Source organism: Acinetobacter sp. MD2, assembly GCF_035615575.1.
GTDB lineage: Bacteria > Pseudomonadota > Gammaproteobacteria > Pseudomonadales > Moraxellaceae > Acinetobacter.
Window position 1 is genome coordinate 1 of the sequence record NZ_VTDK01000010.1, and the last position, 50125, is coordinate 50125.

Below are 50125 nucleotides of genomic sequence, written 5' to 3' on the forward strand. Positions count from 1 at the left end.
ACCAAACGAGTAAGCATACAAGTTGTGCTGGCGACAATAGCAAGAGTGAACCACCTGATCCCTTCCCGAACTCAGAAGTGAAACCTCTTAGCGCTGATGGTAGTGTGGGGTTACCCATGTGAGAGTAAGTCATCGCCAGCTCATTATTCGAAACACCCCCAACAACAGTTGGGGGTGTTTTTTTGTGGGGGATAAAATGCTGTTTTAAATAAATGCTCGTGAATTTTAGAATTCATGAGCATAAATAATGAAGTGAGACGTTTAGTTAATATCGGCCTGACTAATATTTTGACTGGCTTTTTTTAAGCTGTATAATAATTGACCTAATAAAACATCTTTAGAGCTTAGAGTAACAATCACCATTGGATGCTGTGCGGCAGGTACAGCTGTTAAAATAGCTTTACCATTTTCAGCATCTAAAGTAATACTTTGGCATCCTGTAAGTTGGATTTCTTTTAAAAATGCACTTACCATTGCAAGTATAGAGCTACTAACAGCAGCTAACTTACTTGTATTATAATGATTTTTTTTGGTAATAGTGGTAAGTTCGAAACCATCTGTAGAACAGAGCATAATAAAATCTATTCCACTTACATTATTAATAATATATTGAATTTCTTTTTTTGCAATATGAATGAGTTCAGCTGGTGCACTACGTTTTTGATCTGTAAGGGTAAGCATAATATAAGCCTGTATGGGATTGTAGATTAATATTTGACTTCAAGTGTGGTAATCAATGCTTCAATCAAGAGTAATATGTCATCTGGTACACGTGCATCAATAAAAAATAAAGGATGTTTATACTGATTTTTGCTTAGCCATTCTCGATAAATATGTAAAGGTTGATCTGGGTTTTCATCAGTATGAGTAATACCAATAACTATATTTTCATTATGTTCTTTAAAATTATTAAGATAATTTTCGAGTTCATTTAATGAGTTCGTTAAAGAATGGTCAATTAAGATTACAACACCAATAGCACCTTCACAAATGATTGACCAAATAAAGTCAAAACGACTTTGTCCTGGTGTTCCATATAAACCAATCTTAATATCAGCCTCTAAAGTAATTTCACCATAATCGATACCAACAGTAGTTTCTAATTTATTGTGAGAGTGACTGTCTGTATTAAATGCTTCTGTTGCAAGTACAGGAATTTCAGAGAGTGATCGAATTGCCTCTGTTTTCCCAGCTCCCATACTGCCTGCAAACACAATCTTATGTTGTTGTAAGATCATTTTAACTACCTTTAATTATAAACCGAAGCGACGACGTAATTTTCCAAAAAAATTATTTAAAAAGCTTTGTTCTACTTGAACTTCCACTTTTTTTGTTTCACTTTTAGCATGTTGGATGGGGTTGTGTGGAATTTGCTTGCCATTATTGGAGGCCATTGAAGCGGCAATAAATTGTTGCACTGTTACTAAAGGTAGATCAAATTTTTGTGCTATTTCATGTAAAGATGCCCCGTGTATGAAACTGGCACTAAGTTGAAAAATGAGTTTTTGATCAGTTTTAGTAAATGGTTGCGGCCAGTGATCAAGTTGATAATATTCAATTTCATGGCTTAAGCAATTGAACTCGGGTGAGAGCCAAATAAGATTCCATATCCAATCATCTAGTAAATATTCATGTTTTCTAGATACTTTGGTTAGATCATTCATTTTGGCGAGTTCATAGCAGAAGTTTTGGTTTGTTTTTATTTGATTATTTTCTGAAATTGCCCAAGCTATTTTTCGACGTAAATCAATAATCGCTAATGTTCCAGTATCATCGAATAAATGCAACCGTGTATTTTCTGCATGATACATATTTTTAAAAGTATTTAGATTTATTATTGTTGGTTCTGTCAGCTGTTGTTTTTCGATATTAGTATGGGGGCTTATTTTTTTCGTGAATTTCGATAGGATCTTATTTTCAATCCAATCTTTTAATGGCCCAAAGCGATCATTTAATGGTAAGCAAAGCGTATCATTATCAATATTGCCATGCGTGTTGCTATTTTTAGTCACTTTTAGAAAAGAGCAGTTTTTTTTTTCTAAAATCCTTTGAATACTGCTAGTGTCAAAAAACGATTCATTAATTACAAGTAAATCAATATTTGGATCGGCAATATTAATCCAATTAAGTGCATAACTCATAGGAATATTGTTTCTTAATGCTGCTTTTAGCTCATTTGAGGATTGCAGACTAAGCCCTGAAATTGCAATATTAATATTATTATTCATATTTTACCTCTTGTAAAAATAAGAATATCTTGGATTATACTCTTAATTTTCAATAGGTTGTAGTTTAGTTTTGGGGTTTGTATGGTTTGATTTTCTAGTAGAAGCCCTTAATAAAAATAAAATTTAAGAAGGGCTTTCCAAACTTATGAGAAATCTAGCCCTTTTTCAAAACTTTTTAATTCATGACGTGCCATAGCTAAATTCGATTTAGAACGATCAAGGACTAAATAGAGGAAAATATTTTTGTTACTTTCTAATGGGCGGATGAGGTGATACTGTTTGCCTAAAGTAATCAAAATATCTTCAATATCATCATTTAAGTTCAGAGAATTTGCAACGCGACGTTTCGCACGAAGAACTTCGGTATTTCCAGCCGCAGCTAATTCTAAATCAATATTGCCACCACCTTGTGTTGCTAAGGCCAAACCGCTTTCTAAATCCACTAATGCTGCTGCATTAAAACCATCAATTGTTGTTAGGGCATCTAATGTTAATTTTGCCATGGGCATACCTGCTTTTTGTAAGTATAAAGAGTTTAGTTTGGTCTATGCGTTGATTTTATTAACAAGTGGCGTCATAGATTAATTTTATTGTAGGAGAAATTTTTTTTAAAGCAATAAGCATTATGCTTGCTTAAATTTTATAGTTGATAGGTTTTATCATTTGACTTGATTATGTTGTGATAGGGTTATCATTATTTATACATATTGTGAAATTTGTTTTATCGTGTTCGGTAATTATTTTAGTATCAAAATGTAAAAATATAGGTTTATATCTTTTTTAGGTGATTTGATGTGTTTTTTATTAAAAATGGCAGTTTTAAGTGTTTAGTTTTACTTATCTTTAGAGACTCATCACGACTATCATTTTTAATTTTTTCATAATGTTCTATTCAATTTTACGCTGGTCTATGACATTATCAGTTAAGGATAGATCGATAAAATGACAATACTTAATAAGTAGATCTGTTGTATGTGACATGGAGTATAAAGAGGAGATGAGGATGACATCTAATCGGCAAGAGCAATTTTTAGCGCGTTATCACAAAATTTTGCAAGTTTCTGAAGCCTTATTACTTGAAAATGATCAAAGTATGACCTTAGATGATTTAGCGAAAGAGCTGGATATTGCTAAAGGGACGTTATATAAGCATTTTAAGTCGAAGAATGAATTACTTTTAGAATTGATTATTCAAAATGAAAAGAAAATTTTAAATATTTCAGAAAATTGTAGTGAAAATTTCCAAGATTATGTCTCAGCCTATATGTTATTTCATTTAGAGTCACCTGAAAAAACCATTATTTTGCATCAAATTGAAGAAAATTTGACTATGACCGAGTCTGGTTTAAGGTCTTTATTTAATATTTTATATGATATTCGTCAGCAGCGTATTTTACGGATTAGAGACATAACTAAGGCTTATTTAGATCAATTTCAGTCTACAATTTCAATTCGTGATTATGCTTCTTATGTATGGTCACTGACATATGGTGCATGTTTATTATTAAATTCTAGTTATTATCAACGTTCGATTGGTTCACGTGAAAAGTTAGTTCATTTTTATATTCAGCAAGCCTTGGCGATTCCAAATCATCCCGAACTCAATTTTGCCGAAGCTTAACTTGGATGAGTAAAAAAAGCTGATTTTGGAAAATCAGCTTTTGATAAAAATGAAATGACTTAAGCCAATTTTTTGATTTTACAATAATAAAATCCATCGCCTTGTTCATTTGGCAACAGTTGTCTGCCATATTGCTGAGCGATGCCCCATTCAGCTTCAATCTTTTCTTCTTGTGCATTTGGATGTTCAGCAAAAAAATTAATCATTTGCTGTTCATTTTCTGCTTTCAAAATCGAGCAAGTAATATAAAGTAATGTTCCACCAACGTTCAGTTGCTGCCACATATTGTCTAAAATTTGCTTTTGTAAAATAACAGTCTCAGCAATATCGGTACTGTGACGTAGCAAACGAATATCAGGGTGTCGTCTGAGTACGCCAATGGCTGAACATGGTGCATCAAGTACAATACAGTCAACAGTCTGTTCGGCTTGCCAAGTCGTTGCATCAGCAGCCACAATTTGAACTTGTGCTGAATTTAAATCTAAGCGAGCTAAATTTTCTGTGATGCGCTCTAAGCGTTTTTGGTCTTGATCGAGTGCAATAAGTTGCGCAGGTTTAAATTTTTCTAGCAGATGTGCTGTTTTTCCACCTGGTGCCGCACAAGCGTCAATCACAAGTTTACTGTCTAAATTAGGTAATAATTGGGCACATAGCTGCGCATGTTGATCTTGAACAGAGAACCAACCTTCTGAAAAACCAATTAATTCTGGAATTTGTACTGCTTGTTTTAAAGCAATGGCCGCATCGCCATAAGTATAGGCTTCTGCTGCCACGGGGATCGCTTTTAATTTATTTAAGTAAGCATCACGTCCAATTTTGCGTTGATTGACCCGTAAGGTAATGCCTGCACTTTGCTTTAAGTTCTGGCACAGTGCTTCAACATCTGTTGGCCAATCTTTCTTTAAGCGTTTATATAACCAACTCGGAAGACCATGTGCTCGGTTAAGCGTGGCTTGAAATTCAGTTGTTTCACGCGTGGCACGGCGCAAAATGGCATTAACCACGCCACTAAGTGCAGGAAATCCCACTTGCTTTGTTGCATCTACAGTTTCAGAGATGGCGGCGTGTGGTGCAATCCGAGTACATAAAATCTGATATAACCCAACATATAAACATGTTTCGACACTTGGATTATCTAGCGGCTTGGTCAAAAGTGGCAAGGTTAATGCTTTTAGCCCAAACCATTGACGTAAGGTTCCCAACACCAATTCGTGGAATAAAGCCCGATCTTTCGGGGCAACTTGGTTTAGTTGTTGGTGTAAAATTCCCGACAACGATTGGCCTTGCTGTACCGATAGCAAAGTTTTGACCACTTGGGCACGTAAATTTAAGTTTGGTTGGTTCATAGTTGTTGTCCTAGATGCAGTTTTTGCGCTTGCAAAATTTGTTGTGCATTTAAAGGCTTACCGCCCGGCCACTGCAATTGAGTTAGGCAAATCACACTATTTTCACCACAGGCAACATAAATGCCACTTTGATCCATTGCAATAACTTCACCTACTTCGGCTTGATGATGTTGATCATCAACATATTTTGCCTGCCAAACCCGTACATTTTGCTGTTCATCTAAAGCAAAAAAAGCCACAGGCCATGGGTTAAAGGCACGAATATTTAAATCGAGCTGAATTGCAGATAATGACCAATCAATTTGGGCTTCGGCTTTAGACAATTTATGTGCATAGACTGCCAAATTTTCATCTTGCACTTCACGTTCAGCTAAATATTGCTGTAATGTTTCGGCGGACTCTAAAACGGTAGCAATCGCATTTGCACCTTGTTCCGCGAGTTTATCGTGTAAGCTTGCGGTGTTGTCATCTTGGGTAATTGGGCAGATGGTTTTGAACATCATGTCGCCTGTGTCTAAACCTGCTGCCATTTTCATAATGGTAATACCTGTTTCGGCATCGCCAGTGGCAATTGCACGTTGAATTGGCGCGGCACCACGCCAACGCGGCAATAATGAACCATGAATATTTAAGCAACCAAATTTAGGCATATCAAGCACGGCTTGCGGTAAAATTAAACCATAAGCTGCTACTACCATTACATCGGCTTCAAGCGCAGCGAGTTGTTGCTGTGCGGCCAAACCTTCTTCAGTCGAGGCTTTAAAGTGTAAAGGCTGATAGACAGGTAGATTATGGGTCAATGCCAATTGTTTTACCGCAGAGGGTGTGAGTTTTTGTCCACGTCCTGCTTTGCGGTCGGGTTGGGTATAGACCGCAACAATTTCATGCGGTGTTTTTAATAAGGCAGCTAAGGCAGTTGCTGCAAATTCAGGGGTGCCCGCAAAAATAATTTTCACACATGCAATCCAAAGTCAGTTTGGGCATGATTATACGTGAAAATGGAGGTAAGCCCTAAGTTTGATCTAGGCTGCGCTGCTTGTTGATTTGTGAAATGAAAAAAAATTATTCAAAATTAAAAAATAATAAAAATAAGTTATATGAGAATAAAAAATTATTCATGTAAGTTTTGCGAAATATTGTCAAGATCGACGGTTTTGTGGCTTTCCCAACCAAGATTGCTTGTATAGAATGAAGTGATGATCGTGAATGATGAGCAATCGAGTTCGACCCGATCGGTCTTTTTTTTAGCCAGAGTGAATTATTCATCTCAAGCACAACTTGTTGGAAACACAAATGCCTGACTATCGTTCAAAAACATCGACACATGGAAGAAATATGGCTGGCGCACGTGGTTTATGGCGTGCAACAGGAATGAAAGATGAAGATTTCGGCAAGCCGATTATTGCGGTGGTCAACTCATTTACCCAATTTGTGCCGGGGCATGTTCATCTTAAAGATTTAGGCCAAATGGTCGCGCGTGAAATTGAAGCATCGGGCGGTGTGGCCAAAGAATTTAATACCATTGCTGTTGATGACGGTATTGCGATGGGGCATGACGGCATGTTGTACTCACTGCCATCGCGTGACCTCATTGCCGACTCGGTCGAATATATGGTAAATGCCCATTGTGCTGATGCAATGGTATGTATTTCAAACTGTGACAAAATTACACCGGGAATGTTAATGGCGGCTATGCGCCTGAATATTCCAGTAGTCTTTGTTTCGGGTGGCCCGATGGAAGCGGGTAAAGTGAAATTCCGTGGTGATGAAAAAGCCATTGACCTTGTCGATGCTATGATTGTTGCTGCCGACGATAGTTATACCGACGAAGAAGTGAAAGACTTTGAACGTTCGGCGTGCCCAACCTGTGGCTCATGTTCAGGTATGTTTACGGCAAACTCAATGAACTGTTTAACCGAAGCATTGGGTTTATCTTTACCGGGCAATGGTTCTATTGTGGCAACGCATGCCAACCGTAAAAACTTATTTTTAAAAGCGGGTCAATTAATTGTTGAATTGGCAAAACGCTATTACGAACAAAATGACAGCAGTATTTTACCGCGCTCAATTGCAACAAAAGCTGCGTTTAAAAATGCCATGACTTTAGATGTTGCAATGGGTGGCTCAACCAATACCGTGTTGCATTTATTGGCCGCTGCACATGAAGCCGAAGTCGACTTTACCATGAGCGATATTGACCAATTGTCACGTCATGTGCCTGTATTGTGTAAGGTTGCACCAGCTAAACAAGATGTACATATGGAAGATGTGCACCGTGCAGGTGGAATTATGGCCATTTTAGGCGAGCTTGAGCGGGCCAATTTGCTTGACACAAATGTCAGCACTGTACATGAAAAAACTTTAAAAGATGCGATTCAAAAATGGGACATCATTTGCACTGAAGCAGCTGATGTGTATGAGTTTTACCGTTCATCTCCAGGCGGTGTGCCGACTCAAGTGGCATTCTCACAAAACCGTTATTATCCAACTTTAGATGGCAACCGTGAAACAGGTGTGATTCGCAGTGCAGAACATGCATTTTCACAAGATGGTGGCTTAGCCGTGCTGTTTGGTAATATGGCGTTAGATGGTTGCATTGTCAAAACCGCAGGGGTAGATGATTCGATTCTAACCTTTACGGGTACAGCGCGAGTGTTTGAAAGTCAAGATAGTGCAGTTGAAGCCATTTTAGGCAATGACATCAAAGCCGGTGATATTGTGGTGATTCGCTACGAAGGTCCACGCGGTGGTCCTGGTATGCAAGAAATGTTGTATCCAACCAGTTACTTAAAGTCAAAAGGTTTGGGTAAGGACTGTGCCTTAATTACCGATGGTCGTTTCTCGGGTGGATCTTCAGGTTTGTCGATTGGACATGTTTCACCAGAAGCTGCCGAAGGTGGAACAATTGGTTTGGTGGAAGATGGCGATATTATTGAAATTGATATTCCAAACCGTGGTATGCATTTAAAAGTAGACGATGAAATCTTAGCGGAACGCCGTAAAGCCCAAGATGAAAAAGGTTGGAAGCCTGCTGAAGAACGCAAACGTAAAGTATCCAAAGCGTTAAAAATGTATGCACAACACACGACTAGTGCAGCCAAAGGCGCAGTGCGTATCGTGTAATTTCTTTGTGTTTTATTAAATGTACCCTGTAATGTCCTCATTGCAGGGTATTTTTGACTTAATTTGACGTAAGTTACATATGAAAGCTGGGAAAAATAACGCGAGATAAAATCCATCCTCAAAACCTGTCGAAAATTTGTTAAACTTGTGGGCTAAATCAACACAATATTCGGTGTTTGATTGCTACAAGATTTCAAAATCGGTCGTTTTTATCAAATTCTCCTTGTTGCACAATGACAAGGTTTGCACTTTGTATTCGATGGTTCGGTTTAAAGACATTTCTTTTAAGAGGCTGTACGCATGTCAGTATTTCGTCGCTGGTTAGACCCAATTCGATCGAGGTGGTTTTATCAAAAGCCATCACGGCAAGAAGTCTTATCTACAGACCAAGGGCTGAGTGTTTATTTACGTTTAGATGACGTTTATAGTTACCTTGCTGTACAGCAACTGCCACAATTAAATGAAATTTTAACGGATGAATTAAAACCCTTAAAAGTCGTCATTTCCAAACAAGCTGCTGAACCACCAAATGGTATGACTGCTGAAGAATGGCAGCATTATTGTTTAAATGATGCCAAAATTTTAGCCAAGCAACATCGGTTTGGTTATGATGAACAACCTGAGTTACCGAGCACAGAAGCCCTGCAACATGCTGAAGTTATTTTAAAAAATACGCCTTTACGTGATGAAGCCTTTTTGTATTTGCTTGAAGATGTATTTCACATGTTATGGCAGCAACAATATGGCAAATTGCGTACTTTATATGTAATGGCTAGCCAACAACAAACACCGCAAAATATTCCCGAACGTATTTTTAATGATGTACCTGTTGCTGTGAGCTATTTTGAAATTGGGCATCGGCAATATCAGGCCGTTGATGGATTGTTGCGTTTAACTCGCCGGTTACGTTCGCAAAAATTATTAAGCGGTAATCCGATTTTTCTAATTAATCATATCGAATGGCGTGAGCATTTAATTCACGATGCAGAAGATCTTGCTGAGATTCATGCTGCGCATCCTGAACTTGATTTATATATTGCCTTAGAAGATCCAATCAGTTGGTTATTATTGGCTTATATTAAAGAAACTTTAGCGAATTACTATAATATTCAATTACGTGTTTATCCATTAAGTTATCAAGGCCGAGATCAGTTTGATTGGTCTTTAGCAACCCGATTGTCTAAGCGAACTGAAGTTGCATTCACACCGTTTTGTCGTCCGACAGCGCAAGCTGTAAAGCAGATAGCACAGCTATTTTATAGTGTCGAAGAAGAGCGGCAAATTGATGTGATGTATGCTGTATTACAAGCTGTTTGGAGCAAAGGCAAAGATTTGTCTTATTCTGCACATATCCAAGAATTAACAACCTCACTTGAGATTGAAAACCTCACCAATGTAGATGTTGATGAAATTTTAAAACACAATGACTCGGTATGCAGAAGCAAGCATCAACCCGAATTACCTGTTTTGGAGTTAAGGGTCGATGGGCAACGTTATGTATTTAATAGTTTGTATCGGGTGTGGATGATTGAAAGTATTTTGAATCATATCTTAGAACAGCATATTAAAGCCGAAAAAGAAACTTAAAATTTAGCTTGTCAAAAAGCTGAAAAAGCAAGAATCCATTCTTATTTTTTGTCTCAATTTTTACTTGAGGCAAGCTTCAAAATTGATGAATCGTCTAAAAGGAGATATTTGAGTAGCATGCAGAATTAAGCATTGCGATTGAGATACTCCTATGTTCATCAGCATAATGGTTGTGGTATTTGGCCTTGCAGGACTAATTAAGGGCTTAATTGGTCTTGGTTTACCAACAGTGTCGATGGGTTTACTCAGTTTGATCATGAGCCCATTGCAGGCTGCTGCGTTATTAATTATTCCTTCGATGCTCACCAATCTTTGGCAATTGTTGGCAGAAGGGCGAATTGGTTTTTTTATCCGCCGTTTTTGGACGTTGTTATTGGGGATTGTCGTTGGTGCACAGTGGAGTTTTTTACCAAGCTTAGGTCACGGAAAAATCAGTGAGCTGCTTTTAGGCATCATGTTGTTGCTATATGGTATATATGGCTTAGTTGCGAAAGATTTGCCGAATTTAGCTGCTTATGAAAAATACCTTTCGCCGTTTGTGGGATATTTAGGCGGTGCACTGACCGTTGCAACGGGAGTGATTATTATTCCAATAGTGCCATATTTACAGACCTTACATTTAAAACGAGATCAACTTATTCAAGCGCTTGGATTAAGTTTTACCGCTTCGAATATCTGTTTAGCCATTTTTTTACAGCAGCATATTGTACAAAATAGTATGCAATTCGCTTGGGCTTGTTTTGCTGTATTGCCTGCAATTTTAGGAATGTGGCTAGGTAAAGAATTGCGACAGCATTTAAATGAGCGGCGATTTCGACAGTATTTTTTTATTGGACTGATTGCTTTAGGGGCTTATATGTCATTTCCTAATTTAGGTTTCACATGATGTAGAAATAAGAAATTCAGCAAAAATTTGTTCAGTTTTACTGAGTTTTTGAAAATCTAAGGCAGCCACTAATAATTGACGATTAGCCCAATGTTCTGAAAGTGGAATACTTTTAAAGTCAAATTCAACATGTAACTTTTGTACTGCACGTGCAGGAAGGATAGCGACCCCGATGCCTTTTGCGACTACTTCTACAATTGCTGTAAAATTGGGCAACCGTAACCGATATTGAATTTGTCTTCCTAACAGTGTTGCTTGTTGATCAATCACCTGTTGCAAAGAATGGTGTGTTTTCAGTCCAATAAAATCGTAATGTAACACTTCATCCAAGGATAATTCGGTTGCTGTTGCAAGTGGATGAAAATTTGGACAGACTAAAACCAAAGGATCATCAGCAAAACAATGGGTTTGAAGTGCTTGTGTATTTACAAAGCTAGACACTAACGCTAAACGCGCTGTGCCATGACGAAGTGCTTTAACAATTTCAGAGCTTTCAGCTTCATGTAACTCAATTTTAAACTGTGGATGGTCACATAAATATTGGGGTAGCAGCTTTGGTAAATATTCACTTTGCGCAGATGAGTTGCACCACAATACTACATGTTCGAGACTATGCTTGCGAAAAGGATGCATTTCTCGTTCCAGTTCTTGTTGCTGCTGCAACAATTGCTGTGCTTGTTGTTTGAGGGTGTGTCCTGCCAAGGTCAACATTACACCTTTATGCTGGCGAATCAATAATTGTGTTTCGAACTGCTGCTCCAGTTTTTTGATTCGCTCACTTGCAGCTTGTAAAGAAATGCAAGATCGTACCGCCGCTTGGGTCAGACTACCTGTTGTTGCAATATTTAAAATCAGCTCTAAATCAAAAAAGTCGTAGCGCATTACATTCAATACTCACAAATATTGCTTTTTAGTAGAGTAGCAGTCTTCTTATATATAATTCATGTTGACGATAGAGGTTATTACCTAGCTAGATGGTACGTGATTTGTGATCATGATTTAAAGTTAGCCATAAAAAAACCACACATTCATGCTGGATTAGAGCATAGACCGTGTGGTTTTTTTGAGCAATTCAGTGTTATACTTTATTACTTGGTATGAGACTTTATTGCTGTCATACAAGTAGTGTATGAAAGTAATAAAGTTTCATACTGAACACATCTTATCTCATTGATATTTATGCTTTGCAGTTAGTGGAAGAAAAAATAAAGTTTCATACTCAGCTTTATCTTTTCTTCTACTTTTACTTTTTATCGAGTAATAAAGTTTCATACTGAAATGAAACCTTAGGCCCGTTAAATTTACTTTCATATCACATTAGTGATGTTAAAAAATCATTGTATGCTTTCATTTTTTCGATATCTTGAAATAATTGGTTTTTTCTTCTCAAGATTTCAGTTTTTAGTTCAGGAAAGTCTATCAGAGCTTGTTCAGAAGCTTTGATTTGGTTTTCGTAAACCTTCTGCTTTCCTTTTAATTCATTGGTCTTGAAAGTAAGTTTTCCTGAATCATTTTTAGTAGTTTTAAGATCAAATTGTTTTCTAAATTCACACATGCTTTCAGTTTCAACAAAAGTTGAAAGTCTTGGATTGTCAGAATGAATCTGTTTGATTAAGTGACCTTATTTTACTAGTTTTCTCAAAAGTCTATAAAGTTGTTGTTGATTGATTCGTTGCTTTTTATCTTCTGAAAGATTCAATGTGTTCCAAATTTGTTGTGATGTCCATCCATCAATTTGGTTTGTATTTAGAAGAACGAGAAAATCTTGAAAGATCGGAGAGACTACGTGTTTCATAAAAGAAAACTATAAAATTTAAAAAGAGGATTATAGTCCGTGGATATGTAGTCCTCAAATAGTGATAGTTCTGTTTTTTAAGCATTTGAATGTTTATGTCAGAACTTACTATTCAATTTGGTCAATTAGTTCGCAAGTACAGAAAAGAAAAAAGCATGCCGCAAGAGCATTTGGCATTGCTCTGTAACATGGATCGGAGTTATTTAGGACGGATCGAAAGAGGCGAGGTCAACCCTACATTAGAAAAACTTTACGAATTAGCAAAATCTTTAGGTGTAAATGTAAAAGATTTATTGCCCGAGTAATTTTATAAAGTTATCTTCTGTTATGATTTGGCATATTTTTTTAATTTAAAATTTGGTGCTGTTTTGAAAGTAATTGATTTCTTTTCTGGTTGCGGTGGTGTAAGTGAAGGATTACGCCAAGCTGGATTTGATATTACTATAGGGCTAGATTTTGATAAAAATGCAGCCGAAACATACATGGCTAATTTTCCTAAAGCAAAATTTTATAATGTGGATATAAGAACACTTGATGAAAAAGAGCTAGCTCAAAGTTTTAAGAAAAAAAATAAAAAGAATGATCCACTAATACTGGTTGCATGTGCACCATGTCAGCCATTTTCTAGTCAAAATAAAGCAAAAAGTGAAGATGATATTAGAAGAACACTTTTAGATGAAACTCATCGTTTCATTAAAGAGTTAAAGCCTGATTATATATTTATTGAGAATGTCCCTGGTCTACAAAAGATTGATAAAAATAAAGAAGGACCCTATAAAAGATTTACTAACTTCTTAACTTCTGAAAATTATAAGTTTATTGAATTTATTGCTAAATCAGAAGAATATGGTGTACCGCAACGTCGTAAAAGATTTGTATTGTTAGCAAGTAAAGTTGGGCAATTAGATATTCCAGCTAAGACACATGGAGAAGGTCTAGAACCGATTAAAACTGTTAGAGATTTTATTGGAGAATTTCCATCTATTAGAGCTGGTGAAATACACCCTGATGACCCATGGCATAGATGCCCGACCTTAAATGAACGTAATTTAGCGCGTATTTTAAATACTCCAGAAGGTGGGGATCGACGACATTGGCCAGATCATTTGATTAATGAATGCCATAAGAAGCACTCTGGGCATATGGATGTGTATGGTCGTATGAGTTGGGATAAGCCAGCTCCAACGTTAACAACACGTTGCTATAGCTATTCCAATGGACGTTTTGGGCATCCAGATACGAATCAACATCGTGCAATTAGTGTGAGAGAAGCTTCAATGTTACAAACATTCCCTAAAGATTTTATCTTTAAAGGTAGTGTGGTCGAAGCTTCAAGACAAATTGGCAATGCTGTACCTTGTGAAATGGCTAAACAGTTTGGTTTCGCCATTCAAAAGCATTATTTAGATTACGTGAAAGCATCTAAAAAGTAATACTCTAGGCTGTCGTCGTTACTATCTCTAGTTGTGGTGGTTCGATTTCTAGTAAGGGTGGTTCAAATCCTTTAATAAAATCGACACCTATTCGTCCTGAATGGTGTGAAGCCATATTCTGAAAGCGTTCAGCATATCCAGTTCTTAATTGAGATTTTAATTTAAGATTGATTTTGACTTTATCAATATCTTCACCATTGGCTTTAAATGTTAGTGCTTCATGGTATCTTTCATCTAATTTCGTTTTGTAATTCAATATTACAAGATAATCGCTTACAGGCAGATCAGTTTCTGGATTTGTCACAGAGAAATATAAGCGTTCCCCATTTTCGTAAGCATAAATATATTTTGAACGAGTTGCCTTTTCTAAAGCTTCTTCTGCACTGACTTTAAACAATCTGAGGACTTGTATCATTCGATGAGGAGTAAGTCTTTTGTTGATAGGTGCAGTTTCCTGAGTTGGAACCATATCGCAAGCTGGTGATACGCAGACATACCATAATTTATTTTCTTGATCAAAAAGAACTGTACCAGTACTAACATGTTTTTCACGATAATCTTTAGAAGATAAATTCATATTCAAAGCATGATACATATCCTTAAATGTCTCAGGATTTATGGTAACCCCCATTTTTTCTGCACAAAAACTTTCGAGTGAAGACTGTGAAGCTACAAGGCTGAATTCTTCTTTGTAACTAGTAAAAATATCTTTAATAAAATCAGAAAGTGTTTGATTTTGAGAGAATTTAAAATATAAATCTTCAGCAAGACTCGAGTAAATTGTTTTGATCTTACTGTTAATTGAATCATCCTCTTCACTTTTTAAGATTTCTTTAAGCCATGCAGCTTGCCCCAAAGAGTCATTTTGATGAATCACATTGAAAGACATGGATTCTGCTTCAATCTGATTTTGTATTTCTGATTGAATTAACTGATAGTAAGAAGGCTTCCAATCTATTAGAGAATTTATTAATGTATTTAAAATTCTTTCTGGATCATTTTCAAAATCACTGCTTTTATTATGTATACATATAAAAATATTATGATATTGAATCCACTTCAAACCATTTGTATCACCAAAAACAGTATAATTTTCATTCTTATCTGATGTGTATATTTGATTAATCTGAATATGATAATCACAAATTAATTTTGCTAAATTTTTAATGTGTCGTTTTATATTATTTTCGCTATCTTGAGCTAAATTTTTCCTTAATCTGTCAGGAATATTTTGATTGAATAAATACTCGAAGTATTCATCATTTGTTAAAGAATAATTTCCACCATTTCTAATATCACTCTCAATTTTTTCTTCCCAAAATTCTGTCACTTCATCATTATGAAGATTTTCAATATCTGTTTGTACGCTTCTAGGAGCAGTCAAACTAGAGGAAATTTGTTTCCATACAACTTCTGGAGGCTCATTTGTATAAACCACAGCAAGATTAAAATGAGGTGAATTTTTTAGTCCATTTAATATTTCAATAGTTTTCTTAGGATTTTGGCTTTCAAGATGATAATCAATAATTAATAGATCAGATTTTCGAATTCTATCTACTTCTATATGATTGGCTGAATCATCTAGATCGCACAATATTTTTTGATTTTGGAAAAAAGCCTCCAAAGCAGCAGCTCTCTGCGAGCTTTGAATAATTGAAGGATTAATTGTATAGTTATTAGCTAAAGACTTTATAAGAGTTGAATAGGGAATAAATTCATCATCAATCATCATGACTGAGCGTATGGCATTTTGACAAAATGTTTTTTGAACTAAGTCTTCATATTTAATAGCAACAGTCACAATTATTTCTCCAATCCATTAAATTTAATAATAAAGTTAGCGCCCTCTTCGAATATGAAAGGGTCATCATTATGTTGTTCGGCATACCAAATTTTGTGATGCGCTATAGCTAAGTTCTCACGACATAAGTACAGTCCCACACCACGTCCATTCGCTCGTTTTGTGTAGAAAAGATCAAACAGTCTTTGAACATCATCTTCATCAACTTTTGGTCCTGAATTTGCAACTACAATGAGATCATTAATTAGATCAATTTTAATTTTTCTGTCTTCAACTAATGAAACCCAATACATCGCATTGTTAATCAAATTAATAAATACTGGGTAGATCCTTGAGGGAAGGTCACTAATTTTTAACGATCTAAAAGCTTCCGTTACTTCAAAATTGATTCGTTGTCTTTCAAAACGATCACCATAGAATTGATTAATATGGGCTTCGATATTTTTCCCTGTAATAGTCTGACGGGTTTGATAGCCAGAAATTTTTAATGGGGAAAGAAAGCGAATTTGACTTGTGAGTGCTTTATGAGAGTTGTACGCTAATTGAAAACCAGGATGTTGTTTTACATCATTTGGTAATGAGTTTAGCCCACGAGTGACTAAGGAGTCTATTTCTTCAAGCTCATGAGATAAGATTTCTACACTAATCCCAAGTTGTGCGACAGCATTGATTGTTCGCATTTTTTCTTCAATATCAGATCTTTCTTCCTCTGCTATTGAGAATGCTGAATCTAAATTAATCCCTTCAGATATTTTTTCTAATGTTTTTAAAATCGCATCATACTTAAAGGTATAGGTTTCTACTAATTCCAAATAGATAATATCTAGATTGTTTAAGGCATTTTCTAAATGAGACGACTCCTCAACGCTTTCAACAATCCTGATCGATTGACTATAATATGAGCTTCTATCTTCACTAATATCTTTTTTCCAAATAGAATGAAGTGCATCAATCTTAGCCTCAATGGCAGATTGATATTTATTCAATTTTGAATTGAGAACGCTCTGGTTTTTATCAAACAATTTCTTAGCTGTTTGTTGTGGAGCTAACTTATTAAGTTCAGACTCCATTTTATTAATAACAGTTTTTAGCTGAATAACATAGGCTGAAAATTCATTATATTTATCACGATATTCCCTGTATTTTTCTTCATAAATCCCAAGCTTTGGAGGTTTAGTCGGTGTTTTAATTTCTGTCCGGATAAGTTCAAGTTTTGACAGCTTTTGATCGATATCTTGTAGTTCTTCAGCACTCAATTTATCTACATTTTCTAGATTGTTTTTAAGAGTTCTAGCTAAATCTAAAGAATCATCAAGTTTAGGTGATTGACTTTTTAAAGCCTCTTTAAAGCTCTTTTGTGATGCCTTTCGAGCTTGTGTTTGGGCATCCTTTCTAAGCTCTTTATTTTTTTTTGCAAGTAATAATAATTCTTGGCGTTCTTCAGATTTGGAGCCAAAATATCGATCTGCTAATGTAATTAAAATATCTTCGACTAAATTTTTTAGTTCTCGAGATGCTTGGTTACTGATAAAACCTTCACGTCCAGATTTGTCCTTTAATTCTTTGTTATGTTCGTGAGAAATACCAATGTAACCGAAGATTCGACGATTGGACCAATAAAAGCGACCAGCATGTGTCGATCGACGTTCTTCAATTTTAAAAAAGTCACTGTCTACACGTCCATATGGTAATACCCTTAAATTATCTCTAAAAATTAATAATCCTGAATATTTTTTTGCTTTAGTAATAAGCGTTTCGATCTCATTCAATTCAAGTGATGATAAGTTTGGGTTATATTCGAAAGCTCCGATTTGAAATTTAAAACTTCCAACCCCTCCTTTAGAGTTAATATTAATATTGGGTGGAATTAATACTTCACCCTTATCTTGTCCAAACGCGATTACACTACCTCTAAACCACCCTTTTTCATCAACTTCACCTGATATTTTATGTTCAAGAGCTTCAAATTCCTGCATATTAAAGACATCTGCTTCTCTTAAAATATCTTTTGTTTCTGTAGTGTTTTTTATTCTAAAGAGGCGATATGAGAAACTTTCATCCTTTTCAACATATGGATTAGTGAATGCTCTTAAAGTATCAACAAGGTCCTTTTCGATTGAAGCTAGTTCTTGATTATCTTTAGCTAGATCTCTTTTATTAGTAAGTAAGCTTAAATCTCTTCGTAAATCTAGTAGAAATAAAGCTGTACCATGTTGTCCACCATCTTTCTCAGAGAACTTATTAAGTAATTCTTTCCAAGGTTTAATCGCTCTTTCATCCAACACGGAGTGTTCACAAAAAATGATAATTTTATTCTGTGTAGTTATAAAGTCTTTCGATTTATTGTTTTCTATTTCATCTTCAGAAAATCTTATCCAAGCTCTTTCCTTAATTGATCTTTTTAATTTTAAATCTTCATCTTCATCTTCATCTTCATCCTCATCTTCATCTTCATCTTCATCTTCATCTTCAAATTTAACATTTTTGATGAGTTCTTCTTTTAATAAATCGAATGCGATTGTAATTTCATCAGTCGTATCGAACTCTAGGAATGGAATACTAATATCTTCAAAGGAAAGATATGGATTTTCGAATAAGCGCCAATCCACAAGAAGTGATGTGAAGGAGCCATTTAACTTTTTGGTTACAAGGAAAGTGACATTTGCTAAAAATGCCGCAGAAAGTCGTCCAATACCTTTTTCACCCTGCGTTTGGCGTATTGGAATGCCAAAACGATCTTCATCACTTAGAGCTTTTTTATTACTTTTTGATTCAGTACCAACAATTAGCCAGTTATCAATAATTTGCTCTGGTGACATACCACAACCATTATCGATTAATGCACCGCAAGGATAATCGGCATCTACAGTAAATAATGCAACATCTCTTGCATAAGCATCATAAGCATTTTTCCAAAGCTCACTCACAGCTGTTGGGCAATCTGCAATTTGTCCTTTACCTAAGTGCTCAATAGTACGAGCTCTAGCTCTAAAGTTAAAAGATTTTACAGACATAGCAACCCTTGATAAATCAAAATTATGAGAGGTGTGTATCTAAATATGGATACTTTTTTCTTGTTATATGATCATAACTTAATGTTTGTTAGATGTCTTTTAAAATGAGAAAAGATAGCCTGAAAAACTTATATTGCCTTAATACCAGATGGGTTATGACGTATCTTGTTTGGAGGTCTTAATTGTTGGGTAGTGCTTCAAAAAGTATGCTGGCATTAGACGAATCCATTGTTGATATAAAAGAACACTAAATCAAAGGCTTTGAAATGATTCTCAAGCTTTTTGGAGAAGTTGCAGCTTCTCCTAAAGCCTCGCCTTATTCTATGCCTCAATCGACAATTATTTTGATGTGTGCTGAAAAAACAGGATGATTTAACTTGGTAAACTATACATACTCGTCAGGAGTTTACCATGAGCAAGAAACACAAGACGTATACGGCAGAATTTAAAGCTGAAGCCATCAAAGCTATAGAAGCTAATCAAGGTAATGTATCCAAAACAGCTAGAGAACTCGGCATTTCCATGCAGACCCTTTCGCATTGGAACAATAAGGCAAAAGAAGGGACTTTAGCTGGTACTAAACAGTATTCACCTGATCTAAACGCTTTACTCGAAGAAAATAAAAAACTTAAACAACAGCTCAAAACTGCTGAAATGGAACGCGAATTTCTAAAAAAGGCAGCAGCGTACTTTGCCAAAGAAAGTCAGTGAGGTACGCCTATATGAAATCGCAAAGACACTTATTTCCGATTATTTTGATGGCTCGATTACTTCATGTATCTATTTCACGATTTTATGATTGGATAAAACGAGGTGCAAGTAAACGATCAGTTCAACGAAATCAACAAACGATTTTGGTCAAAATAGCGCATGAGGAAACTAAACAGAGCTATGGCTATATTCGCTTAACCAAGCATTTACAGGCTCAAGGCGTAAAAATTAGTACATATGCAATACGTCAGATAAAAAAGTTAAATCAGCTTTATTGTAAGCGCCACAAGCGCTTCAAAAGAACGACTAACAGTGACCATAACCGAGCGATCTATCCAAAATTTGCTTGAGCAACAATTCTCAATGACTAAACCAAATCCTTGCGAAGCAGTGCTTCTCAGGTCGAGTGATATTACGTATATATGGACGACTGAAGGCTGGTTGTACTTAGCGGCTGTAAAAGACCTGTACACTAAACAAGTAGTTGGCTACAGCTTAAATGAGCGCATGACAGCCAAGCTTGTTTGTGATGCATTGAATATGGCTATTCGCAATCAAAAAACAGCTAAGGACCTCATTGTGCATTCAGACAGAGGTAGCCAATATTGCAGTCATGAATATCGAAACATACTTGAAAAATATGGTTTTCAAGGTTCAATGAGTAAAAAAGGCGATTGCTTTGATAATGCACCGATTGAGAGCTTTTGGGGCATACTCAAGAATGAGTTGGTTCATCATCATAGCTATAAAACAAGGGAAGAAGCCAAAGCGGATATTACAAAATACATTGAGTTATTTTATAATCAGCGAAGAATTCAAAAAGGTTTGGATTTTAAGACACCAAATCAAATGGCAGAGGACTTTTACAAGTTAGCTGCCTAAAATCTCCCAAGTGAAAGTCTCCTGCTAATTCAGCACACATCATGCCATTCCAGTAATAAAAAAGCAGAAAGTTCTAGATCAGAGAGAAGGTGGTGAGTTCTTTGGCTTTTATGACCAAAAACTCGGTGAGATCGACCTTCTGAACTCACATCCCTAATTGTGATCCAAGGCTTATATTTATTTCCAAAACCCTGTCCTCGTCCTTCTTTAATCCACTTTTGAATTTTGAGTCCATGATTTTGTATTTTTTTAAAGTTAGCCATAAAAAAACCACACATTCATGCTAGATTAGAGCATAGCCTGTGTGGTTTTTTTGAGCAACTGAGTGTTACACTTTATTATTCAGTATGATACTTTAATACTTGGTATGAAACTTTATTGCTCTCATACAGTACCTATAAATCAAATACTTAAATTATTCTACTGTGACTGATTTTGCCAAGTTACGTGGTTGATCCACATCTGTACCACGTAACACCGCAACGTGGTAAGACAATAATTGCACAGGCACACTATAAATAATTGGTGCAAGCCATTCGTTCACACTTGGAATATTGACCACATGTTGACGATCTTTTTCTACGATGCCACTTTGTTCATCGGCAAAAACAAATAATTCACCGCCACGCGCTTGCACTTCTTCCATATTCGACTTTAACTTGTCGAGCATGTCATCTTTCGGCGCAAGAATCACCACAGGCATGTCATTATCAACCAATGCTAATGGACCATGTTTAAGTTCGCCTGCTGCGTAGCCTTCTGCGTGAATATACGAAATTTCTTTAAGCTTTAAAGCACCTTCTAAAGCAATCGGGAAATGCGTACCACGACCTAAAAATAAGCAATGTTGTTTTTCAACAAACAGAGCAGATAGACGTAAAATTTCTGTATTACGTTGTAATGTATCAAGGACAACTTTTGGACAGTGCCATAATTCACGGGTGATTTCTTCAATCTGTGCCACAGAAAGACGTTGCTTCACTTCACCAATTTTGAGTAATAACAACATGAGTGCTGCTAACTGTGTGGTAAAAGCTTTGGTTGATGCAACACCAATTTCAGGGCCAGCCAAAGTCAATAAATGATGATCAGTTTCGCGTACCATCGATGATGTAGCTACATTACAAATCGTCATGGTAGCAATGTTTAAGCCTTTTGCCGCCGCACGTTTTTGTGTATCACGTAATGCTGCAAGCGTATCTGCTGTTTCACCCGATTGAGAGATACACACATATAAAGTACGGTTGATAATGACAGGCGAGCGATAACGGAACTCACTGGCAATTTCAACTTGGCATGGTACATCAATTAGTTGTTCTGCCCAATATTTGGCAATCATGCCGGCATGGTAACTGGTACCACAGGCAATAATTTGAATTTGTTCAATATTTTTAAAATCAACCTCGGCACTTGCCAAGAAATCTTCACGTAATGCATTGCCATTTAAGGCTTGAGAAATGGTTTGCTGCAAGGCTTCAGGTTGTTCATAAATTTCTTTAAGCATGAAGTGCTTGTATTCACCTTTAGATGAATTGCTAATCGTTGCATCAAGCTCTTTGGTTGGGCGTTGAATTGGGGTTAAACCATGCGCAAAAATTTCAATTGAGCTACGGGTTAAACGTGCGATATCACCTTCTTCAAGATAAATAAAGCGGTTGGTAATGGGTAACAATGCCAATTGGTCAGAACCAATAAAGTTCTCGCCAATACCGACACCAATCACCAAAGGTGAGCCTTCGCGAACGGTAATTAGCTCATTTGGATAGTCTGAGTGCACAATGCCGAGAGCATAAGCACCTTTCAATTTTGGCACAATGCTTTGCACTGCACTGAGCAATGAGGTTGCAGTTTTGAGAGATTCTGCAACCAAATGTGCAACCACTTCGGTGTCGGTTTGTGAAGTGAACACATAACCTAAATTTTGTAGTTGTTCTTTAAGCTCGGCATAATTTTCGATAATACCGTTATGCACCACAGCAACTTTGCCTGAAACATGCGGATGCGCATTATTTTCAGTCGGTTTGCCGTGTGTTGCCCAACGTGTATGTGCAATACCTAAATTACCCAATAAGTGTTGTGATTTAACCGCTTCATCAAGATTAATGACTTTACCGACACGACGTTCACGTAAAATGTGACCATCATGAACAACAGCAAGACCAGCCGAGTCATAACCACGATATTCAAGACGTTTTAAGCCTTCAATTAAAATTTCACTGATATTTCGTTCGGCAACGCCACCAACAATACCACACATAATAAATTCCTCTTATTTCTTAGTCTTTTGGGGACGTTGATAATTTGCTTTTTCAGTTTGCACTGAGCGTTCAAATGCCAATGTATTTTCTGCGACATCGCGAGTAATGACCGAGCCTGCACCAATGGTCGCGCCATTGGCGATTTTGACAGGCGCCACTAAAGATGAGTTTGAACCAATAAATGCTGCATCGCCAATAATGGTTTTATGCTTATTTGCGCCATCGTAGTTACAGGTGATGGTGCCTGCACCAATGTTCGAACCTGCACCGACTTCGGCATCACCTAAATAAGTGAAGTGGTTGGCTTTTGAACCGAGTCCAATGCTGGAATTTTTAACTTCAACAAAGTTGCCAATATGAACCTCAGCTGCCAATTTTGCCCCTGGGCGCAAACGTGCAAAGGGACCAATTTGAGTGTTTTCACCCACAAGTGCGTCATCAAAAATACTATAAGGTTGTACTTTTGTACCCGCTGCAATTTTGGTATTTTTAATGATACAACCTGCACCCAGCTCGACATTGTCGCCAAGTTCGCAGTTACCTTCGATAATCACGTTAATATCAATACGCACATCTTGCCCGACTTTAAGCGAACCTCGTAAATCAAAACGTTTTGGATCGCTGAAAGTCACACCTTGGCGCATGAGTTCTAGGGCTTGTTGTACTTGGAAGTCGCGTTCAAGCGCTGCCAATTGGATGCGGTCATTCACGCCTTCCACTTCAAAGGCAAGTTCAGGCTGAATTGATGCAATTTCAAGCCCATCTGCAACCGCCATCGCCACGATGTCGGTTAAGTAGTATTCGCCTTGTGCATTATTATTAGATAAACGCGGCAGCCATTCATGTAACTTGGCATTGCTGACACAGTAAATACCGGTGTTAATTTCTTGAATTTGACGTTGTGCATCGCTGGCATCTTTATGCTCAACAATGGCTTGAATTTTGCCATGTTCACGCACAATACGACCATAACCGCTTGGATTATCTACGGTTAAGGTAATCATGCCGATGCCTGTTTCACGTGAAACATCTAGCAATTGTTCTAATGTTTGCTGGCGAACCAAAGGTACATCGCCATATAAAATTAACGACATGCCATCTTTGGCTAAAACAGGCAACGTCATTTGTACTGCATGACCAGTACCAAGCTGTTCGGCTTGTTCAACCCATTCAATATTTTCGCTTTGAAACGCTTGTTGTACAAGGTTTCCGCCGTGACCAAAAATGGTAATAATATTTTTTGCGTGTAATTTTTTTGCGGTATGGATGACATGCCCAAGCAAGGGTTGTCCTGCAAGCGGTTGAAGCACTTTTGGCAATTGCGAGCGCATGCGAGTACCTTTACCCGCAGCCAGAATAATTACAGTAGTTGACATAGTAACCTACTTAAATGGCGTTAAACGCCAGAAAGCAATAGATAAATAAGAATACATAATGCAGCCCAAAGGCCTGCAATTATGTCATCAAGCATAATACCGAAGCCGCCTGCGACTTTTTGGTCTGCAATGCGAATTGGCCACGGTTTCCAAATATCGAATAAACGGAACAGTGCAAAGCCAATTACAATCCATTTTAACTCAATTAGATTAAAATAGATTAAAGGAAGTAAAGTAATTGATTGACCGGCAAATTCATCCCAAACAATGCGTCCATCATCGTGAACATTAATGATGTTTGCAGTTTTGCCACAAATCCAAATACCGACCAAAGACATGGCAATGATTGCAACAACTGAACCGCCAAAGCCAAGGGCTAACCACAGTGGAATAAACAGTAATGCAAATGCTGAACCAAAGGTACCCGGTGCTTTCGGGGCAAGTCCTGAACCAAAACCCACACCACAAAACACAACTAAACGCTGCGCCCAAGACATCTCATGAAAGCGAATTTCAGGTTTATGCAAAGTGTTGGTATCCCTGTAAAGCTAAATCTTGTTGTTGCCCTTGATAGCAAAATTTTAAGCCTTGAGATGCTTGGATTTCTCCAATGATGCTAAGGGATGTCTTTGGATTTTGTAATAAAAATTCGGTATATTTTTGTGGTGAAATGGTGAAACATAGTTCGTAGTCATCGCCACCAGCCAAAGCAAATTGCCATTGTTCGGCTAAAGCCAAGTTGGATAATGCGGCATCTATTGGAAGTTGTTCTAAGTGAATGCACGCACCCACTTTGGAGGCATTGAGAATATGCCCTAAATCTTGAATTAAACCATCTGACACATCAATCATGCTTGAAGCAAATGGAATTAGGGATTGCCCGAGTGCACAACGCGGGGTCGGATAATCTAAACGTTGTTGTAGTGGATGGCCTAAATGCTTTAACGCATAAGCTGCATCGCCCAATTGACCACTCACCACAATATAGTCACCCACTTTTGCACCATGTCTGCCAATGGCATGACCGTGTGGTACCCAGCCTAAAGCCGTGACCGTAATGGTTAAATGTGGGCTTTGGGTGGTATCGCCACCAATCAGTTGTACATTATAGGGTGCACAACAGTCGAAAAGACCTTGAGCAAAGTCCTGAAGCCATACTTCATCGGCAGAGGGGAGGCTAATTGCCAATAAAATACTGTGTGGGGTAGCCCCCATTGCAGCTAAATCAGATAAATTAACCGCTACACTTTTCCAACCAACGGCGTGTGCCGAGGTTGAAAGTGGGAAATGTCGACCTGCAATTAAGGTGTCGGTACAGATCACCAATTGCTGCCCCACAGGGGGGGAGAGCACAGCCGAATCATCTCCGATTCCCAATTCAGTTTCGCCTAAGTTTAACTGTTGTGTTTTGAAATATCGGTCAATAATTGAAAATTCGGCCATGTAAGCGTGCTCAATTAAGCTTGTTTTTCAGCTTGGCGCAATGTTTGTGCCAAACGGTCTAATACACCATTGATGTATTTGTGACTGTCTGCACCACCGAAGTGTTTAGCCAGTTCAATCGCTTCATCAAGTACGACACGGTAAGGAATTTCAACGTGGTTACGCAGTTCGTATGCACCTAAACGCAAAGTTGCAAGTTCCACGCCGTCAAGTGCAGTCACTTCACGGTCAAGTACAGGAATTAGCAGCGTGTCGAGGTCTTCGTGATGTTCAATCACTTGAGTGAGCAGTTCGTGGTAATAACCTAAGTCTACTTTATGCATGGCATTTTCAGCACGAGTACGTGCTTCAATTTCATGTACTGGGTTGTGGCTCATTTGCCACTCATAAATCCCTTGAACAGCAAAACGACGTGCTTTGCGTTTTGCTGCATATACTGCTTGTAATGTTTGAGACATGAATTAAATCGCCTTTAGCAAGTTCACCATTTCAATGGCAGTTAAAGCAGCTTCGCTACCTTTATTGCCTGCTTTGGTGCCTGAACGTTCAATTGCCTGTTCGATGCTATCTGTCGTGAGAACACCGTTAATCACAGGGAGGCTTGCATCCAAACCAACAACCCCTAATCCTTTGGCACATTCGCCTGCCACAAAGTCAAAGTGTGGCGTACTACCACGAATGACTGCCCCTAAGGCAATAATGGCATCGAATTGTGCTGAATTTGCTAATTTCTTTGCAACAACAGGCAATTCCCAAGCACCCGGAGCGTGAATCACCGTGATGTTGTCTTCTGCAACACCATGGCGTTTGAGCGTATCAATCGCTCCTTCCAAAAGATGCTCAACGACAAAACTGTTAAAACGCGCAACTAAAATCGCATAACGACCTTCGCTTGCCAAATGTAATAAACCTTCAATACGGCGAATCGCCATAGCAACCTCGATTATTTTCCAGTAGCATGTTCAGCAGAAATATATTCCACTACTTCTAAATTAAAACCTGAAAGGGCATTAAAACGTAAAGGTGAACTGAGTAAGTTCATTTTTTCTACGCCCAAGTCACGTAAAATTTGTGCGCCAACACCAATGGTTTGATATTGATGTGAAAGCGCTGCATTTGATTTACCTGTTTTAGGATGATTCAATGCAGCCAAAGCGAGTCCTAAATCAGGCAAATTTTTCTGACCAATCCAAACCAACACGCCGCGTTCGCTTTGTGCAATGGTTTGTAAGGCACGGTCAAAACTCCATGCCAATTCACCAGAAGGTTTTTTCAGTTTCAACAAGTCGCGAGTTGGATTAAATCCATGCACACGAACGGTTGAAATGCCATCTTTGGGTTCACCTTTAACAAGGGCTAAATGTAAATCTGGACTACCTTGTTCTTGATAACGATATAACTGAAATTCGCCATATTCGGTATCAATGGTTTCTGCGCTTAATCGTTCAACAGTTTGTTCATTGGTCATCCGATAATGGATGAGATCGGCAATTGTACCAATTTTTAAGCCATGTTTCTCGGCAAATATTTCTAAATCTGGGCGACGCGCCATAGTGCCGTCATCATTAATAATTTCACAGATCACAGAAGCTGGTTCTAAACTGGCTAAACGTGCTAAATCTGAGCCTGCTTCGGTGTGACCTGCGCGGTGTAATACGCCACCTGGTTGTGCCATGAGTGGGAAGATATGACCCGGTTGTACAATATCGGTTGGTTTGGCTGCTGCTGCGACCGCGGTACGAATGGTATGTGCGCGCTCGGCTGCTGAAATACCTGTACTAACACCTTCTGCTGCTTCAATTGAAAGCGTGAAATTAGTGCCATGCTGTGCGCCATTTTGGTCAACCATGAGGGGTAAATTCAGCTGTGTACAGCGTTCTTTACTCAAAGTTAAACAAACTAAACCACGGGCATGGGTGATCATAAAGTTAATGTCTTGGGCGCGCACATGTGCTGCCGCCATGACTAAATCACCTTCGTTTTCACGATCTTCATCATCCATTAAGATGACCATTTTACCTGCGCGGATATCTTCGATCAGCTCTTCAACTGTATTGAGCGCCATCCATTTTCACCTTAATTTAGTTGCTACACAGACTGTGCATGTCATTTTATGGCAGCTATATTAGCAATTTTTGATGTCTTTTGCCTATGTTTATCTCTGTGACGCTGTGTTACACAAATTGGTGAAAACTCTACAATATCTCTTTTTAAAAATTTGGATGAAAATTGTAATCGAATACAGATTTTTTGGCGGTTTAGATAAAAAACAAAAAGCCCGTGAATAATCACGGGCTAGATGGGGTATATCACTTATTTTTTGGCTTTTAAAATTTCGGTTCTTAACTTTTGCGCAAGTTCTGCACATTCTGCACTCATGCCGTTAATCATAAAGGCATGGCGAGTCAGTAAGCTACTTGGGTTTGGTAAAGCGATAAGTTGGTAATTATCACTCATTTGCTTCAATAACTCATTACTTAAATACAAGGCACTTTCTTTGGCTGTTAAGTGATGTACAAGGCGCGCCGCTGCTTGTACAGCATCTAGTTGCATCCCTTCTACCATTGTAGCCACTGCAGAACGTGTTTGCAGTACAAAGCGTTTTTCTTCACGATAGCGTTTATATAAGACTTCAGAAAGTAACTGAAAAATACTACTAATCATCAATAAACATTCCACTGCTTGAGGGTGTGCGGATGTAGTGATTAGGGTTGCACCTTGATGATCGAACTCGTGTTCAAACTCAAAATCACGGACATTTAAGTGATAATGTTGTGCACAAAGTTCGGTACTTTTCTTTAAAAACAGTTGGCATAAGCTAAAGTAAGGAATAGAAACCGATTGCCCAATACTATTGAGCAATTGTTTTGGGTCATAAAATTGAATATTTAGGGCAATTTGGTCTGCATTTAAATCTTGTGGATCTTTGAGTTTAGGGTGTTGTGCCACAGGTTTTTTCGGTGCTTGTTGTGCTTGTGCAATTGCAACAGCAGTTTGATGCTTTTCTTGCTGTAGGGCTTGGGTAAGTGCCTGAATTTCGTGTTTCAGGCGCATCTCATTGTTAATCGTTGCTAAATATTCGCTGCGGGTTGGGCGGGCAATCGCACGATAAGCTAACCAAAGTAGTAGGTGTAAGAACAGTGAGGCAAAAATTGCTAGCCATTCGCTACGTAGAATCTCACCAATACTTGGTTTGATTAAGGTCACTTCAACACTACCAATCTTTTTTTCGTTTTGTAGTGCATCGCGGGTAAAGACATCGCCCGAACGGGTTTTATATAAGCCATCGGTCGCAAGTACCTGACTGCTAGCATCTAAAATTCGAATTGAGGCAATGCTTGGATTGGTTTTATAACGGTCGACCAATAATGCTAAAGAAACACGATTAGCCGGCTCTAGTTCAGGCAAACTTTCGGTGACCAGTTGCGAGGTGACCAGTTGTCCCTGATTGGCACGGTTTTCTTTGAGTTGATGCGTTGTCGCAATCACCAATAAAATGGTTTGCAATGCAAAACTTACAATTAAAAGGCTCGCAAAAAGCCCTTGTCTAGGTGCATTCAAGGTAAACTTCCAAGGCAATTCAGTTCAAATTCGATTATGATTCCAACAATAATTGTAGCTCAGGCTCGAGTCAATCCATGCGCGAAATCACCCTTATATCATTTTTAGGATCTGATCAACCGAACTTAGTCCATCGATTGGTACAAATCTTATCTCATCATTCATTGCATATTTTAGATATGCGCCAAGCCGTGGTCTATGACCAATTGAGCTTAGGTATTGTGGTTACCGCTGAAAATGCAACTCACATTGAATTGGCAATGAAAGAACTGCTTATTTTAGCACATGAAATTGATTTAACTGTGCGTTTGCAACCAATCTGCAACGCAGAAGATGCTGCATGGCAAGAAAAATTTGCCGCGTCTAATTATGTCGTGACAGGTTTGGCACCTAAGCTAAATGGAACACAGTTACACGCGTTAACCCAAGCGGTTGCTGCACAAGGTTTGAAGATTGACCAGATACGTTGTTTGTCTGAAAGTTTTGCTTCAAATGCTGCGCAATCGCCTGCTTGTATTGAATTAAAAGTAACAGGGCAGGTGGTCGATTTAGCCGAACTACGTCAAGCGTATTTAGCGCTTGGCAATCAATTTGGTTTGGATATTTCGATACAAGACAATGACATTTATCGTAGCCAACGCCGTTTAATCTGTTTTGATATGGATTCGACTTTAATTGGGCAAGAAGTGATTGATGAACTGGCACGTGAAGCAGGAGTTGGTGAGCAAGTTGCAGAAATTACCGAACGTGCAATGCAAGGTGAGCTTGATTTCCAGCAAAGTTTCCGTGCACGGGTTGCATTACTCAAAGGCTTAGATGCCCACGTTTTGCCACAAATTGCCGAACGACTGACCATTAACGAAGGTGCTGAGCGTTTAATTTCAACATTAAAAGCATTGGGCTATCACACCGCCATTTTTTCGGGCGGTTTCCAATATTTTGCTGAATATTTACAGCAAAAATTGGGCATTGATGAGGTGCATGCCAATCAGCTTGATGTGTGTGATGGTAAGGTCACGGGGGAGGTGACAGGGCAAATTGTCGATGCAGCACGTAAAGCAGAATTATTACAAAGCCTTGCACACAAACTTGATATTTCTTTGGCACAAACGGTTGCAGTAGGGGATGGTGCAAATGACTTAGCCATGTTGGCTAAAGCGGGGCTCGGGGTGGCTTATAAAGCCAAACCTTTGGTACGCCAAACGGCAGAACATGCAATTGCACAAGTTGGATTAGATGGTGTGCTGTATTTACTAGGTTTAAGCGACCAAGAAATACAAACATTGGCACGCTAATTAATCTTAAGGTTTTTGGCACAGTTTTGACTGTGCCTTTTTTATGGTATTGTCATAAAAATGAAAGATTTAAAAGCAGAAAAATAAAAAAGATAGATTGCAATTGAGGATGAAAAAAATTTAAAAAATATTTAAACAGATGGTCGTGAATTGTAATGACAGTCTAACGATGATGGATTCAACATTTCTAAAGTTTTTTAGCGCTAAAAAAGTGTAATGACAAAAGAATGTTGCGACAATATGTGTCGCTATGTTGTCGTGATGCCCTTTTTTTTTCAATAAAACTTTGCATAATGCAGACATGATCAGGGAAAAATACCGTAATTAAAACGATATTCACTGAACTAAAGATGAGGTCGCTTCGGGCGTTTTTTTATAGGCGGAGGTTATATGTTAACAGCAAATTTTGCGAGCTTTCTCGGGCTCGGCTTAATTTTAATTGCACTGGTTGCTGTTTTCTTTTCGCCGTTTCGTCATTGGCTGGGCTTTATGTTTGCGGGTATGGGGTTTTGGGGCATGATTGAAGCGGTACGTTTTAGTGTGCAACATTTCTTCAGCCTACCCATGACGTATAGTTATTTAACTGCTTTAAGTGCTGCTATGGTGCTGATGACCTTAGTACTACTGCGGGCAGATCGACAAGCACAAAAAGCATTGGCACGCCGACAACTGATTGAACATACCCCAGTGTATGAGGACGAACAATAACAATAAGTGTCACAGTTTACTCAACTCAGGCGTATTCAAAATACGCCTTCTTTTTTTGTTTAAAATTTTCATACAAAGCCCTGTAGCTGTTTGATTCAGTTATGATACGATCACTGAAATCAAGATAAAATGACAATAGGCGAAATGCACATGAAGCTTTCTGCGATTCCTGTCGTAAAACTCCCATTGGTAAATGTCAGTACCGATCCTCTCGACTTATTACTGGTTGGGGTGGTTTTGCGTATGAAACAATTGGCAAAAACCAATCCTAAATTTATTGAGCTGATCAATGATCGTCAGATTCGCATGCAAATTGCGACTCAGGCAGGTTTTGCACGTCAAATTATTGTGAACCAAAACCAAATTGAAACTGTGGTTGGAAGTGATATTCCTGCTGATTTCAGCCTAACTTTTGTTGATAGCGATCAAGCAGTGAAAACCTTAATGCAAGGCAACCCTGCTGCATTTATGACGGGTATTCAAGAAGGTCTGATTCAAGTCGATGGCGATTTCACGTTGTTGATGTGGTTTAACAAAGTTGCACGTTTATTACCACCTAAATTACCGAAGCCTGTACAAGAGAAAGTGCAACACGCACGTGAATTTGTCCGCCATAAACTGGGAAAATAAGACCGAAGCCATGTAAACCTTTTTCATAACGGTTTTTGGTAAAACGATTTAAAGTTAAAAATGCCCTCAAAATTTGAGGGCATTTTTTATTCATTGATTTCTAAATTAAAAGTCACAGGGCCATCATTGACCAAATGCACTTTCATGTCTGCAGCAAAAATGCCTGTTTCAACCTGTGGATATTGGCTTTTGGCATAGCTGACCAACTGCTCATACAGCACTTTAGCATCAGCGGGTGGCATAGCAGAACCAAAGTCGGGACGTAAACCTTTTTGGGTTTGTGCCATTAAGGTAAACTGTGAAACCAAAAGTAAACCACCCTGTGCTTGGGCTAAGTTCCAGCCCATTTTTCCTTGTTCATCATCAAAAATGCGATATTTTAAAATTTTATCAATTAATTTTTTTCCAATTTCGAGATGGTCGGCTTTTGCAAGACCAATAAAAACCAAGATCCCCGTGTTAATTTCACCAGTCACTTGATCATCCACCACGACTTTGGCGTGAGTCACACGTTGTAATAAGGCACGCATAAGAATCAGATCATGCTAAAAATAACAGCACTATAAACAGCCTTTTAGGTGGATAAAAGCGGAATTACGCTGTGATCTTGAATTATTTTCGTCAAAATGATGTTGATTGGTGAGATATTTTTCGTCTGTAACCCTCAAATATCCGCAGATTCTATTTAAAAATATGCTTTAATGCCTTGAGCTAAGAAAGATCTAGACGTACATATGGAAGCAATAATACGATCTCTACTCGATACGGATTTATATAAATTTACCATGTTGCAAGTGGTGTTACACGAGTTTCCACAAACTCATAGTGTTTACCAATTTCGTTGTCGTAACCTTGATGATACTGTTTATCCACTCAGTGATATTGTCGATGATTTAAACGAGCAGCTTGACCATGTGTGTCAGTTACGTTTTCAAGAAGATGAGCTGCTTTATTTACGTGGTTTGCGTTTTATTAAAAGTGACTTTGTCGATTATTTAGAATTATTCCAATTAAAACGTCGTTTTATTCATGTGAGTTTAGATGCCGAAGGGCGTTTAGATATTCATATTGAAGGGCCAATGATTCAGGCTTTAATGTTTGAAATTTATGTCTTGGCAATTGTGAATGAATTATATTTTAAACGTATTCATTCAGACGATGTACTTGCTGAAGGTGAACGCCGTTTACAGGCGAAATTGAGTTTGCTTAAACAGTTTGAACCACAACAACAGACTGAAGATCCGCCATTTTTAGTGTCAGATTTTGGTACACGTCGCCGTTATAGCGCCATTTGGCATCGTCATGTTGTTGAAGAGTTCTCACGAACTGCGCCACATATTTTTCGTGGCACAAGCAATGTTCTATTGGCTAAAGAATTGGGAATTACCCCAATTGGTACAATGGCCCATGAGTTTTTACAAGCTTTTCAGGCACTTGATGTTCGGCTGCGTAATTTCCAAAAAGCGGCTTTAGAAGCATGGGTACAAGAATACCGCGGCGATTTAGGCATTGCACTTACCGATGTGGTGGGTATGGATGCCTTTTTACGTGACTTTGATTTGTACTTTGCCAAACTTTTTGATGGTTTGCGTCACGACAGTGGCGACCCTTATGAATGGGGGGATAAAGCCTATGCCCATTATGAAAAACTTAAAATTGACAGCAAAACCAAAATGCTGACTTTTAGCGACGGTTTAGACTTAAACCGTGCTTGGGATCTATATCAATACTTTAAAGATCGTTTTAAAGTCAGTTTTGGAATTGGTACCAATTTAACTAATGATTTAGGCCTTAAACCCTTAAATATTGTATTGAAATTGGTGGAATGCAATGGACAATCGGTAGCGAAAATTTCCGATAGTCCGGGTAAAACCATGACCGATAATGACACCTTTTTGGCGTATTTACGCCAAGTCTTTTCGATTGTAGAACCAAGTGAATAAGGCGCTCATGTATTGTCATACATAAAATATTTTATGATATGCCATGCTAAAAAGTAGCATAGTGCAGAATAGAGCGATGTTAAAATCAGCTTAGGCCGTTTGAGATTTTAAAACACGATGATGATATCTGAATGTAACTTAGGTTTACTCATAGAGGCAGAAGACTTGCTGCCACATTTAGGGCATCCTCAGCTTAAAATTATTGATTTAAGCCGCAGTTCAGTCTATGAACAGTTGCATCTGCCACATGCCATTCATGTAAAACCACATCAGTTATTGCAGCAGCATGAATTGGCGACAGGCGTTTTACCTGATTCAGCACAACTACAACAGCTCATTGAAGCATTACAATTAAGCTCTGAACAGCATGTGGTGGTTTATGACGATGAAGGTGGTGGTTGGGCTAGTCGACTCATTTGGAATCTACATTGTTTAGGGTTTCATAAAACCAGTTTGCTCAATGGTGGTATTCATGCATGGCTGGCGTTAGGCTATCCGACTTCATCTGAGGTGAGTCCGATTCCACCTGTAGCACAGTTATTTGAGATTAACGTATCAAACATGGCGCAGTTTCGAGTGCAATATGTCGAGCTGCTTGATGAAGTTCAACAAGGTCGTGTGCAACTTTGGGATTGCCGTACTTTAGATGAATATACAGGGCTTCGTTTGGCTGCACGTCGTGGTGGACATATTCCCGGTGCACGGCATTATGAATGGAGTACTGCCCTAAATCGTCAAAATCATTTAAGATTGCAACCTTTCGAGCAAATTCAGCATCGTTTACAACAGATTGGCTTTGATTTAACTCAGCCAGTCGTGGTGTATTGTCAGGCACATCATCGTTCTGCTTTAGCATACGTGATTGGGCGATTGTTAAATTGGCAAATTCGAGCCTATGATGGCGCTTGGAGTGAGTGGGGCAATGAACCCGACAGTCCAATTGTTAGCGGAGAGCATCCATTTTGAGTCTTACAGATCAACTGAAAAAACAGCTTTTTTTACAAGCGCAGCATCTTGTGCCACAGCATCAACTGAGCCGTGTGGTGGGAAAAGTTGCTGCAAGTGAAAATCCAATTGTAAAAAATATTGCAATTCAGGCATTTAAATCTAAATATAAAATTGATATGTCAATTGCACAGCAAAAAAATGCGTTGGCATATAAATCATTTAATGAATTCTTTACCCGTGGTTTGCAAAATGGTGTACGTGAAGTTGATGCTGCGCTAAACAGCATTGTGAGCCCTGCCGATGGCATGATTTCGCAACTTGGCGATATTGTCGAAGGTCAGGTGTTTCAAGCCAAAGGTCAGCATTTTTCAGTTGACCAGTTAATTGCCGACCCACAATTGGCTGCACCATTTCAAAATGGACAATTTGCCACTGTGTATTTATCGCCAAAAGATTATCACCGTGTGCATATGCCATTTGCAGGGACTTTAACTGAAACTTTATATGTACCAGGCGAGTTATTTTCGGTGAATCAGGTCACAGCAGAAAATGTACCCGGCTTATTTGCACGTAATGAGCGTATGGTGTGTTTATTTGACACTGAAATTGGGCGTATGGCAGTGGTGTTAGTTGGTGCCATGATTGTAGCGGGCATTGAAACGGTTGCTACAGGCAAGGTGAAACCAACAGGGCGATTAGAATTACAGCAACATCACATGACCTTAAATAAAGGCGATGAGCTTGGGCGTTTTTATTTAGGTTCAACGGCCGTCGTGTTATTTGAACCGAACACGATGCGGTGGGACGAAGCTTTTAAAGCGGAGTCTATGGTAAAAATGGGTGAGCGCATGGGTGTATTGCTCTAATTTTTGCCGATAAAACTGCATGATGAAGAATCCAATAAATTAACTGCAATTTATTGGATTCAATACTTGAATGTTTTGTGGCTGTGCTAATCTTATTCAAAATAAATGTATGACTGATGATGAATGTCATGTGAGTTCTTGGCTAACTTAAAAATACAGCCATCATGAGGATTATTGATTCTCTAGGAATGAAACTTTGATATCACGTGGGAAATCAGGAAATAAGATATAGAGCATATTAGGATGCTTTTTGAAACCTGCACCATCAAGATATTTCCACTTTTTAGAGATAAGTGGGCGTATTGCCAACATAAAAGATTCGCTGATATGTTCTTGACCATTCACCATGAGCGTTAATTTTTCAGGAATAAAGCATATCTCATTATTACCAACAATATAGTTATCTACAGGTGGTTGAGTTTCAACTTTCGAAACTACGATATTACTTTTTTTAAAATTATTTGCTGTAATTTCGAGTAAATTTCTAAAAGCGCTTTGTCCTCCAGCATAATTAATTAAAGAAGAATCAGTTTTGTTTTCAATATATTGGAAATTTCTAGAATTAAATGCAGTACTTATTGCGATAATATTTTTCGAAATAATGCTTTCATAGTCTTTTTGACATGCTAAATCTGCTGCAAATGTTGCTTGCGTCAGTATAGAAAAACTCAGAGCTATTGTTAACTGTTTTAATTTCATGTTTTGTCTAGGTTTAGCCGGATAAATTATCGAATTATAGGTTGTATTCGACCTATTGGAAAAAACTTTTTGATTTATTCGATAGTGCAAATTGCACTCATTAAATCCAGAGACCATCCCGCAAGTTTACCTATTTTTCGGGAGCATGATCGATCTGTTCCTCTCATTGAAAAAGTGCCTGTGTCTTACTTGCTTTAAAAGGCATTCAGCATTTTCGTTGATGATAGGATGTGATGACTTGCTATTTTTTGAATAGAGCTTGTCAATACATCCTAAATTATAACAGGCGGTTTATCTATTTCGCCTGCTTCAGTACCTCTACACACGGCGGATAGTTTTCCTGTGCGCGTTGCTTTTGTTGGGGATTTAATGCGAGATAACGTTTTACCCAGTCTTGTGCCAGTTCGGGGCGAAAGTCGGGATGTTGTACAGCATAATCAGAAATACTACCTTGTTGGTATTTTTCCATCTGCTGCATTAAATAAGCGGTTTCAGGTTTGGCATCGGGCTGACGAATAATAAAACACAAGATCGCCTGATAGCGTTCCACTTCATCTTTGCTTGGTTGCTGAATTTTAACGATGGCAAATATGACCAAACATAAGCCACAGATTCCCAGAAGAATAGACAATTTTTTCATGGCGACAAGATAGTAGTTTTCGAGTCTAAAAAGCAAGACAATTTATGCTAAGAACGAGATTGAAAATAGGTAAATTGCAAAACTCAATGCTCTGTTTGATAAAGACGTTCTTTAGGAAATACGGCTTTAAAGCATGAGCCTTGATTTGGACGAGAGACGATTTCTAAATGTGCGCCGTGCTGCATTAAAACATGTTTCACAATTGCAAGCCCCAAACCTGTACCGCCTGTTTGTCGGCTACGTGCAGTATCGACCCGATAAAAACGTTCCGTTAAACGTGGTAAATGTTTGGGGTCAATCCCAATGCCATTATCTTCTACAGTAAAATAGCCATGGGTTTGGTCGTCATGCCAACCAATGGTAATTGCACCACTTTCCTTAGGGGTATATTTAATTGCATTGGTAATTAAGTTGCCAAAAGCACTGGCTAATTCGATATCCGAGCCAATTAAGTCACAATGACTGTCGATGTCTAAATTGAGTTGATGTCCATATTCTGAGTTGTAGGCTTGTGCATCATCAAATAGTTGATTCATTAAACCGCGCATATCTACAATTTGGTTTTTGGCAATGGTTTTGTCATTTTCAAGTCGAGATAACAATAACAAATCATTCACCAAAGCATTCATACGCTTCGTTTGTGCTTGCATTTGCTCGAAAGGACGTTTCCAACGTGGATTAAAATCATCTTGATCGGTGAACATTTCCAAATAACCACTGAGTACTGTAAGTGGTGTACGTAACTCGTGCGAGATGTTATCAACAAAATCTTTACGCATTTGTTCTAGGTTGTGCATGCGTGTGACATCGTAGGCGAGCAGTAAACGACTTTCTGTACCAAAACGGGTCAGTTTAATTTGCACATAGCGTTCTTCTTCGAGCGACAGTTTGAGCTTAATACCATCGGGATGTTGTTCTAAATGATGAAAATAATCAATAAAAGCAGGCTGACGCAAAATACCCAATAAGTTGCGCCCACGATCAAGCTCTTGAATGCCAAGCAATTGGGTAGCAGCGGGATTCCACCATTCAATTTGTTGCAATTCATCGGTTAGAACAACAGCTTCAGCCAAGGCAATTAAAGAGGATTGCGCACGGTCAATTAAACCGACCATTTCGGCTTGTACCACCCGCTCTTGGCGTTGTGAACGGTAAATATTAAACAGTAATGCACCCCAAATACCATCTAAATTAGGCGGTACGTCATAAGGGCGATTGGCAATCCAAGCGTTGACTAAATATAGGGCACGTAGTTGCAAGACAATAAAAAGGAAACAGGCAAGCGCAATGCAGATCCAAAAGTAACCAATACCAAACCCAACTAATCCTGCAATCACCATAAAAAAGAACAGTTGTCTTAAATCCTGTTTGGCATAGTGCCAAAGTGAACTATAACGATAATTTTTATATTCGTGGCTAAGTTCAGGGGTTGGATAAGGTTCATACATACAAAAGGTTTATCCTAAGACATCTGCACGGGTTGAAAAACGATAACCTGTGCCACGCACGGTTTGCACAAAACGGTCGACACCATAAGGTTCAAGTACTTTACGCAAACGGCGAATATGTACATCAATAGTGCGGTCTTCAATATAAACATTACCACCCCATACTTGGTCGAGTAATTGGGCACGTGTGTAAGCGCGTTCAGGGTGCGTCATAAAGAAAGCCAGTAAACGATATTCGGTTGGGCCCATGTCTAAAATTGTATCAGAAAAGCTAACCCTTTGGCTGACAGGGTCAAGCAATAAGCCATTGGCATCAATGGTTTTTTCACCACTGAGGGCATTGGAACGACGTAATACCGCTTTAATACGCGACACCAATTCACGGGTCGAAAATGGCTTCGTCATGTAATCGTCTGCGCCAGCATCTAGGCCTTGTACTTTATGATCTTCTTCGCCGCGTGCAGTGAGCATAATCACCGGAATTTCAGATAAACTTTCATCACGTTTTAAGCGGCGACATAAATCGACACCGCTGGTTCCACCTGGCAACATCCAGTCTAGTAAAATGAGTGCGGGGCGTTGGTCAACAATGGTTTGATGTGCCTGTTTGGCATCTTCTGCTTGTAGGCATTGAAAACCTGCCATATCTAACGAGGTATGGATCATTTCACGAATGGGTAATTCATCGTCAACAATTAAAATATAATCCTCTTTCACAATCTTTTATCCTGTTAAAAGTGTTGTTCTGTGATGTAAGTATTACAAAGCTTAATTGTGACAATATCATTTCAAGTGGAAGGGCACTGGCCGATTTTAAAGCATATTTGTGACAAAATGCAGATACGACAATGACAAAAATATGACATCTGCCATTCATTTTTGGTTTTATAGCAAACGGTGAATGCTTTTTTTCTTCCAAACAAAGTGATAATAGCCACCTTGTAGCAAACATAAGCAGACAAAAGCTAATGCGTAAGCAAACCAAATGCCTTTTAGTCCCCAAAAATGACTAAACAAGTAAGCACAGGGCAATTCAATACATAAAATTGAGCCAATGTTGATGAGCATTGGGGCAGTGACTGTGCCGCTTGCGCGCATAATTGAGGCAAAAATAGCATTCGCACCAAAAAATAAAACAGCCCATAGCATGATAAATAGCAATTGCTGTCCTAAAGCCATGACGCTTGGCTCGGTAATAAACAGTGCCATTAAGTGCCATGAAAATAAGTAGGCCAACACAATTAAACTGCCTGTAATGAGCAAATTCATGCCCATTGCTGTGCGCAGGACTTTACCAAGTAAGTAGGCTTTATTCGCACCAATGGCTTGCGCTGCAAAAATTGAGGAAGCAATCGCAATAGAAAGTGCTGGAAATTGAATATAGTTGAGTACTTGATTGACCGCACCATAGGCAGCGGTGGCATGTGCGCCGTATTGGTTAACTAAACTGACCACAACCAAGCCTGCTAAAGAGGTGGTGACCATTTGAATGCCGGTTGGAATACCTAATTTTAAAATGGCTTTTGCAAGTTGAGGTTGTAGGCGTAACTGCTTTAAAAAGTGTCGATTTGGGCGCAGCGGATGTTGTTTAAAATTTAAATAAACAGCCAAAAAGATCAGTACTGCAATATTTCCCGTAATTGATGCAATCGCAGGAGCGACAATTCCAAGTTTAGGCAATCCCCAATAACCTTGAATAAAGGCAGGAGTAATCACTAATCCCAATAAACTGGTCATTAGCAAAGCAACCAATGGCGTTATGCTATCGCCAACGCCTCGCAGCACTGAAGTATAAATAATGTAGACAAATAACAGGGGGCTACCTGCCAACATACTACACATATACGGAATTGCTAAAGGTAGGATTTTTTGATCTACCCCAAGTATTTGTAAGAAATGTGGAGCAAAGACAATGCCAAAAGCGGCAATGATTAAACCACCGAAGAAAGTCAAAAATAGGGTTGTACCAACCACCTGTTGTACGCGTTCAATATTTTGTGCCCCCCAAGCCTGCCCCACCAAAATTGTAGTACCTGCCGAAAGCCCAATTACAAATGCCATTAAGCAAAATAAAATGGGGAAAAACACGGATACGGCAGCAATTGCATCGACGCCTAAAAACTGTCCGACAAAAATGCTGTTAATGGTACCTGAAAGGTTTTGTAAAATATTGGTGGCAACCAAAGGCAATACAAAAACCAAAAAGGTTTTCCATAAATGTTGTTCGGAAAAAACCAAGCCTTTTTTCATAATTAATTCAATGCCCTTATCTACATTGTATTTTACAAGCATTTAAAAAAACGCCACGTTGGCTTGCTGTAAATGCAGTGCCAATCTACCTGTGCTAAATTTTTTGTTATTAGGATAATGATATTGTGCGGCTAAAAATCGATGCTTTCGAGCAAATTCAGTTATTAGAGAAAGCATTTGGCATCATGATTCTTTGCCGATGATTTTTGTTAAAGCGTTTGGTTGTGCAATTATAGCATTCGCGCATAGTCATGTAATTGTGCAATGCTTGTAGTTGCACCACCACATACAATCACGAGAACTTGGTCGGTTGGAGAAAATGTAATTTTTTGATCATATAAAACCGATAGCGTTGCCCCGCAAGCAGGTTCTACCAAGGTACGATGATCATCTAAAAACTGCATACAGGCTGCAACCGCAGTTTGATCTGCAACAGTCAGTCCAATGACATTACCTTGCTGTGAAATTGCAAAGGCATTGGCACAAACCTGTGCTTGGCATATTGTTATTCCTCTTGAATGAGAGGAATAACATATCTAAACAGTGAATGCAAAATATCCAAACAATGGCTTAGAGTAGATAGTGCTGTAGCTTATAGCCACAGTTCAAGTCCTGCACGAATCAGCCCTAAAATTAAGCCAATACACGCACCTACCACCACGCCATTGACCCGAATCATGTGTAAGTCACCACCGACTTCGTTTTCAATTTTGGCAATCATTTCGGTTGAGTCCCATTCGTGAATCCGTTCACTAATAAAACGAATCACTTTATTGCTATATTGATCACTGAACCCAATAGCAGCACTACTTAAGCGTTGGTTGAGCAATTGGCGAACATCATTGTTTTGGATTAAATTATCCCCTAATAATTCAATTGCTGCACGTAAATTGAGTGCAATCCCTGAATTGGTTTTTTCTAAATCTTGCTTAATCGCTTGACATAAAATGACCACTGCACCACTCATGAAGTTAAGCATTTGTGGACTTTCGAGCAATGCATTTTTCGTGGCATTTAGCCGAATACTGGCATTGCTATTGGCATCTGCCAAAGCATGCATTAAGCCATGTGCATAATTTTCAATGTGCTGCCGCCACGGATGCTCAGGGTCGGCGAGCATGGCTTCTACTTTAATTAATAAACTGTCGATACTACGCTGCTGAATGTCGATGCCAATCCAATGAAAACCTTTCGCAAGTTTTCCAACGCCCAATTCTTTAAAGACTTTTTCTGTCATATCGCGCATTTGTTCAGGGTGTGCAATCACCCATTCATGCGCCATATCTAAGCCATGTTGTAATAAATCTTGATGAAAGTCGTTGTCTAAAATGGCATGTAACATTTCACTGGCAAGACCATTAATTTGGGTGTTGCGTACCCACTGCACGCTATTGGTTTGAATGAAACGGGCAATTTGTTCTTGTCCAACAAAGTCGAATACTTTGGGCAAGCTTTGTTGCATTAATAAAGTCACTTGTTGGCTATTTTGTGGTGAAGCAAGCCATTTGCCTAAACTCATGCTTAAATCGGTTTGAGCCAAGGTTTTTTGCACAACATTTGGTGATAAAAAATTTTCTTGGACAAATCGTCCCATCGATTCTGCAATGCGGGCTTTGTTACGTGGAATAATTTCGGTGTGGTCACGTAAAAACCGTGGAATGGGCAACTGCCCAAACGGATTACGAAATAACACGGTAATGGCGTACCAATCTGCAAGTCCACCCACCACGCCTGCTTCTGCACCCAACATTAAAATATGAATGAGCTGCGTGTCTTGCGGAAAAAATTTTGCACTCACAATCAAAATAAGCCATGCAATAATCGCAATGATTAAGGCAATGCTAGCAAAGCGTTTGCTGCGTTGTAAGTTGGGAGAGTCTGGTTGAGTGGTAAGACCCATTGCGCCGTCCTAAATCAAGGGGTGGTGGAGGTTGAAGCAGGTAGCATATCACCAAATGGACTTAAGCCATATTTTGCCCCTAATGACTTTAAAATGAGGCTAGCATCAAATGCGTCATCAGGATGGCGTTGCTTCTCTTTAAAGCAGACAATGGTGTAAGACACTTCGGTGGGATCGCTAAAGGTAACGACTTGTGGGCTATTAAAGAATGGGTCATAAAAACCCATATGACGATAAGGACTATAAGGATAAAACATTGGTGGTGGTGCAGGGTAAACTACACGATGCTGCATAGGCGCTTGGTTGTGATTACTCGGGTCATTTACGACTTTAAAATAACGGAACCCTTGTTGTAATGTAGTTTGTGCAGCTTTCACGAGTGCAATTTCTTGTGCACTGCCATAGCTCATATCACGTTCGGTTTTAAAGCCAATACGAAAGGTTTGATTATTGAGTGGATAACTGCTGAAATGACCGAGTTGGTCAAAACTACGTGGTTGTGTTGAAAGCGTGCTACAAGCAGATAACGCAAGAGGAGCGCTAATGAGTAGCCCCAAGAGGGTTTTGTTCATGGTGTATTCCTTCAAACCTTTAGTTTAATACTTGTGTTGTAGCGAATGAGTATGATTTGAGCATTAAGATCGCGTTGTAATTTTGTATAGAAATATAGCGCAAAAAGGGGGCAAGCTGAGCCATCAACTAAACAATACAGCATGAAAATAAGGTTTTGATATGCTCTGTTCTAAAAATAGCGATTGTTTTTTTGAAGTGATTCTTATAAAAGCACATCTTTAAGATGCTTTATTTTGAATAATATGCTGAACAGCCTTGCACAAGCGGCAAGACCTTGTAAGCTAAACATGTTTGTCTAGTTCATTTGAACAGACAGTAAACTTCTTTTATTGTGCTAATGTTCTGGCAATTTAGACGGAATACATTGGGCGATGCAAGAAGTTTGATGAGTAAAATCGAAAATTTAGAATTCAGGTGAGTAAATCTGTATGAGTCAAGCGAATGCACAATCTTTTGTTGTCCCTGCGTGGGTCAATGCTTCCTTATTGCAAGGCACATTACGAGGGATTGAGCGAGAAAGTTTGCGTATGCAGCATGATGGTTATTTGTCGCAATTGTCTCATCCAAAAGGTTTAGGTTCGGCATTAACTCATCCGCATATCACCACCGATTATTCAGAAGCGTTACTTGAATTTATTACCCCACCACAAAGCTCAATTACCGCAGCATTGGCTTATTTAACAGACATACATGCAGTTGTGAATCAGCAATTGGCTGAAGGGGAGAAGCTGTGGCCAATGTCTATGCCGTGTATGCTCGATCAAGATGAACAGCAAATTCGTTTAGCAGAATACGGCAGTTCCAATATTGGTTTATTTAAAACGTTGTATCGGAAAGGTTTGGGTGTACGTTATGGTCGCCGTATGCAAACTATTGCAGGGGTGCATTACAATATTTCTTTTCCAGATAATTTGTTTCTTGAGCTACAAAAAAATGAGCTCGATCCTCAACTTAAAAAGTTAAGTTTACAAGATTATCGTAGCCAACGTTATTTTGGCATGATTCGTAATTTCATTCGCTTCATCCCAATGGTGGTGTATTTATTGGGTGCAAGCCCGACCGTCTGCCGCAGTTTTTTAATTGGTCGTGAGCATCATTTAACCCCACTCGTTGGGGGAACACTACATTTACCTTATGCAACTGCATTACGCATGGGTAAGCATGGTTATCAAAACTCGGCGCAAAAGCAGTTAGGCATTCATTACAATAACCTAGATGCGTATTTGCAAGGCTTACAACGGGCAATTAAAACACCGTATCCTGAATTTACTGCACTTGGGCTAGACGATGAACAAGGCGAGCCAATTCAAATTAATGACCATGTTTTGCAAATTGAAAATGAATATTACAGTTTGATTCGTCCTAAACAAATTCCACAAGCTAATGAAACGCCATCGCAAGCATTGCAAAACCGTGGTGTGGCTTATGTCGAATTACGTGCGGTAGATGTCAATCCATATAGTCCAATTGGCATTGATGAACATAGTGCTGCATTTTTAGAAGTTTTGGCATTGTATTGTTTGTTGCAAGACAGCCCTGAAATTAGTGAGACCGAGCAAAGTTTAATTGAGCAAAACCATCTTGCAGTAGTTGAGCAAGGTCGTGCACCAAAGCTCAATATACAAACGCCACAAGCAATTTATACTTTAACCGACTGGTTGAATTTGCATTTAAATGCGATGCAAACGCTTGCAGGATTATTTGATGAAAGTAGCCAATCAGTATTGTATAGTTCAGCGTTAGCAACCATGCTTATTCGTACGCAAGACCCAAGCAAAACTCCTTCTGCAAGGGTGATTGAAGATATGCTACATTTTGGTGGGACATGGAAAATGGGAAGTGATCTTGCCCAAAACCATACTGCTCAATTACAACAGCATCAATTATCGGCAGAGCAGCAGGATTATTTTACAGCTTTGGTGCAGCAGTCACTCGATGCTCAGCAGCAATTAGAGCAGCAGCCTGCACCACCATTTACAGAATATTTACAGCAATTTCGTTAAACGAAAAGAGGATATACCTTTGCGAGTCAGTTATCGCCACGTGAATGCCCTATTGCTGCTTAGCAGTATTATTGGGATGTCATTTGCTTTATATCTTGAACATTTCAAAGGCCTAGAGCCGTGTCCGCTGTGTATTTTTCAGCGTGTTGGACTCATGGCGATGGGTGTTTTCGCCTTAATTGCCTTGATTCATAACCCAAATTCAACGGCGATGAAGCGTATTTATGCTGCACTTGCAGGATTGGGTGTGCTGTGGTCTGCGGGTGTGGCAACGCGTCATGTTTGGATTCAGCACTTACCACCTGACCAAGTTCCAAGCTGTGGGCCGGGTTTGAATTATTTGGTTAATGTTTTACCGTGGAAAGATGTCCTTTCACAGGTACTTACGGGTTCGGGTGAATGTGCCAAAATTGATTGGACCTTTTTAGGACAGTCATTACCTGTATGGTCACTTGTATTTTTTAGTGGGTTACTTTTGCTTTCGATTTGGCAAGTGTTCCGCCGTTATTAAGTTGATTAGAACCGCCTTCGGGTGGTTTTTTTATTACCTTGCTGATGAAGTAGCCGAAATTTCAGCATTTATATGCTGCAAAAGAAATTATTCAATAAATTGATCTTGCCAAGCAATAAGTATAAAAAATCAAAATGCAATAGCAATTTATTTGAAAAAAAAGTATCGGTTTAAGATCCAATGTAAGTTTAACTTTTATATCATGCCGTTTAGAGTTGTCGAATGCTACGTTCTCAAAATCCACAGATGCTCGAAAATCAACGGTAATTGGCAAACCGTTTTACGGCGTTAAATATGATGCTGAAGCTTGTAAGCGCGCACAAAGCAGTTTGATTGATTCAATAATTATTTTTAAAATAACAAATAATTAGATAACTTTTGAGAACTAAAAAGTACCTTATTCCTAGCATGAATATAAACACATGGATGATGATGTTTTTATATAGATTTAAACTATTACTTACTATGAATTGTGGTTTGTTTTAATGTGTTCGATGATTGCTATATATGGGTTTTATTAAATTAAACTTAAAATATTAAGACATAAAAACTATTTTTAAATTAAAATAAAATCATCCATAATCGCCTTCGTTCTCAGACGAAAGTCGACAAAGATATCGTAATTGGCTGTAAACCTATGATACCTCGAACTCATTTTCGCTCAGTCACAACCTCTTTTGACTGAGCTTTTTTTTGCCTATTTTTTGATTATTCTCGAATCACCTGTCCTGAAAGTGCATCAATAATTTTACTTGGGAGAGGGCTTAAACCAAGATCTCCAGTTAAATAATTTACCTGTTCTGAAAAATAGGTTTGTGCTTGTTTTATATTTTGTGCAGGTGCTAAACCCGCAGGATTGGCACTTGTTGATACAATAAAATGACCAAGTTCCTCACATAAGCGTTGGCACAATGGGTGCTGGGTAACCCGTACGGCAACAGTTGGGTGTTGTCCTGTAATCCAATTTGGAATAGTGGCATGGCTTGGTAAAAGCCAAGTAACAGCCTGATCATCTACTTTTTTGTGAGACCAACTATCAATAATGCGTTGTTGCATTTTGGCTTCTAATGGGGTGAGTAAGTGTTCAATTTGTGCAATCGATGATGCGAGTAAAATCACACCTTTTTCAATTGGACGTTGTTTTAGTCTTAGAATTTGAGAAAATGCATCTTGGCTAAATGGGTCACAGCCTAAGCCCCAAACGGCTTCAGTTGGGTAAGCTAAAACTTGGCCTCTTTTGAGAAGTTGTGCAGCTTGTGCAGCGGAGGAGGTGATCATTATGTTTGCGCCAAAATCAATTTATAGAGAATGGCTACGACTATACCGTCCTGCTTGCTGTAAGCACAAGCCAAGAAGCTCGAGTTCCATCAGCTGTGCTGACAGTACATTAGCAGGTTGTTTTAAGCGCAATGCTAATTGATCTAAATCGACTCCTACCCAATCAAGCTCTTGATAAATAGCCTGTAAGTGCGTTGGAATATCTTGCGGTTGCGGTTGCGGTTGCGGTTGCGGTTGCGGTTGCGGTTGCGGTTGCGGTTGCGGTTGCGGTTGCGGTTGCGGTTGCGGTTGCGGTTGCGGTTGCATTTGCCATTGGGTTGGTAAAGCTAAATCTTCAAGTACTTGTTCAGGATGATCGACTAAAATAGCCCCTTCACGAATGAGTTGATGACAACCTCGATTTTGTTCTTGATAAATGTGTCCAGGAATCGCAAAAATTATTTTTCCTTGTGTAGCTGCAGCCTGTGCTGTGGTAATCGAGCCACTTTTGAGTGCTGCCTCAGCAACAACAACCCCAAGACTTAAGCCGCTGACAATTCGATTTCGGCGTGGAAAATAACCTGCCAAGGGTAAAGTTTTTGGAAGAAATTCTGTAATGATTGTACCACCTTGAGCAATGATGTTTTGCCGTAACCTTGCGTGTGATGACGGATAGGTTTGCTCAATGCCAGTGCCCATTACTGCAATGGTACGTTGATGCTGTAAACCACCTGAATGTGCAGCAGCATCGATTCCTAAGGCCAAACCACTGGTAATATAAAAGCCTTTTTCTGCCAAATAATAGGCAAAATCATAGGCAATTTGTAAGCCTTGCTGTGATGCTTTGCGGCCGCCAACAATTGCAACTTGTGGTTGGCTTAAATGTAAAACATTGCCTTGTCCAAATAAAATCGGTGGCCGATCATCATAAGGCAGCAGTTGGGTGGGGTAGGTTGAATCTTGTGTGATGCAAATGAAGTCACAATGTTGCTCAATAAGTGCTAAGGTTTGTGCAAATCTGTGTTGTTCTTGTTGGGTATGAAACTGTTTAGCACGTTCAATATGATTTTTATGAAGATTTAACTCTGACCAGCGTTGTAAGTTCTTAGGGTGAATTGCCGCATCGCTACTGCCAAAATGTGTGATGAGTTTATGGTAAGCACTATAAGAATGCTGAACCAAATACCAAAGCTGAATGCAGGATAAATGCGGCGCTGATATTTGATTCAACATTGGCTATTCCTTTAATCAGAAGCCATTGGTGGAGCGATAAAAGCCCCAGTTTTAATAGGCAGAGTACTTTCTAAGACATAGGCATAACTTAAATGATCAAAACTGCGCAAAATCATAATAGTGCCGACAGCTTCTTTGGGTAAGGTGATTTTTTTACCCGTTTTGATGTCGGTAACCATAGCCCCTTGTTGATACACCTTAAACACTTGACCTGCTTGCGTACCTTCTAAGCGACCACGGTCAATCGTGACAATACTATTTTTAGCTGCACTGCCAATATTATCAAGTACGCGAATAATTTTTCCATTTTCAGTCACTTGATTTTGTGAGCTGGTGTAGAAGTAACTTGGCAAGTCTGCAGACAATTCTGGCAAAATTATATCGCCACGCCGTACTTCTTTGTCATAACTTTTATCTAGTTCAAGGGTGGTGATTTCACCTTCTTGATTGGTGCTAATCCCTGTTGCGACTTCTAAAAGCTCAATTGCAACGGTATGAGATTTTTTATTGGCATCTAAAGCAGTATAGGGTGAAGTTTCACGGTATATGCCGTAGCGTTGTCCAATGTTAAGTCCATTCCCTTTAACATAAATGGTTTGCCCAATACCTGCAAGCAAGCGTTCATCTGCTGCACCAACCACATATGGCGTATTCTTAACTGAATCTGGTGCTAAAATAGTGGCACGCTTGAGCCAAACTTCAATGTCTTTTAATGGAATAATTGAAATAGCATCGTCACTTTCAACACGCACTTGAGGTTTTAGGTTAATTGCACCTAAATGGCGGCGTACAATTCCTTCACAGCCGTCACCTTCATCTTTACCAATTAGTGGTCGTCCTTGATATGAGCAGAGTAATAGGCGGTCGCCAGGGTAAATCCAATGTGGATTCTTTACATGACGATTATTGGCCCAAATTTCTGTCCAGCGCCATGGGCTTTTCAGAAATTTGCCTGCAATTGCCCATAAAGTATCACCTTTACGGACCACATAGACATGAGGGGCATTGGTTTTTAGAACAGCAGGTGTCGGATTTGGTGATGCATGGGTTTGATAAACAAAACAAGTACTAAGGCTTAGCCCTAAGACAAGAGCGGCAAGATGTCGTTTTACTTTTGAACCTGAGAACTGGTTTTTCCCCACTAAAACCTTTTTCATTATCATATTTCCTAAATGGATATTTGTAATTGCGCTATAATAACGAACTTATATCGCGTTTTTCTATTGAAGTAGAATTCTTATTTCTTCATTTGCTATAAATGAAAGAAATTTGTTTTGTAGAGGAGGGCTTTATGGCCTTATTACCTATTCTAAGTTTCCCAGACCCACGCCTACGTACCATTGCGCAACCAGTGAAAGAAGTTACGGCTGAAATTCGTCAGCTAGCTGCAGATATGTTTGAAACCATGTATGACGCGCCGGGTATTGGTTTGGCTGCAACGCAGGTCGATCAACATATTCAGCTTATCGTTATGGATATTTCTGAAAACAAAGATCAGCCCCTTGTTTTTATTAACCCTAAACTAACCCCATTAACAGAAGATACACAGCCTTATGAAGAAGGTTGCTTATCTGTTCCTCAAATATACGACAAAGTTGCTCGTCCGTCACGTGTCAAAATTGAAGCTTTAAACCTTGATGGTGAAAAAATTGAAATTGATGCAGATGGTTTACTTGCTGTTTGTATTCAACATGAAATGGATCACTTAGATGGCAAGCTTTTTGTTGACTATTTATCACCATTAAAACGTCAACGTGCGCGTGAAAAAGTTGAAAAAGCAGCAAGACAGCGTGAAAAAGAAGCATTAAGACGCTAAAAGTCTACAATATGACATGCACTGAGCTAAATTGATTTAAATCAGTGCAAAAGTCTAAAAATAATAATTGATAAAAAACAGTGGTTTGTGTGTTTTGAGTTTAAAGTTTATACGGTTGGTAAAAAAGAATTTAAAAAAAGCTTGTATTGGTTTAGAAATGCTGTAGAATGCACATCCATCGGCGGTGATGAGAAATAAAACTTGTTGATAAACAGGAAGTTAGCACAAAGTGCTGAATTGAATGATTATTAAATAAGTTAAAAATATTTCGAATTACTAGTTGACTTTCTTTTTAAAGAGAGTAATATGGCCGACCTAGCTTGATGATGACGAATCATTA

At 38.7% G+C, this 50125-nt stretch carries 45 protein-coding genes, 1 rRNA gene and 3 pseudogenes; 17 read left to right on the forward strand and 32 right to left on the reverse strand.

The window, feature by feature from the left end; all coding sequences use genetic code 11:
- Positions 1 to 26 precede the first annotated feature (26 nt).
- Positions 27 to 141: ribosomal RNA gene (rrf, locus tag FXN70_RS11190) — 5S ribosomal RNA — on the forward strand.
- A 120-nt stretch (positions 142 to 261) separates the two neighbouring features.
- Here the strand turns inward: rrf and FXN70_RS11195 are convergent.
- The 4 genes from FXN70_RS11195 to FXN70_RS11210 form a co-directional block, all read right to left on the reverse strand.
- Positions 262 to 681, reverse strand: coding sequence for a roadblock/LC7 domain-containing protein (locus tag FXN70_RS11195; RefSeq protein ID WP_324647549.1), 420 nt, complete (start codon positions 679 to 681; stop codon positions 262 to 264).
- Between the two features lie 26 nt (positions 682 to 707).
- The gene (locus tag FXN70_RS11200; protein WP_324647550.1) at positions 708 to 1238 is read right to left on the reverse strand and encodes a GTP-binding protein; all 531 of its coding nucleotides are present in this window, start codon (positions 1236 to 1238) and stop codon (positions 708 to 710) included.
- A gap of 15 nt (positions 1239 to 1253) precedes the next feature.
- On the reverse strand, positions 1254 to 2228 hold the full coding sequence (locus FXN70_RS11205) for a hypothetical protein (RefSeq protein WP_324647551.1): 975 nt from the start codon (positions 2226 to 2228) through the stop codon (positions 1254 to 1256).
- A gap of 143 nt (positions 2229 to 2371) precedes the next feature.
- Positions 2372 to 2731, reverse strand: a complete 360-nt coding sequence (locus tag FXN70_RS11210) for a roadblock/LC7 domain-containing protein (protein WP_324647552.1) — start codon at positions 2729 to 2731, stop codon at positions 2372 to 2374.
- 500 nt (positions 2732 to 3231) lie between these two features.
- On the opposite strand from FXN70_RS11210, the gene FXN70_RS11215 reads away from it, so the two are divergent.
- The gene (locus FXN70_RS11215) at positions 3232 to 3849 is read left to right on the forward strand and encodes a helix-turn-helix domain-containing protein (RefSeq protein WP_324647553.1); all 618 of its coding nucleotides are present in this window, start codon (positions 3232 to 3234) and stop codon (positions 3847 to 3849) included.
- 59 nt (positions 3850 to 3908) lie between these two features.
- Here FXN70_RS11215 and rsmB read toward each other — a convergent pair whose 3' ends face one another.
- Positions 3909 to 5195, reverse strand: a complete 1287-nt coding sequence (gene rsmB / locus FXN70_RS11220) for a 16S rRNA (cytosine(967)-C(5))-methyltransferase RsmB (protein ID WP_324647554.1) — start codon at positions 5193 to 5195, stop codon at positions 3909 to 3911.
- Positions 5192 to 6151, reverse strand: coding sequence for a methionyl-tRNA formyltransferase (fmt, locus tag FXN70_RS11225; RefSeq protein ID WP_324647555.1), 960 nt, complete (start codon positions 6149 to 6151; stop codon positions 5192 to 5194). The genes rsmB and fmt overlap by 4 nt, the downstream gene beginning before the upstream one ends.
- Before the next feature lie 337 nt (positions 6152 to 6488).
- Here fmt and ilvD point away from each other — a divergent pair, with 337 nt between their 5' ends.
- The 3 genes from ilvD (at position 6489) to FXN70_RS11240 (ending at position 10791) form a co-directional block, all read left to right on the forward strand.
- A complete protein-coding gene (ilvD, locus tag FXN70_RS11230; protein ID WP_324647556.1) occupies positions 6489 to 8318 on the forward strand; it encodes a dihydroxy-acid dehydratase in 1830 nt (609 codons plus the stop codon).
- Between the two features lie 300 nt (positions 8319 to 8618).
- Complete coding sequence (locus FXN70_RS11235; protein WP_324647557.1) at positions 8619 to 9905, forward strand: hypothetical protein; 1287 nt, start codon at positions 8619 to 8621, stop codon at positions 9903 to 9905.
- 151 nt (positions 9906 to 10056) lie between these two features.
- Positions 10057 to 10791 carry a sulfite exporter TauE/SafE family protein gene (locus tag FXN70_RS11240; protein ID WP_324647558.1) on the forward strand — a complete coding sequence of 245 codons (735 nt, stop codon included), beginning with the start codon at positions 10057 to 10059 and terminating at the stop codon, positions 10789 to 10791.
- Here the strand turns inward: FXN70_RS11240 and FXN70_RS11245 are convergent.
- Both FXN70_RS11245 and FXN70_RS11250 read right to left on the reverse strand, forming a co-directional pair.
- Positions 10777 to 11673 (reverse strand): LysR family transcriptional regulator, encoded by an 897-nt coding sequence (locus FXN70_RS11245; protein WP_324647559.1) that lies wholly within the window; start codon positions 11671 to 11673, stop codon positions 10777 to 10779. The two genes, FXN70_RS11240 and FXN70_RS11245, sit on opposite strands and share 15 nt — an antisense overlap.
- Positions 11674 to 12103: 430 nt before the next feature.
- Positions 12104 to 12346: a hypothetical protein gene (locus tag FXN70_RS11250; protein ID WP_324647560.1), complete on the reverse strand. Its 243-nt coding sequence runs from the start codon at positions 12344 to 12346 to the stop codon at positions 12104 to 12106.
- 329 nt (positions 12347 to 12675) lie between these two features.
- Between FXN70_RS11250 and FXN70_RS11255 the strand changes: the two genes are divergently transcribed.
- Complete coding sequence (locus tag FXN70_RS11255) at positions 12676 to 12891, forward strand: helix-turn-helix transcriptional regulator (RefSeq protein ID WP_324647561.1); 216 nt, start codon at positions 12676 to 12678, stop codon at positions 12889 to 12891.
- 63 nt (positions 12892 to 12954) lie between these two features.
- Positions 12955 to 14019, forward strand: a complete 1065-nt coding sequence (locus FXN70_RS11260; RefSeq protein ID WP_324647562.1) for a DNA cytosine methyltransferase — start codon at positions 12955 to 12957, stop codon at positions 14017 to 14019.
- A 4-nt stretch (positions 14020 to 14023) separates the two neighbouring features.
- On the opposite strand, the gene FXN70_RS11265 is transcribed toward FXN70_RS11260, so the two are convergent.
- The 3 genes and pseudogenes from FXN70_RS11265 to FXN70_RS11275 form a co-directional block, all read right to left on the reverse strand.
- Positions 14024 to 15820, reverse strand: a complete 1797-nt coding sequence (locus tag FXN70_RS11265) for a response regulator receiver domain (RefSeq protein ID WP_324647563.1) — start codon at positions 15818 to 15820, stop codon at positions 14024 to 14026.
- A gap of 2 nt (positions 15821 to 15822) precedes the next feature.
- Positions 15823 to 18834 carry an ATP-binding protein gene (locus FXN70_RS11270; protein ID WP_324647564.1) on the reverse strand — a complete coding sequence of 1004 codons (3012 nt, stop codon included), beginning with the start codon at positions 18832 to 18834 and terminating at the stop codon, positions 15823 to 15825.
- Positions 18835 to 19049: 215 nt separating this feature from the next.
- Positions 19050 to 19178 (reverse strand): annotated as a pseudogene (locus tag FXN70_RS11275) (IS1 family transposase); the annotation flags it as partial.
- Between the two features lie 67 nt (positions 19179 to 19245).
- Here FXN70_RS11275 and FXN70_RS11280 point away from each other — a divergent pair.
- Positions 19246 to 20427: pseudogene (locus tag FXN70_RS11280) on the forward strand (IS3 family transposase).
- Positions 20428 to 20468: 41 nt separating this feature from the next.
- On the opposite strand, the pseudogene FXN70_RS11285 reads toward FXN70_RS11280, so the two are convergent.
- The 9 genes and pseudogenes from FXN70_RS11285 to FXN70_RS11325 all read right to left on the reverse strand — a co-directional run.
- Positions 20469 to 20690: pseudogene (locus tag FXN70_RS11285) on the reverse strand (heteromeric transposase endonuclease subunit TnsA); the annotation flags it as partial.
- Positions 20691 to 20842: 152 nt separating this feature from the next.
- Positions 20843 to 22684 (reverse strand): glutamine--fructose-6-phosphate transaminase (isomerizing), encoded by a 1842-nt coding sequence (gene glmS, locus FXN70_RS11290; protein WP_324647565.1) that lies wholly within the window; start codon positions 22682 to 22684, stop codon positions 20843 to 20845.
- A 12-nt stretch (positions 22685 to 22696) separates the two neighbouring features.
- Positions 22697 to 24061, reverse strand: coding sequence for a bifunctional UDP-N-acetylglucosamine diphosphorylase/glucosamine-1-phosphate N-acetyltransferase GlmU (gene glmU, locus FXN70_RS11295; RefSeq protein ID WP_324647566.1), 1365 nt, complete (start codon positions 24059 to 24061; stop codon positions 22697 to 22699).
- Between the two features lie 20 nt (positions 24062 to 24081).
- Positions 24082 to 24558: a phosphatidylglycerophosphatase A gene (locus FXN70_RS11300; RefSeq protein ID WP_324647590.1), complete on the reverse strand. Its 477-nt coding sequence runs from the start codon at positions 24556 to 24558 to the stop codon at positions 24082 to 24084.
- A 22-nt stretch (positions 24559 to 24580) separates the two neighbouring features.
- A complete protein-coding gene (gene thiL / locus FXN70_RS11305; protein WP_324647567.1) occupies positions 24581 to 25504 on the reverse strand; it encodes a thiamine-phosphate kinase in 924 nt (307 codons plus the stop codon).
- Between the two features lie 14 nt (positions 25505 to 25518).
- Positions 25519 to 25962 (reverse strand): transcription antitermination factor NusB, encoded by a 444-nt coding sequence (gene nusB, locus FXN70_RS11310; protein WP_324647568.1) that lies wholly within the window; start codon positions 25960 to 25962, stop codon positions 25519 to 25521.
- A 3-nt stretch (positions 25963 to 25965) separates the two neighbouring features.
- Entirely contained in the window at positions 25966 to 26436 is a 471-nt protein-coding gene (gene ribE, locus FXN70_RS11315) for a 6,7-dimethyl-8-ribityllumazine synthase (protein ID WP_324627115.1), read from the reverse strand.
- A gap of 11 nt (positions 26437 to 26447) precedes the next feature.
- Positions 26448 to 27569: a bifunctional 3,4-dihydroxy-2-butanone-4-phosphate synthase/GTP cyclohydrolase II gene (ribBA, locus tag FXN70_RS11320; protein ID WP_324647569.1), complete on the reverse strand. Its 1122-nt coding sequence runs from the start codon at positions 27567 to 27569 to the stop codon at positions 26448 to 26450.
- A gap of 248 nt (positions 27570 to 27817) precedes the next feature.
- Positions 27818 to 29065 (reverse strand): hypothetical protein, encoded by a 1248-nt coding sequence (locus FXN70_RS11325; RefSeq protein ID WP_324647570.1) that lies wholly within the window; start codon positions 29063 to 29065, stop codon positions 27818 to 27820.
- A gap of 77 nt (positions 29066 to 29142) precedes the next feature.
- Here FXN70_RS11325 and serB point away from each other — a divergent pair, with 77 nt between their 5' ends.
- The 3 genes from serB (at position 29143) to FXN70_RS11340 (ending at position 31698) form a co-directional block, all read left to right on the forward strand.
- Positions 29143 to 30360, forward strand: a complete 1218-nt coding sequence (gene serB / locus FXN70_RS11330; RefSeq protein ID WP_324647571.1) for a phosphoserine phosphatase SerB — start codon at positions 29143 to 29145, stop codon at positions 30358 to 30360.
- 390 nt (positions 30361 to 30750) lie between these two features.
- Complete coding sequence (aciT, locus tag FXN70_RS11335; RefSeq protein WP_324647572.1) at positions 30751 to 31068, forward strand: AciT family ciprofloxacin tolerance protein; 318 nt, start codon at positions 30751 to 30753, stop codon at positions 31066 to 31068.
- A gap of 150 nt (positions 31069 to 31218) precedes the next feature.
- Positions 31219 to 31698 carry an SCP-2 sterol transfer family protein gene (locus FXN70_RS11340; protein WP_324647573.1) on the forward strand — a complete coding sequence of 160 codons (480 nt, stop codon included), beginning with the start codon at positions 31219 to 31221 and terminating at the stop codon, positions 31696 to 31698.
- Positions 31699 to 31784: 86 nt separating this feature from the next.
- Here FXN70_RS11340 and dtd read toward each other — a convergent pair whose 3' ends face one another.
- On the reverse strand, positions 31785 to 32228 hold the full coding sequence (gene dtd / locus FXN70_RS11345; RefSeq protein WP_324647574.1) for a D-aminoacyl-tRNA deacylase: 444 nt from the start codon (positions 32226 to 32228) through the stop codon (positions 31785 to 31787).
- 204 nt (positions 32229 to 32432) lie between these two features.
- Here dtd and pncB point away from each other — a divergent pair, with 204 nt between their 5' ends.
- The 3 genes from pncB (at position 32433) to asd (ending at position 35455) form a co-directional block, all read left to right on the forward strand.
- The gene (gene pncB, locus FXN70_RS11350; protein WP_324647575.1) at positions 32433 to 33641 is read left to right on the forward strand and encodes a nicotinate phosphoribosyltransferase; all 1209 of its coding nucleotides are present in this window, start codon (positions 32433 to 32435) and stop codon (positions 33639 to 33641) included.
- Between the two features lie 117 nt (positions 33642 to 33758).
- Positions 33759 to 34607, forward strand: a complete 849-nt coding sequence (locus FXN70_RS11355; RefSeq protein ID WP_324647576.1) for a sulfurtransferase — start codon at positions 33759 to 33761, stop codon at positions 34605 to 34607.
- Positions 34604 to 35455 (forward strand): archaetidylserine decarboxylase, encoded by an 852-nt coding sequence (asd, locus tag FXN70_RS11360; protein ID WP_324647577.1) that lies wholly within the window; start codon positions 34604 to 34606, stop codon positions 35453 to 35455. The genes FXN70_RS11355 and asd overlap by 4 nt, the downstream gene beginning before the upstream one ends.
- A gap of 171 nt (positions 35456 to 35626) precedes the next feature.
- On the opposite strand, the gene FXN70_RS11365 is transcribed toward asd, so the two are convergent.
- The 8 genes from FXN70_RS11365 to FXN70_RS11400 form a co-directional block, all read right to left on the reverse strand.
- Entirely contained in the window at positions 35627 to 36154 is a 528-nt protein-coding gene (locus FXN70_RS11365) for a hypothetical protein (RefSeq protein ID WP_324647578.1), read from the reverse strand.
- Positions 36155 to 36449: 295 nt separating this feature from the next.
- Complete coding sequence (locus FXN70_RS11370; protein WP_324647579.1) at positions 36450 to 36785, reverse strand: hypothetical protein; 336 nt, start codon at positions 36783 to 36785, stop codon at positions 36450 to 36452.
- Positions 36786 to 36877: 92 nt separating this feature from the next.
- On the reverse strand, positions 36878 to 38242 hold the full coding sequence (phoR, locus tag FXN70_RS11375; protein ID WP_324647580.1) for a phosphate regulon sensor histidine kinase PhoR: 1365 nt from the start codon (positions 38240 to 38242) through the stop codon (positions 36878 to 36880).
- Positions 38243 to 38251: 9 nt separating this feature from the next.
- Positions 38252 to 38959 carry a phosphate regulon transcriptional regulator PhoB gene (gene phoB, locus FXN70_RS11380; RefSeq protein WP_324647581.1) on the reverse strand — a complete coding sequence of 236 codons (708 nt, stop codon included), beginning with the start codon at positions 38957 to 38959 and terminating at the stop codon, positions 38252 to 38254.
- A 168-nt stretch (positions 38960 to 39127) separates the two neighbouring features.
- Positions 39128 to 40492 carry an MATE family efflux transporter gene (locus FXN70_RS11385; protein ID WP_324647591.1) on the reverse strand — a complete coding sequence of 455 codons (1365 nt, stop codon included), beginning with the start codon at positions 40490 to 40492 and terminating at the stop codon, positions 39128 to 39130.
- A 230-nt stretch (positions 40493 to 40722) separates the two neighbouring features.
- Positions 40723 to 40896, reverse strand: a complete 174-nt coding sequence (locus FXN70_RS11390) for a hypothetical protein (RefSeq protein WP_420714413.1) — start codon at positions 40894 to 40896, stop codon at positions 40723 to 40725.
- A 188-nt stretch (positions 40897 to 41084) separates the two neighbouring features.
- The gene (locus FXN70_RS11395) at positions 41085 to 42392 is read right to left on the reverse strand and encodes a DUF445 domain-containing protein (RefSeq protein WP_324647582.1); all 1308 of its coding nucleotides are present in this window, start codon (positions 42390 to 42392) and stop codon (positions 41085 to 41087) included.
- A 14-nt stretch (positions 42393 to 42406) separates the two neighbouring features.
- Positions 42407 to 42964: a CC0125/CC1285 family lipoprotein gene (locus tag FXN70_RS11400; RefSeq protein WP_324647583.1), complete on the reverse strand. Its 558-nt coding sequence runs from the start codon at positions 42962 to 42964 to the stop codon at positions 42407 to 42409.
- Positions 42965 to 43393: 429 nt separating this feature from the next.
- Between FXN70_RS11400 and gshA the strand changes: the two genes are divergently transcribed.
- Positions 43394 to 44968, forward strand: coding sequence for a glutamate--cysteine ligase (gene gshA, locus FXN70_RS11405; protein WP_324647584.1), 1575 nt, complete (start codon positions 43394 to 43396; stop codon positions 44966 to 44968).
- Between the two features lie 19 nt (positions 44969 to 44987).
- Positions 44988 to 45479: a disulfide bond formation protein B gene (locus FXN70_RS11410; RefSeq protein WP_324647585.1), complete on the forward strand. Its 492-nt coding sequence runs from the start codon at positions 44988 to 44990 to the stop codon at positions 45477 to 45479.
- A gap of 708 nt (positions 45480 to 46187) precedes the next feature.
- Here FXN70_RS11410 and FXN70_RS11415 read toward each other — a convergent pair.
- Genes FXN70_RS11415 through FXN70_RS11425 form a run of 3 tightly spaced genes read right to left on the reverse strand, consistent with a single transcriptional unit; the run spans position 46188 to position 49126 of the window.
- A complete protein-coding gene (locus FXN70_RS11415; protein WP_324647586.1) occupies positions 46188 to 46757 on the reverse strand; it encodes an L-threonylcarbamoyladenylate synthase in 570 nt (189 codons plus the stop codon).
- Between the two features lie 21 nt (positions 46758 to 46778).
- On the reverse strand, positions 46779 to 47969 hold the full coding sequence (dprA, locus tag FXN70_RS11420) for a DNA-processing protein DprA (RefSeq protein WP_324647587.1): 1191 nt from the start codon (positions 47967 to 47969) through the stop codon (positions 46779 to 46781).
- An 11-nt stretch (positions 47970 to 47980) separates the two neighbouring features.
- Positions 47981 to 49126: a LysM peptidoglycan-binding domain-containing protein gene (locus FXN70_RS11425; RefSeq protein ID WP_324647588.1), complete on the reverse strand. Its 1146-nt coding sequence runs from the start codon at positions 49124 to 49126 to the stop codon at positions 47981 to 47983.
- A 134-nt stretch (positions 49127 to 49260) separates the two neighbouring features.
- On the opposite strand from FXN70_RS11425, the gene def reads away from it, so the two are divergent.
- Entirely contained in the window at positions 49261 to 49785 is a 525-nt protein-coding gene (def, locus tag FXN70_RS11430) for a peptide deformylase (RefSeq protein WP_324647589.1), read from the forward strand.
- Positions 49786 to 50125 lie beyond the last annotated feature (340 nt).

Bases quoted from the DNA above. Each gene is read 5' to 3' on its own strand.
- FXN70_RS11195 (WP_324647549.1), bottom strand. From the start codon at position 681: ATGCTTACCCTTACAGATCAAAAACGTAGTGCACCAGCTGAACTCATT.
- FXN70_RS11200 (WP_324647550.1), bottom strand. From the start codon at position 1,238: ATGATCTTACAACAACATAAGATTGTGTTTGCAGGCAGTATGGGAGCT.
- FXN70_RS11205 (WP_324647551.1), bottom strand. From the start codon at position 2,228: ATGAATAATAATATTAATATTGCAATTTCAGGGCTTAGTCTGCAATCC.
- FXN70_RS11210 (WP_324647552.1), bottom strand. From the start codon at position 2,731: ATGGCAAAATTAACATTAGATGCCCTAACAACAATTGATGGTTTTAAT.
- FXN70_RS11215 (WP_324647553.1), top strand. From the start codon at position 3,232: ATGACATCTAATCGGCAAGAGCAATTTTTAGCGCGTTATCACAAAATT.
- rsmB (WP_324647554.1), bottom strand. From the start codon at position 5,195: ATGAACCAACCAAACTTAAATTTACGTGCCCAAGTGGTCAAAACTTTG.
- ilvD (WP_324647556.1), top strand. From the start codon at position 6,489: ATGCCTGACTATCGTTCAAAAACATCGACACATGGAAGAAATATGGCT.
- FXN70_RS11235 (WP_324647557.1), top strand. From the start codon at position 8,619: ATGTCAGTATTTCGTCGCTGGTTAGACCCAATTCGATCGAGGTGGTTT.
- FXN70_RS11240 (WP_324647558.1), top strand. From the start codon at position 10,057: ATGTTCATCAGCATAATGGTTGTGGTATTTGGCCTTGCAGGACTAATT.
- FXN70_RS11245 (WP_324647559.1), bottom strand. From the start codon at position 11,673: ATGCGCTACGACTTTTTTGATTTAGAGCTGATTTTAAATATTGCAACA.
- FXN70_RS11250 (WP_324647560.1), bottom strand. From the start codon at position 12,346: ATGTGTGAATTTAGAAAACAATTTGATCTTAAAACTACTAAAAATGAT.
- FXN70_RS11255 (WP_324647561.1), top strand. From the start codon at position 12,676: ATGTTTATGTCAGAACTTACTATTCAATTTGGTCAATTAGTTCGCAAG.
- FXN70_RS11270 (WP_324647564.1), bottom strand. From the start codon at position 18,834: ATGTCTGTAAAATCTTTTAACTTTAGAGCTAGAGCTCGTACTATTGAG.
- glmS (WP_324647565.1), bottom strand. From the start codon at position 22,684: ATGTGTGGTATTGTTGGTGGCGTTGCCGAACGAAATATCAGTGAAATT.
- glmU (WP_324647566.1), bottom strand. From the start codon at position 24,061: ATGTCAACTACTGTAATTATTCTGGCTGCGGGTAAAGGTACTCGCATG.
- FXN70_RS11300 (WP_324647590.1), bottom strand. From the start codon at position 24,558: ATGTCTTGGGCGCAGCGTTTAGTTGTGTTTTGTGGTGTGGGTTTTGGT.
- thiL (WP_324647567.1), bottom strand. From the start codon at position 25,504: ATGGCCGAATTTTCAATTATTGACCGATATTTCAAAACACAACAGTTA.
- nusB (WP_324647568.1), bottom strand. From the start codon at position 25,962: ATGTCTCAAACATTACAAGCAGTATATGCAGCAAAACGCAAAGCACGT.
- ribE (WP_324627115.1), bottom strand. From the start codon at position 26,436: ATGGCGATTCGCCGTATTGAAGGTTTATTACATTTGGCAAGCGAAGGT.
- ribBA (WP_324647569.1), bottom strand. From the start codon at position 27,569: ATGGCGCTCAATACAGTTGAAGAGCTGATCGAAGATATCCGCGCAGGT.
- serB (WP_324647571.1), top strand. From the start codon at position 29,143: ATGCGCGAAATCACCCTTATATCATTTTTAGGATCTGATCAACCGAAC.
- aciT (WP_324647572.1), top strand. From the start codon at position 30,751: ATGTTAACAGCAAATTTTGCGAGCTTTCTCGGGCTCGGCTTAATTTTA.
- FXN70_RS11340 (WP_324647573.1), top strand. From the start codon at position 31,219: ATGAAGCTTTCTGCGATTCCTGTCGTAAAACTCCCATTGGTAAATGTC.
- dtd (WP_324647574.1), bottom strand. From the start codon at position 32,228: ATGCGTGCCTTATTACAACGTGTGACTCACGCCAAAGTCGTGGTGGAT.
- pncB (WP_324647575.1), top strand. From the start codon at position 32,433: ATGGAAGCAATAATACGATCTCTACTCGATACGGATTTATATAAATTT.
- FXN70_RS11355 (WP_324647576.1), top strand. From the start codon at position 33,759: ATGATGATATCTGAATGTAACTTAGGTTTACTCATAGAGGCAGAAGAC.
- FXN70_RS11365 (WP_324647578.1), bottom strand. From the start codon at position 36,154: ATGAAATTAAAACAGTTAACAATAGCTCTGAGTTTTTCTATACTGACG.
- phoR (WP_324647580.1), bottom strand. From the start codon at position 38,242: ATGTATGAACCTTATCCAACCCCTGAACTTAGCCACGAATATAAAAAT.
- FXN70_RS11385 (WP_324647591.1), bottom strand. From the start codon at position 40,492: ATGAAAAAAGGCTTGGTTTTTTCCGAACAACATTTATGGAAAACCTTT.
- FXN70_RS11390 (WP_420714413.1), bottom strand. From the start codon at position 40,896: ATGCAGTTTTTAGATGATCATCGTACCTTGGTAGAACCTGCTTGCGGG.
- FXN70_RS11395 (WP_324647582.1), bottom strand. From the start codon at position 42,392: ATGGGTCTTACCACTCAACCAGACTCTCCCAACTTACAACGCAGCAAA.
- FXN70_RS11400 (WP_324647583.1), bottom strand. From the start codon at position 42,964: ATGAACAAAACCCTCTTGGGGCTACTCATTAGCGCTCCTCTTGCGTTA.
- gshA (WP_324647584.1), top strand. From the start codon at position 43,394: ATGAGTCAAGCGAATGCACAATCTTTTGTTGTCCCTGCGTGGGTCAAT.
- FXN70_RS11415 (WP_324647586.1), bottom strand. From the start codon at position 46,757: ATGATCACCTCCTCCGCTGCACAAGCTGCACAACTTCTCAAAAGAGGC.
- dprA (WP_324647587.1), bottom strand. From the start codon at position 47,969: ATGTTGAATCAAATATCAGCGCCGCATTTATCCTGCATTCAGCTTTGG.
- FXN70_RS11425 (WP_324647588.1), bottom strand. From the start codon at position 49,126: ATGAAAAAGGTTTTAGTGGGGAAAAACCAGTTCTCAGGTTCAAAAGTA.
- def (WP_324647589.1), top strand. From the start codon at position 49,261: ATGGCCTTATTACCTATTCTAAGTTTCCCAGACCCACGCCTACGTACC.